Raw genomic sequence first — 55,265 nt, 5'->3', positions numbered from 1 at the left:
ACCCGGGTATTGTTGAACACCATCAAATCGCCCGGGCGCAAATGCTCGAGCAAATCGGTGAATTGACGGTGTGCCAGGGCGCCGCTGACCCCATCAAGGGTTAACAGGCGACTGTTGCGACGCTCGGCCAAAGGGTGGCGAGCAATCAGCGAATCTGGGAGTTCGAAAGTAAAGTCAGCAACGCGCATGATGGGGTTCGTCTAGCAGGGGCCGGAAGTCTAGCCGAAATAGTGAAAATTCTCTATGTACCTGATTGACCGACGGTAATCTCATCTCTATACTTCGCCGCCATTGAGCCCTGATGGCGGAATTGGTAGACGCGGCGGATTCAAAATCCGTTTTCGAAAGGAGTGGGAGTTCGAGTCTCCCTCGGGGCACCAAAATTAAGAAAGGTCTTGCTTTGGCAAGGCCTTTTTTTCGTCTGCGATAAAGTGGCTGACGCCCCGCCGGCCTCTAGGAGCCGGCTTGCTGACGATGCTTTTTGATTTCTCGCATCCTACGTCGGTACGACCCTTCTCAAGGATTCACCCCCATGGAATTGCTGCTGGAAACTGTTGCTCTGTTCTGCCTCAAGCTGGCTTATGAGAAGGAGGGGGCGAGTCCGATTCTGCGGGATGATCCGATCATGAGCGATTACGAGCGGGAGGTATTTGGGTTGCTGGTGCGCCGGAGGGATATTGAGGGGATTCAGTTTCGAGTGGCGCACTGTGTAGATTTGGCGCTGGCCGCTATAGGCGGCGCTGATACCCCGTTGGGGTGGGAGTTGCGGAGGTTGGCAGGTGAATTGGGCAATATTCAGGTGATGGAGCAGCTTGATACCCCGCTCATTACGCTCAAGGATTATCTGAAAGACATTCAATGAATGAAGGCGGGTATCTTAAAGCGGGAGCGAGCGATAGCCGACCAATACTGATTCCCCTGTCAATTCAATAATAAATCCGCCCAACTTTTTCCTTTGTCTAAACTAACAGCTCGGCCTCCAACAAACACAAAATTTAAAGAAAAATGAACAAAGGACAGATCACATTCCGCCCTATAACAGAGTTTAAATGTGAACCACCCCCTTACACTACTTTCTCAAATTTAAACATTGCACCATCAAACACCAACCCACAGAAACTAATAACCTAAACAAATACAGGAACATTCACAAATAAAATTATTGTACGCAACACTCATAATTGATCTTCTTGATATTCAGGACAACCAGACCACTCAAAGCATTGACCCTCAAGCTCCGAAACAACTTCATCTATTATCGACTGAGATGCGATATCACTAAACTCACGATCTATTTCTTCTCTAGCATCATATGGACCACCCCAGATGAATTGATACCCCCCTTCACGTGACTCATACGGACAAGACTCTGCCGGATCCTCATAATTAGAATAAAACCAAGCTCGCACTTCCGAAAGCTGTTCCTCTCTTGTCAACTTACCAAATATGATGCTTTTTCTTTTTCTTTCTTCCTTAAAGCCATTAAATACTCGCAAGAACGCTTCCTTTCTATTCTTTTCAGCTTCTTTGGCTTCCTCAACAAACTCCTTCTCCACTTCAAACAGCTCAAGCAATTTGGAAAGCCTAATTATATGAAGAGTATTCCCCTCTGAAAACCTACGATACTCATCTATCAACTCAAATCTAGGCAGAAACTCAGAACCATTAGATTGATTCCACCAATCTGGCTTAATATCCTCCGTTACAAAAATTATGTCCCGCTTTTCACTACTACCCAATTCCAACACGCTAAGCCAAATCGATAGGTCGCCAACTCCACCATCATCCTTACCAGAGTCTTTATAGCCTGGCGGAATCTTCAATTTAAACCGTCGGTCTAATTCTGCAATCAGTTCGGAGTTATTTTTTTTATGCTCAATCAAAACCTCCACCGTAAACAATTCAGAGTAAATCGCGCTAACAGGATCATTCCACTCCCACCCACGAATCGTGCTGGCAAGCGCATCAATAGCCTTATAGTAATTCGCCTCCGCTTTATTTAACTCCACTAGTGCTTCATCTATCTTCGTTTTTTCATCCAATCCATTCAAGATCGGATACCCTAATACGTTTTTATTTTTCCCAACTTTCGACTGCATTAACGAATGGTGGATTTCTGCAAGCTTTTTATTTCTATTCCTAGCAAACTCTCTAGCAACCCTTTTAGGAATAAAAAGCCTCTTATCCGAAATAAGCCTCTTATATAAATCCCTTAATTGCATCAGCCCTTCTTTTCTCATTGAGTAGGGAAGCAGCAACACATTGGTATCAAACACAAACAGAGCATTTTTATAGCTATCGCTTAGCTTTTGAAACCGAGCTGAAAAAATCCCTTCCGCGTCTGGAAAAACCTCCTCTAAAATGAATGTTGACTGTTCACCATCAGCTTCTTTTCTCGCTGTCACTATTATCTCCTTGAATACAGACGGCTTCTAAAAAACGAACTAAAAAATTGAGCAGTGTTTAACACTTACACCGTTCTACTCCAAACGAATCATTAGTGCAATCGACGCCTAATGCCTACCTCTGTATCTTCGCGACTTGCCTCGTGATCATAAGTTTTAGCCAGCCCCATAATCTGTTTGGAGGCAAAGGAGTGGAAACTCCAGGTCCTCACTCCACTTACAATACTCTCTGCCAATTCCCGCTCTTGGTCGCCACCTTCGCGGGGGACAAAAGGGCCGGACAAAAGAGTAAGAATATATTTTCGAGCGTCAATCCAATAATAAATCCACCCCCTTCCCACTAAAAATGTTTGGCTGATAACGAAACATAATCGAACCCAGTCAAACCATAAATACGGCACCGTCCAAACTCTTATTAATTTGAAGGTATCATTGGAAACAATCCATATCTACCACCACCTGCACTACCATAAAAAACTTCCACATGGGCGATTTTTTCTATACCTGCAGGTGGGTCTATGTTCTCCAAAATTACAAATTGACCAAAAGCACTCATTTTCGACAAATGCTCAAAAAAATTCACTTTTACAGACGTTTTAGATAGCTTAATTTCATCCTCTGTAAGTGCGCCACGACTAGGATTTTTTAAAGGATCTCGATATGTCAACAACGGTGAATCTAAAATCACGAAACCTGGGTGCGGAAGATTATTCTCCCTACAATAAATTAAAAGTGCCACTTTAAAAGCGGCATGTGTGATCGCACGAACGCCCTTACCGTTGTCTACGCGCAACTTTCCGTCAATTATTATTTCGTATTTATCTTTATCAAAACTCACTAAGTGCTCACCCGGAAACCCCCACTCCTTCAGCACTCGAGAAACGACCTTGCAAAACTCGTGAATAACATCCCCAGGCACAGAGAGATTGGGGCGATCTGATTTTGCAGGTGCTTTTAACCCTTCAAATTCTTTGATTTTCAGAAGATAACTTTCCTTCTGATCTAGAAGCGCTATACCTCTGACAACCTGATCTTTTTTGCTAATAATTTCATTAAGCGATAACTGCTTCTCGCCTGCCTCGGGCAACTTAATTGCCAGAGCCAACTCTATCTCTGCAAGTCGCTCTTCAATTGCAGGCCTGTCCTCCTCCATTCTATGCAACTCAACACGCAGAGCCGCAATAGTTGACTCAAGTTCAGATTGAAGTGTTTTTATTTTTTGGATTTCGATCAGTGCCGACTGCTGCTCACTCCTTACTTGATCCAGTTGCCCCTTAGTATTCTGCGCTTCGGGAGGAGCTCCACAAACAGAGCAATCTGCCTCCTCTAAAGACAGCAGAAAACTGGCCTCTTCAATAGAGGTAAGCCTAGCAATGTCTGAATCATAAATGCTATTCAGCTGATAAAATCTTTGCAGATGCAGACGAATTTCATCTACTCTATCCGAAGACTGAGACAGTGCTCGTGCCAACTCTCTTTTTTCGGCTAGCAAGTCAGTTGACAAAGACCTATAATACTGAACCTGCAATCTAATCTCATCTAAACTTGCATCAAGTCGATCTTTCTGAAAATGCAAATCGGAAGTATCTGGATACTCCTCTAATCGTGACTCGACATCCTTAAGCAGACTTTGTATAACTTCAATTTTTGTTGACTTCGATGCATTGAATCTGGTTGAATCCAGAACAGGAATAATTGATTTATCGTCGGCGCCAGTTAATAACGACCTAAAAACACTACGCTCTTTCGGTCGTGCTACGGGTCCGAGATCAGATTCAACAGGGGATCGTTCAGCTTGAATGCTTGTTTCGTCGACGAGAACATACGTCATAAGCTCTCGAAAACTAAAGTTCTCCTTCTCCCCAGATTGGTTTTTTGCTAGTTGTCTACCCGAAAGTCCAAGGTAATCCAACAGTAATCCAGGAAGGCTTTCCTTATCTTTACTTCGTTGAGTTGGCTGGAGAATTTTGAAATCTTCTGGAAGTCCCGAAAATTCGTATAACCCATTAAAAAACTTATAAGCTCCTCCTGCCAACGAACGCTGTATCGTATATTGCCCCACACCACGCAACTCTATACCCATTAAGACTGTATCGTAGCCACTCTTTTCAGGAAGGTCGGGTAGGCTACCCCCTCCTCCAAGCATGAAATCTATTGCTTTTAGCGCAAAAGACTTTCCTGTATTTGAAGCTCCATAGACAAGATTCAAGCCTGCTTCAAAATTCAGTTTTACCGGCTTTTCTTGAATACCGACAAACTCCAAGCTTCTAATTATTATTCCTTTATAGTCCATTATTTTCCGACTCCATTAAAAGATCACTTTGAAACTCAACCGCCCAATTACCTATTTTTGAAGTAATCACACTTCTTAAGTCAACCTTTGACAATGACGCAACAGTAACAGCAAGCCACTTCGCCCTATCTTTTAGAGTATTTGAATACTCTGAGGACAGCAGTTGTACCAGCGGATATGCTTTTTCTGTGGCTTGGTAGCAGATACCACTACTTGATGGCACAACTGAAATCAAGCCAAATTTTTGCATTAAATTCAACCCATTTTGAACTAGTTCTCGACGCACAAGTATTTCGCCACTCCTCTGCGGTAACTTAGGATGGATACTTGGCGGACCACCGAGATCAGCACTGTGTACAACTAAATGATCAAACCAAACCAATTCATTTATATCGTGCGAAGAAGGATATGTGGCATTCAAAATCACTAATGACCTTACACCCGTTTCAATCGGGCTATTAAACAAGGAGCGCTCGCCTGAGTCATTCAACTTATCCATTTGAATTTTCCATCATTGACGAAGTGGTGGCAAATACCCTGTTTCACTGGCACTCTGGCATATTTGGCAGTAGCCCCTGAAGTCTGGACAGCAGCAGCTTGGGCCATTACTGATTGAATTTTTTCCATTCCATTCTGATGCTCAGCCTCAAAAACATCTACAACACCGTGCAAAACATCTTCTTCAAATCCAACAATAACAGTTGGGTCGGTATTATCTCGATAGTATCGCTTAAATGCATCAGCATCAAAAAAACGCTCCCGCTGCAATGTTAGATTTTTTTGATATTGAGGATAAGAACCTAAGTCTTCATGACTATTGAAAACCACACACTCCTTTTCAGCGTAGGCACCGACTAACTGCTTTATGTACTCAGATTCTGACTCTAGAACAACTACTGGCACGACCCCTTTGGGAGACACCCCAGGATCGGCACCAAAATATTTATAAAGAACCTTCTTTGCTGCGGGATCTGAGAGCATATCTTCTAGCGCTATACGCATGACATTTGAATAATTAAATCCTTCCAAAACCGCCAACAACTCCTCCGTTAACGGAATATCCCCCCCCTCAATTATTTTGTATCTACAATATTTATCCCACTCATCAACTAGTTTAGCCTTCAACTTGCTTGGATTAAATATCAATGTTTCCAAGTTTCTATTTAGACCTTTCGGCGCGACAAAAAAATACTTAGTGGGCGGTGTAAAATCACCTTGCATAGAATAATACAAAATCTTTCCAAGCTCGCAAATTGCCGTATCGGTCGGGACACGCTTTGCGTATTGTTTACACTGATAATTCTCCCAAGCTCCTTCATGTTTATCGGCAGTCAAAAAACCTACGACATCCCTACCTAAGTCCTTTGCGCCCGAAAATCTACATACCTCTACATATGTCTCTAATTTATTAGACACCCAATCTCTAACAAACAACTCCAACTCTACGTCATCCAGAGTTAGCACAGCGCGAGCATAGTTATCCATTTCTCACACCCAGCTTCAAAAACATATCGAATCCATACACCCACCAAAAAAATCGAAGCCTCAGTTAAGCATATAGCGTATTTTTTCACACACAACCAGATAAAGGCAAAATGATACTACGACCTCAACAGCGACTTCAACACTAATAGTACCTAGATGAAAACAATACAAATAAACTAGTAATGCTTGCTCGCGCCCCCCCCTAAAGTAGAATGCAGCAATTGCTAAGAATCAATTTTTTTGCAATATCAACCAGACCATAAACATCTGATTTATTTAGAAAAATAACAGATATCGTGTGCATGCCTAAGCGTAACCCTGCCTAAACACGACTCGGCTACAGCCCCCCTAACTAATAAATTTTAGAGTGAAAACCCTTTCCGAGCAGAACTTAAAAACACGCCTTCGTGTTCCGGCTTAGGTGACTTAATAAGATCCACTCCCACAGCACCATAGCTTTGAAATATTTGACGTGACGGAAGGTCTCAATGACGCCTCTCTGACGCTCAAAACCAATCACTTTCTAGCAAAAGACCATATTTTTGGAGCGTGCTGCGGTTGCAGGAAACGAGTCTCCGCGATACGCTCCCACCGTCGCTGCCAATTCAGCGACCGGGTGTGGAAACCCGTGTAATTCAAGGCGCAACAGCGCCCCCATCACGTCTGCCGGCGCTTTTTTTGTGTCTGCGGCGTGAGTTATGGCGGCTGTGCGTGGGACGTCTTCGGGCGTGCCGGTTTCCTTGATTCCCGGTTTTCCACCCTGCGCACAGCTGTCACCCATTCGTGTGGAAACGAATGCGGCAGCTTCACATATCAAGGAGTCTGATAATGCGCAGCATCAATCCGTACAAAATTTGGCTTTTCCCTCAACGCGACTCCCAGTTGCGTAACGCCCCACCATCCACGCTCTCCCACCGCCTCTCCATCACCGGAGGTGGCAAATGACCGATCAACCCGAACTCAAAACCATCGGCCTAACCCCTGCCATTTACTGCGCCGATCAACCACTGTTCCACGTCACTCGCGGTGTTCCCCTCGGCGACGCCTTATCCATGGCTTCTGACTTTCTGTTTCTCGCCAAAAAGCTGAACGAGGATGCCGCGTACGCCACAGACACCGACCGCCACTCCTGGGCTGCGCATTATTTGACGGCGATGAGTAAGGCGGTGGTTGATGATGCGGTGAAGGTGCTAACGCGGGATCGGAAGGTTGCGCCGATGTCGAAGCAGGCGGCGGAGGCTGAAGGGTAGCTTCTGGTTTTTAGACGTCAGGCATAACGCATGTAGGGGCGGGTTTGGTCGCGGGCTGGGGCATTCAGTGGGAGTGATGGTTGCCTTGAATTTTTCGCGAGCAGGCTCGCTGTATACGTCCGGCCAACACACCTTCCTGACCCCGACGCCAAAGGCGATGGTGTCCACTTAATTTAAGTGGACACCAGTTCTAGCCTTTATAAGCGGGTCTTTCATGCAGCCACAACGCCGTTCCTACTCCAAATCCTTCAAGGCCCAGGTCATTCATGAGTGCGCCCAGCCCGGGGCCTCGATTGCCAGCATTGCGCTGAGCCACAGCCTCAACGCGAACCTCGTCCATAAATGGATTCGAGTGAAAACGCAGAAAACCATGGCGCTGCAACCTCCTTTCATTCCGCTACCCTTGCCGGCTATCGGGGCAAAGTCGGATTGCGCGTCATCGACTATCTGTCTCGAAATCCCACACCCGCATGGCACCGTCAAAGTGAACTGGCCGACCGAAAGCGCTTCTGCCTGCGCCACCTTTCTGCGAGATCTATTGCGATGATCCGCATCGACGCCATCTGGCTCGCCACCGAGCCCATGGACATGCGCGCCGGTACCGACACTGCTCTGGCTCGGGTGGTAGCAGTGTTCGGTGCGGCGCAGCCGCACTGTGCTTATCTGTTTGCCAATCGCCGCGCCAATCGCATCAAAGTGCTGGTGCACGACGGGCTGGGCATCTGGCTGGCGGCCCGGCGTTTGCACCAGGGCAAGTTTTTCTGGCCGGGTTCTCGGCACGGCTCTCAGATGGAATTAGGTGCCGAACAACTGCATGCTCTGGTGCTGGGTTTGCCTTGGCAAAGAGTCGGGCCAGGCAACGCGATTTCCATCCTATAACGTCTGCCACGACCCGCCAGGCCGCGCAATTGTCCGATGAGCCTGTCGTCGGTTTTCGCCTGCTCTGGCAAAGTCGGCGGCATGACTTCGCTCCCCAATCTTGATCACCTAACCCCTGAACAACTGCGCGCCCTGGCGGCGCAGTTGATGCAGCGCGTCGAGAAACTCGATCAGAAAGTCGAGACGATGGGCAAGCAAATCCACCACCACAAAACGGTCAACGAGAAACTGGCCCACGAGATCGCGCAGCTCAAGCGCTTCAAGTTTGCCAAGCGCAGCGAGCAATTAAGCCCGGATCAAACCAGCCTGCTCGATGACCTGATCGACACCGACATCGCGGCCATCGAAGCAGAACTTGAGGCGCTGAAACCTGCTCCCGCTTCGACCGAGGCTCGGCAAAAGCCTAAACGCAGCGCCTTGCCGCCGCAGTTTCCGCGTACCCTGATCCACCACGAACCCGATAACAGCCACTGCCAGTGCGGCTGCGCCCTCAAGCGCATCGGTGAGGATGTCAGCGAGAAACTCGACTACACGCCGGGCGTGTTCACCGTTGAGCGTCACATCCGTGGCAAGTGGGTCTGCAATCAGTGCGAAACCCTGATCCAGGCGCCGGTTCCGGCTCAGGTCATCGACAAAGGTATCCCAACCGCAGGGCTATTGGCCCACGTCATGATCGCCAAGTTCGCGGATCATTTGCCGCTCTATCGTCAGGAATCGATTTTCGGTCGAGCCGGTTTGGCCATCGCCCGCTCGACCCTGGCGCAATGGGTCGGCAACTGCGGTGCGCAGTTGCAACCGCTGGTCGATGCCTTGCGTGATGCCGTCTTGGAACATAGCGTGACCCACGCCGATGAAACCCCGGTGCAGATGCTCACGCCGGGCGCTAAAAAGACTCACCGAGCCTATGTCTGGGCCTACGCCACCAGCCGGTTCTCGAACTTGGCAGCGGTCGTTTACGACTTCAGTCCTAGCCGCGCCGGAGAGCACGCCCGCAACTTCCTGCAAGAATGGAAGGGCAAGCTGGTTTGCGATGATTTTGGCGGCTACAAAGCCAGCTTCGAACTCGGTGTCACCGAGATCGGCTGCTTGGCCCATGCACGGCGCAAGTTCTTCGAATTGCACGCCACCAACAAGAGCCAGCTCGCCGAACAGGCCTTGCGCTACATCCAGTTGCTTTACGAAATTGAGAAGGAAGCCCGCGACCTTGAACCGGATTTACGCCACCGAATACGGCAAGAAAAAGCTGTGCCGGTGATGGACACCTTGCATACCTGGATGATCGCCCAGCGCCAGTTTGTGCACGAGGGCTCGGCTATCGCCAAAGCTTTGGATTACAGCCTGAAACGCTGGGCGGCGTTGTCGCGCTATCTCGATGATGGGGCCGTACCCATTGATAATAATTGGGCGGAGAACCAGATCCGGCCGTGGGCACTTGGTCGTAAGAACTGGCTCTTTGCAGGTTCACTACGCAGCGGCAAACGGGCGGCGGCGATCATGAGTTTGATCCAGTCTGCGCGGCTCAATGGGCATGATCCTTATGCCTATCTGAAGGACGTTCTCACGCGTCTGCCGTCGCAGCGGGCGAGTGAAATCGAACAGTTGCTGCCGCATAAGTGGCAATCGGTTTAGTTACGCAAGGCCTGATACCCGGACGGATATGCAGCAGAGACACCCATGCTTCGTATAGAAAGGTTCGTATACCCCCCCTATAATCCGCGACTGCGCCCAATCCTCCAGGAGCAACTTCACTATGGAAGCAAACATGCCTCAGCCTTGGTACACCACACGTCCCGTCCCGGTCTTCATGACTGTCTTTTACTGCTTCATCGTCTTGATTCAAGCAGGTCTTTGGGTGGTCAATGAAGGATTTGAACAAACCCGACAAGGGGATATTTCGATCCTGGTGCTGCTCAATGTTTGTACCGTAGCGCTTCTGATGTGCGTAGGCGGGTTGATGCTACTGGGCAGGAAAAAGAGCAGCTCGTTGTGCTTTATTCTAGCCCTGGCATTAGGTGTGACTTTCTCCCTCAGCCAGATGCGCAGCGGATCTATCGTGCACCTGCTGACGCTCCCGATGTTTAAGGAGTACGCCCTGGTTTTCGGGATCTGGGTATACAGTCTGCAACTGCGTAGGAGCAGTTATTTCTATCCAGCGCCGTCTGCTAGCTAGTCCCACAACCAAACGAGCGGGCATAAGCGAAAATCCGGATTGAACTCAGGGACGCTCCAAGACGCCACCCCGCTGATGCGTTCTCTGCCGGCCGAATGGTGTCCACTTAAATTTAGGTGGACACCATCGCCTCAAGCGAAAGTGTCAGAAAGGTGCGTTGGCCGGCCGCTTACGGCTCGCTCCCACAGGGGGGCGGTTAAGCCAATTTCCATGTTCCAGAAACAAGAAGGCCCGAACGTAATGCCGGACTGAGCCAGCACCAGAGGATCGGGCGCGATTGGGATTGATGCTGTCGAAGCCTGATCATCATGTCTACGCCGACGCCACATAAAACACTGGTTTTTTGCCGACACCTAAGCGGGTGGGGGCTGAGGCTGGAAAGTAGTGGCTAGCTTTAAGCGTTGATGGTGGCTGGTCTGGCGCTTTCGCGAGCAGGCTCGCTCCCACATTGGATGTGTGTTTAGGCAGTTAGCCCCGAGTTTTCGGGGCTTTTTCGTGTTGGGGTTAGAGCAAGTGCTGGGAGATCAGTTTTGAGATTTCGACCATTGATGTCCTGCCGGTGAATTCGAATTTCACTTTTCCCAACGACGAGAAATAAACCTCCAGTTCGGAGTCCAGGTCGAACGTGCCGGAAGTTTCCACCGAGTACGCCACGATGTTTTTGTAGGGTAATGAGGTGAAGTCTTTTTTGCTGCCGGTGAGGCCCTGGACGTTGACGGCGATGATGCGTTTGTTGGTGAACACCACGCCGTCGCGCATGGACTTATAAGCGTCGATGACGTGTTCGCCGTCGATCAAGAGGTCGGAAACGCGTGCGGCGTATTCGTCGTTTTGCTTGAGCTTGAAGAATCCTTTGTTGTTGAAATCAATCATCAGTCTTTCCCTGTTTTCAAATGAACATCGCGAGCAGGGCTTCATAGCGTATTTCCCACTACGCCGCCACGTCCCCTACTCCAGGTGGTCTGTCGCCCGCACCGCATTTTCAATCGCCCGAATGCTGATCGCCGCAAATATTGCCGTCATCAGCACCCCGTTAAACCCCAGCAAAATCGCCAGCACCCGCGAGACGACCAGTTTCGGGACGAGATCGCCATAACCGATGGTCAGGCCGGTCACGAACGCGAAGTAGATACCGTCAAAAGGACCCCATCCTTCCAGATAGCTGATGATCAGACCGAACAGTACGATCAAAAACAGCAGGATGGAAAAAATCGGCCAGACAACGTGAAAGTAGAACCTGACGGCTTTATAGAATTCTCGACGGACGTGTGCTGCATGAGCGATGTTCATGTTATGGGCCCTTTGGGGGTTTGCCTGACCGGCAATTGAATGCTCGGCGCTTCAACACCCTTCAGCTTGGCACAAGCGAGGTGGATCGCCCGCTCATCGTACTCAAGGCGTATCTGAAAGATATTCGGTAAGCAAACGCTTGGCTTTGTGCTCTTCTAGACTTACTGGAGAGTCGTAGGCAGAACCGAACACGTCGCTTTGGTGCAGTTCGATCAATAGCAGCGTGGCAAGCTGCCCTTTATGCCCAATAGAGGTGCGGCGAAGACCGTATCGGGCACAACAAGATGCCCGCTCAGGGTGCCCTGGCCAACGGCCTGACAATGCCACGATACCGTGACGTGGTGTGAATGCCGCAGCCGACACTTTCGGACGACCGACAACCACCTGGTTTGTCCGTGACCGTGAGGAATGCTGTATGCCTGATGAGATGTTGCAATTGCCTATGGTCAACAGCGTGCTGGAGCGCCACAAAGGCTCTGCGGGTGCACTGTTGCCCATCCTTCATGAGATTCAGGCCGGTATCGGTTACATCCCCGATGCCGCCATCCCCGAGATTGCCCACGCGCTCAACCAGAGTCAGGCCGAGGTTCGCGGGGTGATCAGCTTTTACCATGACTTCCGTACCGCGCCGCCGGCCCGGCATATCCTGCGGTTGTGCCGGGCTGAGTCGTGCAAGAGTCGTGGCGCCGAGCAGCTCGCCGCGCAGTTGCGTGATCGCCTGCAACTGGATGATCACGGCAGCAGCGCCGACGGCAGCATCAGTTTGCGTCCGGTGTATTGCCTCGGTGCCTGCGCCTGTTCGCCGGCGCTGGAGCTGGATGGTCAGGTGCATGCGCGGCTCAGTGCCGAGCGTCTCGATGCTTTGCTCGACGCTTGCCGGGAGGACGCATGAGCCTCTATCTACCCTGTGATTCTCTTGCCCGTGCCGTGGGTGCCGATGCGGTGGCGTCTGCCCTTGCCGGTCAGGACCTGCAACGCACCAGCTCTCGCGGCCTGTATTGGCTGGAACCCTTGCTGGAAGTGGACACCCCGCAAGGCCGAATCGGCTTCGGCCCGCTGACCGCTAGCGATGTGCCGTCGGTGCTCGATGCGCTGCAAGGTGAGCCGTCCTCGCACCCACTGGCCTTGGGCCTGGTGGAAGAATTGCCCTATCTGAAGTCTCAACAACGTTTGCTGTTCGCCCGCGCCGGTATCACTCGGCCGTTGTCGCTGGATGATTACCGGGCCCATGGCGGTTTCGAAGGTTTAACGAGAGCCGTGACCGTTGGCGGTGATCAAACTGCAACGGAAGTGTTCGATTCAGGCCTGCGTGGCCGTGGCGGCGCAGCGTTCCCCGCCGGGATCAAATGGCGCACGGTACGCGCCACCCAGGCTGTGCAGAAATACATTGTGTGCAACGCCGACGAAGGCGACTCCGGCACATTCGCCGACCGCATGTTGATGGAAGGCGATCCCTTCCTGCTGATCGAAGGCATGGCCATTGCCGGCATCACCGTCGGCGCCAGCTACGGCTACATCTATGTGCGCTCGGAATACCCACAGGCCATCACCACGCTGAACGAGGCGCTGGAGATTGCCCGGTCCAACGGTTACCTCGGGGCCAATGTCGGCGGCAGCGGCTTGGCTTTTGATATGGAAGTGCGTGTCGGGGCCGGCGCTTACATCTGCGGTGAGGAAACCGCGTTGCTGGATTCGCTCGAAGGCAAGCGCGGGGTCGTTCGCGCCAAGCCGCCGATTCCCGCGTTGAAGGGCCTGTTCGGCCTGCCGACGCTGGTGCATAACGTGCTGACCCTGGCCTCGGTGCCGCTGATTCTGGCCAAGGGTGCGCAGTTCTATCGCGATTACGGCATGGGCCGTTCCCTGGGCACGATGCCCTTCCAGTTGGCGGGCAATATTCTTCACGGTGGCCTGGTAGAACGGGCCTTTGGCCTGACCCTGCGCGAACTGGTGGAAGACTACGGCGGTGGCACCGCCAGTGGCCGACCGTTGAAAGCCGCACAGGTCGGTGGCCCGCTCGGCGCCTGGGTGCCGCCGTCGCAATTCGACACGCCGCTGGATTACGAAGCGTTCGCCGGGATCGGCGCAATGCTCGGTCACGGCGGCGTGGTGGTCGCGGACGACAGCCTGGACATGGCGCAAATGGCGCGTTTCGCCCTGCAGTTCTGCGCCGAGGAATCCTGCGGCAAATGCACGCCCTGCCGTATCGGCTCGACCCGGGGCGTGGAGGTGATCGACCGTCTGCTGGCCGCGCCGGACCAGAGTGGTCGCGATGAGCAGGTCATCATCCTCAAGGACCTGTGCGACACGATGCAATACGGTTCGCTGTGCGCCTTGGGCGGCATGGCCCCCTTTCCGGTGGTCAGCGCCCTCAAGTACTTCCCCGCCGACTTCGGTCTGCAATCTTCGGAGGCCGACCAATGATTACCCTCTTCGACCCGAAAACCGACATTGATCTGGGCACCCCGGCCCGCGACAGCGACGTGCAGATAACCCTGAGCATCGACGGTCGCAGCATCAGCGTGCCCGAAGGCACTTCGGTGATGCGCGCCGCCGCGTTGATGGGCACGACCATTCCGAAACTGTGTGCTACCGACAGCCTGGAAGCCTTCGGCTCCTGCCGCATGTGCCTGGTGGAGATCGACGGCATGCGCGGCTATCCCGCGTCTTGCACCACGCCGGTCACCGAAGGCATGACCGCGCACACCCAGACGCCGAAGCTCGCGACCCTGCGTCGCAATGTCATGGAGTTGTACATCTCCGATCACCCGCTGGACTGCCTGACCTGCTCGGCCAACGGCAACTGCGAGCTGCAAACCGTCGCCGGTCAGGTCGGCCTGCGGGAAGTGCGTTACGGCTATGAAGGTGATAACCATCTGGCCGACGTGAAGGACACTTCCAACCCTTATTTCGATTACGACCCGAGCAAGTGCATCGTCTGCAACCGCTGCGTGCGTGCCTGCGAAGAAACCCAGGGCACCTTTGCCCTGACGATTACCGGACGCGGTTTTGAATCCCGGGTGGCGGCGGCCGGTGGCGATAACTTCCTCGACTCCGAATGCGTGTCCTGCGGCGCCTGTGTGCAGGCCTGCCCTACCGCGACGCTGATGGAAAAAAGCGTGGTCGAACTGGGTCAGCCGGAGCACAGCGTGATCACCACCTGCGCCTATTGCGGCGTGGGCTGCTCGTTCCGCGCCGAGATGAAAGGCGACCAGCTGGTGCGCATGGTTCCGGACAAGAACGGCCAGGCCAACCATGGTCACTCGTGCGTCAAAGGGCGCTTCGCCTGGGGCTACGCCACCCACCCGGATCGCATCACCAAACCGATGATCCGCAAACACATCAACGACCCGTGGCAGGAAGTCAGCTGGGATGAAGCGGTGACTTACGCCGCCGGCGAATTCCGTCGGTTGCAGCAAAAGTACGGCCGCGACTCCATTGGTGGCATCACCTCCAGCCGTTGCACCAACGAAGAAACCTACCTGGTGCAAAAACTGGTGCGCGCCGCGTTTGGCAACAACAACGTCGACACCTGTGCGCGGGTCTGCCACTCGCCGACCGGTTATGGGCTGAAACAAACCTTGGGCGAATCCGCCGGCACCCAGAGTTTTGACTCGGTGATGCAGGCCGACGTGATTCTGGTGATGGGCGCCAACCCCAGCGACGCCCACCCGGTGTTCGCCTCCCAACTCAAACGCCGCCTGCGTGAAGGCGCACGCCTGATCGTCATCGACCCACGGCGCATTGATCTGGTGGACGCGGTGCATGCCCGCGCCGAACTGCACCTGGCCCTGCGCCCGGGCACCAACGTCGCCATGCTCAATGCGTTGGCCCACGTCATCGTCACCGAAGGTTTGCTCGATCAGGCGTTTATCGACGCCCGTTGCGAGGGCAGCGATTTCGCTCGCTGGAGCGAGTTCGTCAGCCGTGCGGAACACTCGCCGGAAGTCCTCGGCCCGATCTGCGGCGTCGCCGCTGCCGATATCCGCGCCGCCACTCGCCTGTATGCCGGTGCCGACAATGCGGCGATCTACTACGGCCTGGGCATCACCGAGCACAGCCAGGGCAGCACTGCGGTCATGGGCATCGCCAACCTCGCCATGGCCACCGGCAACATCGGCCGCGAAGGCGTGGGCGTGAACCCGCTGCGTGGACAGAACAACGTTCAGGGCTCCTGCGACATGGGTTCGTTCCCCCACGAATTGCCCGGTTACCGGCACATCTCCAACGAAGTGGTACGGGCGCAGTTCGAACAGGCCTGGAACGTCACTTTGCAACCCGACCCGGGGCTGCGTATCCCGAATATGTTCGAGTCGGCCCTGGCCGGCAGTTTCAAAGGCCTGTATTGCCAGGGCGAAGACATCGCCCAGAGCGACCCGAACACCCAACACGTCACCGCAGCCCTGTCGGCCATGGAATGCATCGTGGTGCAGGACATTTTCCTCAACGAAACCGCCAGGTTCGCCCATGTATTCCTGCCGGGCAGCTCGTTCCTGGAAAAGGACGGCACCTTCACCAACGCCGAGCGGCGTATCTCGCGGGTGCGCAAGGTCATGGAACCGCTGGGTGGCAAGGCTGACTGGGAAGGCACAGTGGCGCTGGCCAACGCCTTGGGCTACCCGATGAACTACACGCATCCGTCGCAAATCATGGATGAAATCGCCAGCCTGACGCCGACCTTCACCAACGTCAGTTACGCAGCACTGGACAGCCACGGCAGCCTGCAATGGCCGTGCAACGCCGCGGCGCCGGACGGCACGCCGACCATGCACATCGATCAGTTCGTGCGCGGCAAAGGGCGCTTCATGCTCACCGGGTACGTGCCCACCGAGGAGAAGGTCAACAATCGTTATCCCCTGCTGCTGACCACTGGGCGCATCCTCAGTCAGTACAACGTCGGCGCTCAGACACGGCGAACCGAAAACGTCGCCTGGCACGATGAAGACCGCCTGGAAATCCACCCGACCGATGCCGAGAGCCGAGGCATCAACGAAGGCGACTGGGTCGGCATCGGCAGCCGCGCCGGTCAGACCGTACTGCGTGCGCGGGTCACCGAGCGGGTCGCGCCGGGCGTGGTGTACACGACGTTCCACTTCCCGGAATCGGGGGCCAACGTCATCACCACCGACAACTCCGACTGGGCTACCAACTGTCCGGAGTACAAGGTCACCGCCGTGGAAGTCAGCCGCGTCTACCACCCTTCCGAGTGGCAAAAACGCTATCAGGCCTTCAGTGATGAACAGGACCGTCTGCTCAAGGAACGCCGGCATGCCCGTGGCGCTAAAGCGGAGGTGCGCCGATGAGTACGGAGAACCTGATCAAGATGGTCAACCAGATCGCCCTGTACTTCGCCACCGAACCGGACCAGCAAGCGGCCGTGCTCGGTGTGCGTAATCACCTGCAGATGTACTGGACGCCGGGCATGCGCAAGGAATTGCTGGCCTGGCAGACAGAACATCACGGGGCGGATTTGCATCCGTTGGCGCAGGCGGCGGTCAGTGGCGCGGGGTGGGAGGCTTAGGTTCACACAAGCTCAAGATCGACCGAAAAACCTGTAGGAGTGAGCCTGCTCGCGATGGCGTCAGATCAGTCAGCAACAATGCTGAATGTACTGACGCCATCGCGAGCAGGCTCGCTCCTACAGGGGTTTTGTGAACTGACTGACATCCGGGATGAACCACGGGTTTTTCGGCGCCTTCGATCACTCAGCTCACAGCAAATGATTGGAAATCAAAGTCGATTACTCGAGCGTGGCGCGCTTCACCCAAGTACAGCGTCGAACGCCCTGGATATTCAGTGAGTGACGAAATGTGGGTTAAGCCGTTTTTCCTGCGTGGGCCGTCGTGGTCACCAGAATCCGCGCCCGCTTCGGACGTAATGGCCATAGGACATTATTTCAATTGCGCCCTCCGTACTGCCTCTGCTAGATTTCTCGACAGGCACGAATCTCAAAATAGTCGCCACTGATCCACGCACTTCGTTAAAAAACCACATAAAGGACTAACAATGGCTCGCAACAAAGCAAGGGACGACAATTTTTCAATTGCGTACAAGAGTTTGAGGACGACTACGTTTCCAGCCACTACGGCACGAACAAGGGAACAGTAAAATCCTTCCTCAAAGACTCATGCAAAACAGGTGTTATCAATTACAGCACCCATGAGTCAGTCTACAAACTGATTGAGGAAAAACTGGGATACCCGGTTCCATCCTCACCAAAATAAACTTGTAGACATTTTAAAAATCGCACCTATAAAAAACCAAACTGCCAGTTTCAGTTCAATCACGTCAAGGATGAAAACAATGAAAAAGTATCTTCTGCTCGCCGGTGTACTTCTCGCAAGCCAAGCGCATAGCGCGCCAAGCTATGTTGTTGACCTTAAACTCATCACACCGAAGCGAACAACTTCAGACCGGATTGACTCTAACGCTCCGTACTATTCAAAAGAAGGTCAGACGCGTAATTACGTAGAGCTTGTTTGCGAAGGGAATAAAAAAATCCTGCGTTCCACACCTGTATTTGATGGAACTACCATAGATGGACTATCAAAAGAAAACGAGCTTTCCATTATCATTGAAAGTTCGACCGTGATCGACAAAAGCGAAGAAATCGGCAAAATTAGCAAGTCCCAATGCATCACTATTCGCCCCGACATAAAAACAAATAAGCTCACCGCAAAAATCCCTTTGACGGCTACTGCAGAGTCTAAAAAGATCGATTTAGGCGACGGCTACAGCATCCAGTATGAAGTGCATCAAAAACACTAACCCGGGTTGAATAAGCCCCGAGCTTTCGGGGCTTTCGGGGCTTTCAATGCTCAGTGCTTGGCGGGCGAACAACGCGGCAGCCACTGCATCCCCCTCCAACACAGTGGATCGTTTCCGGGGCAGGTCACCAAGGGATGGAATAAATAATGCTGTTCGACTGGCTGGTTATTTACGCTGCGTGGGCGGGAATGTGGGTTTGGGTGGTGCGCGCTCGCGGCACCATGAATGTGTGGCTTGCCAATCTCGCGGGCTTCGTAGGTGGCTGTATCGTCGCAATGATCGTGGAGTACCTGACTCGCGTCGCCAACGGGGATGCCCCACCGAACGCTCCCTATATGTTGTTCTCGATCATGGCCGCGCTTGGCACGTTAGTCGGAACATGGATGTGGCTCATCGCAAGGCTTCAACAGCCGGAAAACCTGTTCCTGCGCCATCTGTTCGCTGGGGCAGTCAGTCTCGTCACCGGCTCGATTGCGCTCAATTTGGCGTGGACGCATTTGGTTTCCGGATGATGAAGGCGCTGAAAAAGAAAACGGTATGTACAGCGATCATGCGAGCCAGTGCTGATCGACATTTGATGTTGGCTGCTCTGCGCTATCGCGAGCAGGCTCGCTCCTACAGGGGGGGTTGTGTAACTGACTGACATCCGGGATGAGCCCCGAGTTTTTCGGGGCCTTCGATCACTCAACTCAGAGCAAATGCTTGGAAATCAGTTTCGAAATTTCCACCATCGATGTCTTCCCGGTGAACTCGAACTTCACCTTCCCCAGCGACGAAAAATAAATCTCCAACTCCGAATCCAGGTCAAACGTCCCCGACGTTTCCACCGAATACGCCACGATGTTTTTGTACGGCAACGAGGTGAAGTCTTTCTTGCTGCCGGTAAGGCCCTGGACGTTGACCGCGATGATCCGCTTGTTGGTAAACACCACGCCATCGCGCATGGATTTGTAGGAGTCGATCACCTGTTCCCCGTCCAGTAGCAGCGCGGTGACGCGTTCGGCGTATTCGTCGTTTTGCTTGAGTTTGAAGAAGCCTTTGTTGTTGAAATCAATCATCTGTCATTCCCTGTTTTTCAAATGGACACCTGGGCCGGTTACACGGGCAACACCACCAACGCTTCCAACCCGCCCTTCGACCGATTTCGCAGTTTCAATTCCCCGCCATGCTCCAACACTATCGCCCGCGCCGCCGATAATCCCAAGCCCACACCGCCGGTGCTTTTGTTGCGTGATCCTTCCATGCGAAAGAACGGCACAAACACTTGTTCAAGGCTGGCCTGCGGAATACCCGGCCCGCGATCCAGTACTTTGATCCGCACTTCCCCAGCATCAGCAATCAACTCAATCGCCGGCTCACTGCCATACTTGATCGCGTTATCCAGCAGATTGGTCATCACCCGCTTAAGCCCCAGCGGCCGCCCGAAATACACCCACCGCGTCGGCCCGACGTAGGCGATCTCAACCCCCTGATCCCGGTAATCATCCAGCAACGTTTGCAGCAACTCGGCCAGATCAAACTGGGTCGCCGGTTCAAGCCGCGCATCATCCCGGAAGAATTCCAGCGCCGAGTTGATCATCGCCTGCATTTCATCCACATCACGAAACAGCCGCTGCTGTTGCTCGCTGTCTTCGATGAATTCCCCGCGCAAACGCATCCGCGTCAAGGGCGCGCGCAGGTCGTGGGAGATGGCGGCGAGCATTTGGGTGCGGTCGCGAATGAAGTGTTGCAGTTGGGCCTGCATGGCGTTGAACGCGAGGATCGCCTGGCGGATTTCCTGAGGGCCTAGCGGTTCGATCGGCGGGGCGCGGAAGTCCACGCCGAAACGTCGGGCGCCTTCGGCGAAGTGTTGCAAAGGTGTGGCGAGGCGGCGGGTGGCGATCAGCGCCACCAGGGCGGTGGAGATCAGCACCAGCAGGATGACGATCAGGTAACGCGGCGCTTCGTCCAGGCCCCAGCTGCGCGAGGGGGCGGAGAACATGACCCAGGTCGCGTCCGGCAGCTGGATCAGCAGCGCGTAACGGGCGTCCGCCGAGGGCTCCGTCCAGTCGGCCGGCTCGTAGGTCTGGATTCGTGCGGCAAACTTAAGCAACGGATGCAGGATGGTCGAGCCGATTTCGGAATCCAGGTCGTCCACCGTCGGCAGATTGAGCTCACGTCGATCAAGGTGCCAACTGACGATGAAGCCCTCATCGCTGACGGCGTGCGCCAGTTGGCTGCGCAGCGGCGCCGGGGCGGCCTGGATGATGCGGGTGATGGCGGCCATTTTGTCCAGCAACCCGGTTTCGGTCAGCGGTGGGCGCGCCCACACCCCCGCCAGTTGGATAAACAGCCCGTTGAGCGCCAATGAAATCAGCATCGCCAGAATGATGGTCAAGGCGATCCAGCGCGCCACCGTGTCCCGGCGAATCCGCTTCAACCAGCTCATCGCCGGGTCACGCTGGGGGTGAACAGATAACCGCCATTGCGCACCGTGCGAATCATCGCCGGGCGTTTGGTGTCGGATTCGAGCTTGCGTCGCAGGCGGCTGACTTGCACATCGATGCTGCGATCAAACGCGTCATGGCAATGCCCCCGCGCCAGGTCCAGCAACTGCTCGCGGGTGAGGATGCGTTGAGGGTGTTCGACGAAGACCAGCAGCAAGTCGAACTCACCGGCCGACAGCGGGATCATCACGTTGTCCGGCGAGCGCAGTTCACGGCGGGTGACGTCGAGGTGCCAGTCGGCGAAGTCGATCAGCGGCCGTGGGCGCTCCGTCACGACCGGCCGGCGTTCGTCCACGCGCCGCAGCACGGCGCGCACCCGGGCCAGCAGCTCGCGGGCGTCGAAAGGTTTGGTCAGGTAATCATCGGCGCCGAGTTCGAGGCCGACGACCCGGTCGCTGAGTTCGCCCATGGCGGTCAGCATGATCACCGGCATCGCGTAGCGAATCCGCAGTTGCTGACACAGGATCAATCCGCTGTCCCCCGGCAACATCACGTCAAGAATGATCAGGTCCGGCGGCTGGCGCTCGATGGCCGCCCACAGCGACGCGCCGTCGGTGGCGACCTCGACGCTGTAGCCGTGCTGCACGAAGAATTTTTTCAGCAGATCGAGGACTTCAAGGTCGTCGTCCACAATTAAAAGGCTGTTCACCGAAGGTCACTTAAGGGGCGAATGGAGCCGCCATCTAAAACCATTCACGGCAGCGCGTCATATATTTCAATCCTGCAATAAAGCGTCAGCACCGCAATAAACCAGACATCTTTGTGCAAGGCCTGGGGCTCAGCATCTCGGCGAATTCCTCCCGAGACTTGCGTCCATGTTGCCTTTCAAATGTGCTCCCTGGTTGGTCCGCAACACATCGATGGCCGTGCTGGCCGCCGGGCTGGCAGGTTGCAGCAGCCAACCGCCGGCGTCCGCCACCGTGACGTGTGCCGAAATCAGCTATTCGGTGTACGACCCGGCGGAACCGTTCAACCGCGGTGTCTTTGCCTTCAATCGGGTGGCCGATGACTATGCCCTGGCGCCGGTCGCCCGTGGCTATCGGTACTTGCCGGACTTTTTCCAGACCGGTGTGCACAACTTTGTCGCGAACTTTGGCGAGCCCAAGGTGTTTATCAACGACCTGCTGCAAGGCAACCCGATGCGCTCGGTCAATACGTTGGGACGTTTCGCGCTCAATACCACCGTGGGCGTGGTGGGCTTGATCGATGTGTCCGGCATGGCCGGCATCCCGCGTCACAAAGCAGATTTCGGCCAGACCTTCGGCGTGTGGGGCATCGGCAACGGTCCGATCGTCGAGCTGCCCTTGTTCGGCACCTCGAACAGCCGCGATGCAGCCGGGCGAGTGCTGAGTTTTGTGGTCGATCCGTTCGGCAGCAACAGCGATACCGTGGACACGCTGTCCACGATCAACACGGTCGGCGGCATCGTCGATGGTCGAGCCGAAGCATTACCGCTGACCGACAGCCTGCAAAAATTGCCGGATTACTACAGCGCCTTGCGCAACGTGGTCGCCGAGCATCGAGCCGCGTATGTGGAGGATGGCAAACAAGGCTCAGCGCAAACAACCCAACCTCAATGCGAAGGAGTACCGACCGATGGTTTCTGAAAGCAATCATTTGACGCTGCAACAGCGAGTGACCCGGCACGACGCGGTTAATGTGCACTGCCGGGAAATCACCCTGCGCCTGTCACCGGACTGCCGCCAACTGGTGCTCAGCCGCTACACCGAACACTACGGTCCGGCGGTGGTGCGCTGGATCGAGCGCAGTCATACGGTGTCGCTGAGCGAGCTGTTTCGCTGGCTGGTGGCCAATGGGGAAACCAGTGTCATGAGGGGGGACAGCCTTTCGCTGCCTTGATGAATCGCCCGTCTCACTTCAACACCACGCCACTGATTTGCTATCGTGCACGCCATCGCCCCACCTCAAAGAACAATGGACGCCATTGTTACCAAGGAAGAATGAATGGTTCTCGTCGCAATATTGGTGTTCTTGGCTGCGTCAGCGGGGATCTGGTTCTGGATAGTGAGGAACCGTGGCAGCTTGTATCTGTGGTTCGCCAACCTGGCAGGTGCTCTGGCCAGTTTGATTGTCGCGACGATCGTGCTGATGTTCATGAGCCCCGATGAGACAAAAACACGACCTGCTTACTTTCTCTATACGATCATGGCGACCTTTGGCGTCTTCTTCGGAACATGGCTCTTCACAGTCGCCAGGTTCAAGCAGGATGAGTATCCGGTCGGGCGCCATTTGATAGCCGGAGCTTGCAGCCTGGTGACGGCATTCCTGACGTTTGTGATATGCGCAGTGATCATTGATGGCAAATGAACACTGCCCGGCTCAGCTTTACAATTTCAGCAGCAAGCCAGTAGCCATCAGATAATCCCGGGCGCTGGCTGCGCTATCATCGCGCGCTCTGTGCACCAAGAGTCTTGAACCTGCATGTCCATGTCTTCGCCATTCCCCGACAGCCATCGCTCTCTGCCACCGGTCCTCGCCGGCCCGCTGTTGCGGCGTCTGGAGCCCACGCGCCTGGTGCTCTGGCTGGTAGGAACCCGGGCATTGTCGCTGACCTTGCGCCTGCAAGGTGTCGGCGACATTCGCCTCGATGCCGGGCAATGCACGGTCATTCCGGTGGGCAAGCATGCCTTCGTTCACCTGATCGATGTACCACTGGCGACCGCCCTGCCCTGCGACACCCTGATCGACTATGACTTGCTGATAGATGACGCGGCGACCGGTATTGCCGACTGGGCGCCTCATCTGCTGTACGGCGAAGCCCGTTGCCCGAATTTTGTTTTGCGTTCGCGCATTGATCAGTTGATGCACGGTTCCTGCCGTAAACCTCACCACCCGGCAGCCGACGGTTTGCTGTGCGTCGATCGTTTTCTGGCGACAGAACATGCCGCGACGGAGCGCCCGGCCCTGCTGATGATGAGCGGCGATCAGGTGTACGCCGACGATGTCGCCGGTCCGATGTTGCGGGCGATCCATGCGCTGATCACTCAACTGGGGCTGTTCGAAGAACACCTCGAAGGTGCGGTGGTCAGCGACAGCGCCAAACTCTACGAACACCCTGCCAGTTATTACCATCGTGCGGATTTGTTGCCGGCGCTTGAGAGCAACAAAACCTTGCGCGAGCGATTTTTCGGCGGAGCGCGCAAGCCGATTTTCACCAGCAGCAGCGCCGACAATCACCTGGTGACATTCGCTGAAGTCATGGCCATGTACCTGCTGGTCTGGTCGCCGACTCCCTGGACGCTGATCGCGCCACAACCGCCAGCGCTGACGCCCGAAAGACGCAAGCGTTATGCCCTTGAACAGACGCGTATCGATGACTTCAAGGGGGGCCTGGGGGATGTCGCGCGGGCCATGGCGCATCTGCCGTGCCTGATGATTTTCGACGACCATGACATTACCGATGACTGGAATCTGTCCGCGCAATGGGAGGAAACGGCCTACGGCCATCCGTTCTCCAAGCGCATCATCGGCAACGCGCTGCTCGCCTACATGCTGTGCCAGGGCTGGGGCAACAACCCGGATGCGTTCGGCGACGTGCTGGAAAAAGCCCGATTATTGAGTGCCACGGGGCACGACGATTATCTCGACAGCGACGTCCAGGACGCTCTGATCGATGATCTGCTCGGCTTTCAACACTGGCATTACGTGCTGCCGACCACTCCGGCGCTGGTTGTCATCGACACCCGCACCCGACGCTGGCGCAGCGAGATGAATCTCAAGCAACCCTCGGGTCTGCTGGACTGGGAAGCGCTCAGCGAACTGCAACAGGAACTGCTCGATCACCCGTCGGCGATCATTGTTTCGCCAGCGCCGATCTTCGGCGTCAAACTGATCGAAACCGTGCAACGCGTCTTCAGCTGGTGCGGTTATCCGCTGCTGGTCGACGCGGAAAACTGGATGGCCCATCGCGGCGCGGCTCAGGTGATCCTGAACATTTTCCGACACTCGCGCACACCGGGTAACTACGTGGTGCTGTCGGGCGATGTGCATTATTCCTTCGTCTACGAAGTCCTGATCCGACACCGCCAGGCCGGTCCAAGGATCTGGCAGATCACCAGCAGCGGCATCAAAAACGAATTCCCGCCCACGCTGCTCGAATGGTTCGACCGCCTCAACCGCTGGCTCTACTCGCCGCGCTCGCCGCTCAATTGGCTGACCAAACGCCGTCGCATGCGCATCATCCCGCACATCCCTGAACATGCCGAAGCGGGTGAACGGCTATGGAATTCGGCAGGGATCGGCCAAGTGTTCTTCAATGAAAAGGGACAGCCGCAGGAAATCTTTCAGCACAATTCAAACGGTGCACCGAAGACGCGGATGATTGCGCCCGACACAGACGACTGAACGTGTAAGCCACCATGAACCTCACCCGAACCCTGATCATCGGCAACTCTGGCGCGGGCAAAAGCTGGCTGGCTAAACGACTGGCCGAACACCTGCATGCGCCGTGGACTGATCTTGACCGCGTCCACTGGCTGTCGGATGAAAGCAGCATCGCCCGCCCTCGCTCCGAAGCATTGGGCATGGCGCGCGTGCTGGCCGATGAAGAGCGCTGGGTGATTGAGGGTGTTTACGGCTGGATCGTCAGCGAACTGATCAACCGTGCAACAGCGCTGGTCTGGCTGTGTGTTGACGACGAAAGCTGCGCCGCCAATATTCGTCAGCGAGAAAACCGGCAGGACAACGACGAATTGCTGATCGCGTTGCTGGAATGGGCCGGCAGTTATCGTGTTCGCAAAGACTCCAGCGGGTTTTCCGCACACCGGCAGCTGTTCGAAGGGTTCAGCGGTTCAAAAATCAGACTCAGGGATCGAGGTGAAATCGCGGCCTTCGTGAACACTCTTTCCGACTCGTCACACAGCGTTTGAAAAAGGATTGGTATGTTTGCACGGAGCAAGTTAGTCCCCGAACTGATGGTCACCGACATCAAGAAAAGCCTGCATTTCTGGACCTCGCTAATCGGTTTCAAGATTGCCTACGAGCGCCCTGAAGCGGGTTTCGCCTACCTCGATAACAACGGCGTGCAAATCATGCTGGAGCAATACGCTCCAGACGAAGGCCAGTGGATGACCGGAGCATTGGAAGCGCCGTTTGGCCGGGGCATCAACTTTCAGATCACTGTTGATCTCGTCGAGCCGATACTCCAACGATTGGCCGAAGTTGAATGGCCGCTGTTTCGTCCCTGCGCCGATGTCTGGTATCGCGCTGATGCGGTGGAGGTCGGGCAACGTGAATTTCTGGTTCAGGACCCGGATGGGTATCTGGTTCGGTTGGTGGAGAGTTTGGGGGAGCGGGTGTGTTTGTCCGTAGATCGGATCGCGGGCAAATCGGATTAGGATTACATCGGTCTCGGAAACGTCTTGAAGAAGCTTCGGCGATACTCAGTGCAAGCGTAGACACATCGTCTGCGTAATGACCACTCGGAGGTATCGCCTTGTCAACCTGTACTCATTTCTGTACGTTCTTTGCATCGAGCGAGGACTACAACATGCAAACTATCAACTACACCACCGCACGGGCCCATCTGGCCGAAACCATGGATAGGGTCAATGAAGACCGTGCGCCGTTGCTGGTTACTCGCCAGAAAGGCGAACCCGTAGTGATGATGTCTCTGGCGGAGTACAACGCTCTCGAAGAGACCGCCTATCTGCTGCGCTCCCCCGCCAATGCTGAGCGCCTGATCAAATCGATCAGCAACTTGCGTGCAGGGAAGACCCAATCCAGGCAACTCATCGAAGAATGAATATTGAGTTCACTCCCGAAGGTTGGGACGACTATTTATGGTTCCAACAAAATGACAAGGCCGGACTCAAACGAATCAACCTGCTCATCACAGCTATCCAGCGTGAACCATTCGACGGGCTCGGAAAGCCTGAGCCGCTCAAACACAATTTGAGCGGCTTTTGGTCACGTCGAATTACTGCTGAGCATCGTTTGGTCTACGAGGTCGATGAAGGTGAGATTCGCGTCGTGATGTGTAGATATCACTACTGAACACGATCTCAGGATGTTCTCATCGCCCGACAAACCCCTCTGACAATCATCTCCACTTCCCGCTCATCAATCGTCAGCGGTGGCAGCAGGCGGATGGTCTTGCCCCGTGTCACGTTGATCAGCAAGCCGTGGTCGCGTGCGGCGATCAGGGTCAGGTCGCGGATCGGTTGCTTGAGTTCGATGCCGATCATCAAGCCTTGGCCACGAATCGCCAGGACGTTCGGGTCGTCGGCCAGTTCGGCGCGCAGTCTTGCCAGCAGGCGTTCCCCCTGAAGCCTGGCGTTTTCCAGCAGACCTTGTTCTTCGATGATGTCCAACACCGTGCAACCGACCCGACACGCCAGCGGATTACCGCCGAAGGTGCTGCCATGGCTGCCGGGGGTGAACAGCTCGGCGGCTTTTCCCCGGGCCAGGCAGGCGCCAATGGGGATACCGTTGCCGAGGCCCTTGGCCAGAGTCATGACGTCCGGGACGATGCCTTCGTGTTGGAAGGCGAACCACTGGCCGGTACGACCGATGCCGGTCTGGATTTCGTCGACCATCATCAGCCAGCCGCGCCGATTGCACAGTTCGCGCACGGCTTTCAGGTAACCGGCAGGCGCCAGCTGGACGCCGCTTTCACCTTGAATCGGTTCCATCAGAATCGCCACGATGCGCGGGCCATGGGCTTGCCGCACTTTGTCCAGCGCGTTGAGGTCGCCGAAGGGCACTTTGACGAAGTCGCCGGGCAACTCGTTGAACCCCAGGCGCACGGCCGGGCCGTCGCTGGCGGATAAGGTGCCCAGCGTCCGGCCATGGAAAGCGTTTTCCATCACCACCACCAGCGGTTGCTCGACACCTTTATGCCAGCCATAAAGCCGTGCGAGTTTCAGCGCGGTTTCATTAGCTTCGGCCCCGGAGTTGTTGAAGAACGCCCGCTCCATGCCCGACAACTGCGTCAGTTTCTGCGCCAACCGCTGCTGCCAGTCGATGCTGTAGAGGTTGGAGGTATGCAACAGCAGCCCGGCCTGCTCGCTGATCGCCGACACGATTTTGGGATGAGAGTGGCCGACATTGGTCACCGCCACACCCGCCACCGCATCCAGATACTCACGTCCCGCCTGATCCCAAAGTCGAGTGCCCAGGCCTTTGCTGAAACTCAGGGCCAGGGGTTGGTAAGTGGTCATCAGGCAAGCGGCGGTCATGACATCAAGCTCCATCAATTGTCGGTGTTTTTGCAGTATGGTTAGCCACCTGAGCTGGATAAACGCTGCAACACTTCAATCATCTTAAAGCTGAGCTTGATAATGGATTTATTCCAGGCAATGACGGTTTACGTCAAAGTGGTCGAAGCCGGGAGCATGACGGCCGCCGCACAGCAGTGCGAAATGTCCACCACCATGGTCGGCAATCACCTCCGCGCGCTGGAGCAACGCCTGGGTGTGCGTTTGTTGAACCGGACGACGCGACGCCAGCGTTTGACGGAGTTCGGCTCCGCCTATTACCAGCGCTGTCTGGAGGTGTTGGGATTGGTGGAGGATTCCGAGCGGCTGGCCGAACAAAGTCAGGACACACCGAGCGGGACCTTGCGCATCACGGCCCCGCTGACCTTCGGCACTGAAAAGCTTGCGCCGGCACTCAGCGAGTTCACCCTGCGTTACCCGCAAGTCAAACTGGACGTGGTGCTCACCAACGGGCGGCCCGACCTTCTCGAAAACGGCCTCGACGTGGCGTTTCGCCTGGGCGCAATCGAACCGTCCAACCTGATCGCCCGCCCGCTCATCGACTACACGCTGACCATGTGCGCCTCGAAGTCTTATCTGGCACGCCGGGGCACACCGGAAAAACCCGAAGACTTGCAACAGCACGACTGCTTGTCCTTTGCCTACCCGGTCGGCGATGACTGGCAATCCGTGGAAAAGCAATGGCGGCTGAGCGGGCCGGAAGGCGAAGTCATGGTGGCCGTCAGAGGACCGATGCTGATCAACAGCTCGGCCGGGCTGCACCAGGCTGCTCGAACCGGGATGGGCATCGTGATGTTGCCCGATGCGCTGGTCGAGCAGGATCTGCTGAGCGGAAACCTGGTAGCGCTGATGCAAGACTATCGACTGCCCAGCCGGCCGATGCACCTGGTGTACGCTCAGGATCGCTATCGCTTGCCGAAATTGCGTCGCTTCGTCGACTTCGCCATGCAGATGTGGGCCAAGCACTAGCCGGGGCAATACACCATGCACTAATCTCCCGGCTGACGGGTCACTTTGATATCAGTGCAAGGAGAGCGGTGATGGGTGAGGCATCAAATATCGAGCCGTTGAAATTCAATGTGTCGGATTTGAACGAGGACATGCTGCACACCATTCTGGAACTGGTCAGTGATGGCATTTGGGACTGGAATGCCAACACCGGGTTCGTCTACCGCAATCCCGGGTGGTACGTGATGCTCGGCTATGCTCCGCACTCCCTGGACAACACCGTGTTTACCTGGGAAAACGTGATGCACCCCGACGATTACCCGCGGGTGATGGCGTTGTTTGATGCGTACCTGAATCAACACACGGCGGGCTATCAAGCCGAGTATCGCTGCCGCAAGCAGGACGGCAGTTATATCTGGATCGAAGATCGCGGCTACGTGCTGGCACGCAATGCCGACGGATCGGTCGCGCGGATGGTCGGTGCGCACCGCAGCATCGAAGACAAGAAACGCCTCTTCGAGGAGATGGAGCGGCGCAATCAATCCCTTGAAGCCATCGTCGAAGAACGCACCCGTGAGTTGTCACGGGTCAATCAGCAGCTGCAAATTCAACTGGAAGAAAATCGCAAACTGGCGGAAACCGATGCGCTGACATCGATCGCCAATCGCTATCGCCTGGAAAAAACCCTGCCTCAGGAATGCGAGCGTGCCCAGCGCTTTCGCCAGCCGCTGTCATTGATCGCCATGGACATCGATGACTTCAAGAACATCAACGATCACTACGGCCATGCCCTGGGAGACGCGGCATTGGTGCAGGTCGTCAAGACCGTGAAACGCTGCGTGCGCTACGGCGATCTACTGGCACGCTGGGGCGGTGACGAGTTCATCCTCATCCTGCCCAATACCTCGCTGGCCGACGCCCGATCCTTCGCCGAAAAAATCCGCCAAGGCCTCTCAAGCATGCCGCCTGTGGGTGAGTTCCAGGTGACCATGAGTTTCGGGGTGGTCCAGCGCTTTGAAGAAGAGCAACAGACCGGCCTTCTGGCCAGGGCCGATCAGGCGCTGTATCGGTCGAAAGTGGCGGGCAAGAATGTGATTTCCGGGTGAGCGCCGTCCTGCATGTCCGCGATGTACTGCCCTCGGAAGCGGAATCCGTGCGGCTGTTTCTTGAGCAGAACGGATGGGCCCACCGCCTGGGATCAACTGAACATTTTGCGCAGTTGATCGCCAGCTCCCAACGTACCGCGCTTGCCGTGAAAGATGCCCAGATCATCGGGTTTGCCCGTGGCATCACCGACAGCCTATCCAACGGTTATCTGTCTATGGTTGTCGTGTCCGGGCAGCATCGACGTGAAGGCATTGGCCGGGCGCTGGTCGAGCATGTCATGGGCGAGAACACCGACATCACCTGGGTTCTGCGCGCAGGCCGTGAAGGCGCTTCGGAATTTTTCTCGCGCCTGGGTTTTGAACCGTCGAGCATCGCGATGGAGCGCCCCCGCAGTCGATAGCCAAAACGCCCTTCACATCCCCGCCTTCACCAGCACCGGTTTCTCCTGATACCGATCCGGGTACAGCTGCTTCAGCTGCGCGACTTTCGGCAGGTCGTTGATCACGATGTATGGATACGTCGGGTGCTCGGTCAGAAAGTCCTGATGTTCCTCTTCCGCCGGGTAGAAACCGTTGTAGGTTTCCAGCTTGGTGACAATGGGTTTGGTGAACGAATGGGCGGCGTCGAGCTGGGCAATGTAGGCCTGGGCGACGCGCTGCTGTTCCGTGTTCGCCGGGAAAATTGCCGACCGATACTGCGTGCCGCTGTCGGGGCCCTGGCGGTTCAACTCGGTGGGGTTGTGCGCCACTGAGAAATAGATTTGCAGCAAGGTGCCGTAGCTGACCTGCGACGGATCGAAAGTGACTTCGACCGATTCCGCATGACCGGTATCGCCGTCGCTGACACGCTCATACCGGGCGGTGTTGGCTTCACCGCCAGCGTAACCGGAGACGGCTTTTTTCACGCCTTTGACGTGCTGGAACACCCCTTGGACGCCCCAGAAGCAACCGCCGGCGAAGACTGCGGTTTCGCTGTGGGCCTGGGTGGTTTCATCCAGGGCAGGCGGCGGGATAATGACGGCCTCTTCAGCAGCGCCGAAAGAAAACGCCGAGCATTGGCCAATGAGGCCTGCAGCCGCCAAACCCAACAAGGTACGGCGCCAGGTAACCGGGATTTTCATGAGTCTGACTCCTGAACAAATGATAGGGCGATCAACCGAACGTAAACGCATACGCCGACACACCCGGATCGAGAAACTCGATGCTGAAAGTGCGGTCCGTCACGCCGCCGTTCTGGCGCACCAATTGATACAACCGTTGCTCGGTAACGCTGCCGCTGCCATCGGGAGCGACGTCGGTACCGTGGGCATCGCCGGGGGCTTTTCCGTCGATCAGCACTTTGAAGCGCACCGGTTTGCCGTCTGCGCCGGGGCCCAGTACCAGGTGCAAATCGCGCGCGTGGAAGCGGTAGACGATTCGGCTGGCCGGCGCGCTTGAAATCGCGCGCTCCGAACCGACGTTCCATTGACCGTCCAGGCCCCAATCGTTGAGTGCCAATTGCGCCGGCGTGCTGTACGCCGACACCTTGTCCGGCACCAGACCGGTTTGCGGCACGAAGTGCTCCGCACGCTGGTAGCCGACATAGGTTTCCGGCGACTGGACTTCATTCATGTCCGGGGCCAGTTGGACCCCGGTGGCATCGGCTGTGATCAGCCCATCGGCGACTTTTGAGGCGCCCGCTTCACGCAGCAACTGCTGGATGACGCGTTCTGATTCGGCGTACTCGCCTTCACCGAAGTGGTGATAACGAATGCGCCCCTGCGCGTCGGCAAAATAGTGAGCCGGCCAGTATTCGTTGTTGAAGGCACGCCAGATCTTGTAGTCATTGTCGATCGCCACCGGGTAGTTGATGCCCAGGTCTTTCATGGCTTTGGTGACATTGCCCACATCCCGCTCGAACGCGAATTCGGGCGCATGAACACCGATCACCACCAGCCCCTGATCGCGGTACTTCTCGGCCCAGGCTTTGACATACGGCAAGGTGCGCAGGCAGTTGATGCAGGAGTAAGTCCAGAAATCCACCAGCACGACCTTGCCCTTCAATGCCTGTGCGGTCAGTGGAGGCGAATTGAGCCATTGCACGGCGCCATCCAGCGGCGGGAGGTTGCCTTCAATCGGCAATGCGCCTGGCGCTTTTGCTGACATTTTCATCGCCCCGCCAGCGGCCATCATCGCCCCGCTGTTGTTCGGTGATTTGCCGGCTAAACGGCCCACCAACGCCTGCTCGAGGCCGCCGGTGGAAGCCGTCGAAACCCGCGCCAGGATGCCAGTGTCCAGCCCGAGGGCAATCGCCGCCACACCAGCCAACATCGCCGCGCCCAAACCTCGACGGACCCATTCACCCGCGCCGATCGAGCGCTTCATCGCCGCGAAGACTTTACCGCCCAGCAACAACGCCACGGCGAGGGAAGTGGCGGCACCCGCGGCGTAAGCCAGCAACAGCAACGTGGTGGCGATGCTTGCCCCTTGCAGCGCCGCCCCGGTCAGCAACAGGCCGAGAATCGGCCCGGCACACGGTGCCCAGAGCAGGCCCGTGGCGACGCCGATCAGGAACGAAGCGCCGGGACGCGGACGAGCATCGGCGCCCGCGGCTTCCGACAGTCGGCTGCCGGCCGCCACCAGTGGGCGCGTCAGGCGCTCGGCCAATCGAGGCAGCAGCAGCGTCAGCCCGAACAGTGCCACGAACAGCAACGCGAGCCAGCGACCGTACTGATTGACTTGCACCACCCAGCCGCCGCCCACCGCCGCCAATGAGGCGACGAGCGCGAAGGTCACCGCCATCCCCGCCAACAGTGGCAAGCCACTTTTCATAAACGGCTGCCCGGTGCGAGCGAAGACAAAGGGCAATACCGGCAGAATGCACGGGCTGACAATCGTCAGCACACCACCGAGATACGCGAGAACCAGAAGCCACATAGCATCGACCTGCAATAAATGAGTGAAAGGAAGTGCCCATGGGTCACGCCGCCTGGGGCTCGAAGGTCATCGCCAGACCGTTCATGCAGTAACGCAGGCCGGTCGGTTTGGGCCCGTCGTCGAAGACGTGGCCCAGATGCCCCCCGCAACGCCGGCAGTGGACTGCTTCGCGCAGCACGCCGAAGGAACGGTCCTGACGGGTCGCCACCGCCTTGTCCAGTGGCGCCCAGAAGCTGGGCCAACCGGTGCGGCTGTCAAACTTCGTGTCGGATGAGAACAGCGGCAAATCACACCCGGCACAGGCGAAAATTCCCTCGCGATGCTCGTTGTTCAACGGGCTGCTGTAGGCCCGTTCGGTGCCTTCTTCGCGCAGGATTTCATACTGCTCGGCACTGAGCATCGCGCGCCATTCGCTGTCACTGTGAGTCACCTCGAACACCTCCGACGCACTGGCCTCGCTGACCAGCGCCGAATGGGCGGCAAATTTTGGCAACACACCGATCACCAGGGCTGCAGCGCCCAGCCCGCCGCTCGCTACAAGAAACTGTCGCCGTGAAAACATGGCCATCTCCAAAATTCCAGGTGCCTGATAGGGAACACAGCCTAGGCTTGGGTTGATCGCCAAATCCTCACGGACAGTTAAACAATTCGTGATAACTCGCCCCGGGGAAAACCCGCACAATGTGCCCATTGCGCTACAAAGGATTGAGCTTTATGGAACAGACCAAACGTGTCCTGGTGGTCGAGGACGACCTGCACATCGCCGACCTTATCTGCCTGCATCTGCGCGATGAGCAGTTCGAGGTGGTGCACTGCGCCGACGGTGATGAGGGTATGCGACTGCTGCAGCAAGGAAGCTGGGACGCACTGATCCTCGACCTGATGTTGCCCGGCGTCGACGGCCTGGAAATCTGCCGTCGGGCGCGGGCCATGGCCCGCTACACACCGATCATCATCACCAGCGCCCGCTCCAGTGAAATGCACCGGATCCTGGGGCTGGAACTCGGGGCCGACGATTACCTGGCCAAGCCTTTTTCAATGCTTGAGCTGGTCGCCCGGGTCAAAGCCCTGCTGCGACGTGTCGACGCCATGGCCCGCAACCTGAAAATGGACGCCGGCAGCCTGATCACCAACGGCCTGTCCATCGACCCGATCACCCGCGACGTGTCCCTCGACGGTCGTCGCCTGGACCTGACCCCGCGAGAGTTCGACCTGCTGTATTTCTTCGTCCGCCAGCCTGGCAAGGTGTTCTCGAGGATGGACCTGCTCAACGCAGTCTGGGGCTACAGCCACGAAGGCTACGAACACACGGTCAACACCCACATCAATCGCCTGCGGGCCAAGATCGAAGCCGATCCGGCACAACCTGCGCGCATCCTCACGGTATGGGGTCGTGGCTATAAATTCGCGGCCAAGGAGGAGCAGCCATGAGGCTGACCCTGACACAGCGCCTGTCCCTGGTGTTTGCCATTCTGTTGCTGGTGTGCTGTGGCACCTCGGCCTGGATGCAAGTGCGCTCCAACAAAATGCACGAACTGGAGGTGGTTCAAGGGCTGTCGCGTGATCTCGCCCAGCACATCGCCCGCGACACTGTGCTGATGGACACCAATGGCCTGATGCCCAATGCCGTGCGCGAATTGTTCAGCAAACTCATGCTGGTCAATCCGAGTGTCGAGGTCTATCTGCTTGATAACGAGGGGCTCATTGTCGGCAGCGCCGCCCCCGAAGGCCGGATGCGTCGGGATCGGGTCGATCTGGCACCGATCCAGCGCTTGCTCAAGGGCGAGGCGCTGCCGATTCTTGGCGACGACCCGCGCAGCGTCGACGGACGCAAGGTGTTCAGCGCAGCGCCGTTGCAGGTCAACGGCAAGCCGGAAGGTTACCTCTATGTGGTGTTGCTCAGTGAAGAACACGACCGCTTCGCCGAACGCGGTGCCACCAGCGCCGCGCTCAATACGGCGCTGCTGTCTATCGGTCTGGTGGCGTCGTTGTGCCTGATCGCCGGCCTTGCCGCATTTGCCCTGATCACCCGACCGTTGCGTCGATTGACCGATCGAGTCAGCCAGTTCGACATCGACGGAGTCCCCTCCACACCGCCCGCATCGGACCCGGTAGAAAAAGCATCGAGCCACGATGAAATAGCCGTACTCGACGCCGCTTTCCGCCAGATGCAAACCCGTCTCGGCGAACAATGGCGCTCGCTGACTCGCCAGGATCAGGAACGCCGTGAATTGGTGGCGAACATCTCTCACGACCTGCGCACACCGCTGGCCTCGCTGCACGGTTATCTGGAAACCCTGTCGCTCAAAGACGCCACGCTGTCCCCCGCCGACCGCCGTCGCTATCTGGGCATCGCCCTGGATCAAAGCCGCAAGGTTGGCGGCCTGGCGCAATCGCTGCTGGAACTGGTGCGGCTGGAACACGGTTTCGTGCAACCGGTGCTGGAGCGTTTCTCCCTGACCGATCTTGTGCAGGACATCTTCCAGAAGTTCGAACTCACCGCCGAAGCGCGCCAGATTGAACTCAAGGCCAACTTCGCGCCCAACGTCTCGGCCGTCTGCGCCGACCTGGGGCTGATCGAACGTGTGCTGACCAACCTGTTCGACAATGCCCTGCGCGATACCCCGCAAGGTGGAGAAATCGAACTGAGCCTGCGACCTCAAGGGCCCTTTATCGAAGTCACCATCAGCGACACCGGCCCCGGCATCGCCCCCGAGTTGCGCGAAGGTTTGTTTCTGCGTCCGTTCAACATTGGCGGTGCCCGGCGCGATGGCGGGCTGGGGCTGCGCATCGTGCATCGGATCCTGCAACTGCACGGTCGCGAGATTCAGTTGATCGACGTTCCGGGACGGGGGGCGACTTTCCGTTTCTCCTTGCCAGTGGATGAACAAACAGCCGAAAAATGGGCCGTTCGCTCGATGAACCTGAATTCGCTGGGGAAATAGCCCGGTTTCAGCGGTCACAGCTTTGAACCCGATACCCGATGCTGAGGCGAGAAAACGTTGATGACGGCCACGACGCCCTTGTATATCGGCTGCGCCGGATGGAGCCTGCCCCGTGAGCAATGGAGTGCTTTTCCCGACGAAGGCACTCACCTGCAACGGTACGCGGCACAGCTGATGTGCGCGGAAATCAACAGCTCGTTTTATCGACCACACCGCCCGGCAACCTATGCGCGATGGGCTGAAAGCGTGCCGGAGAATTTCAGGTTTTCAGTCAAAGTCCCCAAGCAGATCACCCACGAGGCTCGCTTGGTGAATGGTGAACAGTTGATCGATGACTTTATTGAGCAATGCATCCACCTGGGCCAGAAGCTTGGCTGCCTGCTGATCCAGCTTCCGCCCTCCTTGCCCTTCGACGTCAACACGGCCGAAACCTTTTTCGCCACCTTTCGTTCGCGCTACACAGGCTTCGCCGTGTTTGAACCCAGGCACGTCAGCTGGCAAACAGCCGAGGCGCAGGCGCTGCTGATGGAGCATCGAATAGGCCAAGTGGCAGCCGATCCTTCGCCACTGCCCAATGGCGATGTACCCGGTGCCTGGCCGGGCATCCGCTACTACCGATTGCACGGGTCGCCGCGAATCTACTATTCAAACTACGAGAAACCATGGCTTGAAGACCTGGCTCGAACGCTACACCCCCAAGCCGACGGCGTTCCCACCTGGTGCATCTTCGACAACACCGCCAGTGGTGCGGCGACTGCCAATGCGCTGGAGCTTCAGCGAATGACATCCCAGCGCCAAAAATGATGACCAACCGCCTGTTCATCCGTGACAACTCGGGTCAGGTCCAATAGATTAGGCGGCCTGAAAAGGCCCTGTGCTTTCTCGCCTAAACCCAAGTTAAAAGAAGTAGTGAAATTTCAATGTCCGATTCCAATACCGCTGAATCCGTAGTCACCTTGTCGTCCAAAGCGGAATACGAAAACTCCATCAATCTTTCACAGCATGTGCCACAGGCCAAGACCATCAGCGAGATGGTCCTGGACGCTTTTCAATCCACCCGGGAAAGCGACCAGATCCGCGAGCTGCGCGCCGCGATTCGCCAGGCGCACGATAGCTTCGACGACGATAAAGCCTATGAACTGATGGGCGAACTCAAACAACTGAAAGACGCTGAAGCGTCCGACATTGCCGCGCTGGAAGACCTGAGCAGCAAATTCCCGATCAGCCGTATTCTTTCCAGCTTCAAGGAAGACCCGGCGTTTCAGGAAATCGTCTATGGTCTGGCGTTGAAGGTGCTGAACCAGACTCACCAGGCCATCAGCAACCCAAGCACGGGCAAGAGCAAAGTGGCTCGCGCCAAGAAAGACCTCGAAGTGTTCACCATCAGCAAGGATGGCGTGAGCGTTACGCTGCCGCTGCGCACGCCACGTGCGAGCCTGAACGTTGATCGCAAAGCGCTGGAGTTCCTCGGTTTCACTTTCGTCGGCGAAGGTGAAGACGCGGCCATTGAAAACGAAACGTTCCTGGACAATACCGGGGCCGAACAAGCGGTCAACCGCAAGAACATCATCACTGCTATTCAACAACAAACCGCGTTCGACGGTTACAGCATCGCTGCGCAGTAACCGATCAACCTGAAAGCTTTCAGTCAGCAAGGAACCTGTGGCGAGGGAGCTTGCTCCCGCTGGGCTGCGTAGCGGCCCCAAAAATGTGGCAACAATGCCGACTCTTGTGAGTGCTACCCACTCAAGCGGGAGCAAGCTCCCTCGCCACAAAAGCAGGTCTGCCCGAAAGAATTATCGCGCTGACGGATGCAGGGCCGCGATCATGTCCACTTCAATCGGCGCATTTTTCGGCAGCTGGTAAACACCGACGGTCGTTCGGGTGTGTTTACCGGCCTCACCCAATACATGCGTGAAGACGTCAGACGCTCCATTGGCAACCTCACTGAGGTCCACAAAATCGAACGTGGATTTCACGTAGACCGTGATGCGCAGCAATGCCTTGAGGTTATCCAGTGAGCCGATGGCCTCACGGATCAGGGCAAGCCCGCGTATCGCGCTGATACCGGCAGCCTCTTGGGCATCGGCCAGGTTGAGTTCCAGTCCCACTCGGCCGGGGTATTGGATTTTGCCGTTCATTCGCGGCACCAGCCCGCTGACGTACAGTTCGTCATCGTGCCGGACCACCGGGGCGTAATGCCCGCCGGCAGAATTCTCGTCGTAGATATCAAAGCCAAGTTCTTTCGCCATCGCGAGGAAGCGTTCGTCGCGACTCATTTGATTACTCATTAACCGACCCCCTCTTAATCAATCATGCATACGCGCAGATGATGGTAGAGAGAGATGCGTGTCTTGATCAGGGCAACTTCGTATAAGATCCAACAAACTTTACTGCCAGGGAGACCAGTAAAATGCAGCGCGCCGTCATCGCCGCCATCGAGTTCCAGCCCGGAGTGCCGCTGGTGCAGCAGATCGTCGATCAGCTGTCTTTGGCCATCAACCAGGGTGGCCTGCCGAACGGGGCCAAGTTGCCACCGATTCGCGAGCTGTCCGAGTTGATGAACGTCGGCAAATCTACCGTGGTCGATGCTCTCGACCGGTTGCGGGCCAAGGGGTTGGTGGTTTCACGCCAGGGTTCGGGGCATTACATTCACCGCCCGAGCATTCAATCCCAGCATGCAACTGGCCCGGACCTGCATCCCCAAGACACACTCAGCCGGGTCCGCCGCGCCTTGCTGCTGAACAACGGCGCGCTGCGCCCTGGCTGCGGATTTCTGCCCGCCTCGTGGCTGCCCGCCGACGAATTGCTCAAAGCCGTGCGCAGCACCCTTCGTGCGACCGCGCTGCGCATGGGCGAGTACGGTGAGGTCGGTGGTTACCTCCCGTTGCGCGAGGCGTTGCGCGTGAAGCTGTCGACCGTCGGCATCGAGGTGCCGGTGGAGCAGATCATCACCACCGCCAATACCGTGCAGGCCATCGACCTGCTGATGCGCCTGTTGATAAAACCCGGCGACACCGTGCTGCTCGACGATCCGTGCTACTTCAACATGCACACCAACCTGGCGCTGCACGGCGCCAAGGTCATCACCATCGCCCGCGATTGCGACGGGCTGGACCTGGAAGCGTTCGAGCAATTACTGATCGCCCATCGCCCAGTGCTGTATATGACTAACAGCACGCTGCACAACCCGACCGGACACTCGTTCTCCGCCGCCCAGGTTTATCGCTTGCTGGAGCTGAGTCACCGTTACGGCGTCCACATCCTCGAAGATGACTTGTATGGCGACATCCAGCAAAGACGCACCCCGCGCCTGGCCGCGAGCGGTCTGGACAATGTCAGTTACGTGTCCGGTTTCTCCAAGACCCTGACCGCCAACAGCCGGGTCAGCTACACCGCGCTATCGCCGCAACTGGCCGCACGCATAATCACCTTGAAAATGGCCTGCGGCGGCGTGACCTCGGAACTGGCGGAGCAGATCACCTGCACCATGCTCAGTAACGGCAGCTACGCCAAACACACACGGCGCACGGTGGATCGCCTGTATGAATCGAGCAGTCGCGTGACGAGATGGCTGGTAGAGGCGGGATGTTCGGTGTCATCGATAGCGGGTGAAGGGCTGTTCATCTGGACTCGGTTGCCCGAAGGACTGCACGCCGAAACCCTGGCCGGCAAAGGCCTCGAACACGACCTGGTGCTGGCGCCCGGCACCCTGTTGAGCAAAGCCGCCGATGCCAGCAGCTTCCTGCGTTTCAATGTTGCGCATAGCGATAGCCTGCAGGTGCGCGAGCAGTTTTTCCGGCTGCTCGATCGCTGAGTTTTTCTGATGCCATTTTGCTGTTCCAACAAAAAGCCTCGCTCTTCTCTCGAAGGCGGGGCTTTCAACCGGAGCTGCATCGGGTTCTTGTTTTGCAACTCAGGCTCAAGAAAATGTTGCGCGTTGCTCCGCCTCGTAATGTCGAGTCTGAAAAGGCATGAGGGTTTGAGCCTTTAGGCCAAGGCCTTCACTCAACCCCCAGGAGGCTGCCAGTTCATCACGGCGACGGCGAAGCGGCGCGGCTGGTTCTGGCTTCACACCTTGCTTGAAAGTCGAGTAGGCAAAAAGCTCAAGGGCATTAAAGGTTTCCAGCACGCGGCTATCAGACACGCATGAAAAACGTGTAAAGCGTTCGAGCAGGTAGCCTGCGCGACGAACCTCGACCTCATCAGAATGCCGACTCAAAAAAGCCGTGACTTCACTTGAGAGGTTCGAGCTTGAGTACCAAACAGCTTTGGCAGCGCTCACAAGCGCAACGTCATCTGCTTGATTCAAAGGACTTTTGACCAGAGTGTCCAAAGCGGATGAGAGGACGTGGCCGCTAAGGGGCTTCGTCATCTGTATTCTCCAGATAGTTTTGCAGAATATTTTCGAGAACAGAGGTTGGTGATTCTTTATTGCCAACCTATACATCAATAGCCTGCAACGCCAGTCGGCGGAGCTCAGTGGTGAGTATGATAGGAAGATTCTTCCACATGGGTAAGCAGGAGCACTGGGCCTCGCATTAGTTGCGCGCCTACGAGACTTGGTGTGCCAAACGACTGAATCGCACCCAACAAAAAGCCCCGCTCTTCTCTCGAAGACGGGGCTTTTCTTTACAGCAGCCGGCGCTTAAGGCGCGTAAGTCAGCAACAACTCACTCGGCACTTTGAAGTCCAGCGACATCATCACGCTCAACGCGGTGATGGTGAAGATCGAGAACACGAACAGCTTGCGTGCCCAGACCGTGTCATCGACTGCCTTGTAGCCGGTCCAGGCCATGTACAACCAGTACATGCCCATGGCCGCGGCGACGGCGAGGTAGCTCATGCCGGCGTAGCCGCTGAAGGTCAGCATCAAGGTCGCCACGAGGAACGCCAGGATGTAGAGCAGGATGTGCCGCTTGGCCACTTGAATCCCCCGCTTCACGGGCAACACCGGAATCGATGCGGCCCGGTAATCATTGAAGCGGAAGATCGCGATGGCGTAGGAATGCGGCATCTGCCACAGGCTGAACATCACCAGCAACGTCAGCGCGGCCATGTCAAAGTTGTTGGTCACGGCTACGTAGCCAATCACCGGCGGCATCGCACCCGACAGACTGCCCACCAGCGTGCCGTGAACCGACTTGCGCTTGAGGTACAGGCTGTAGAAGCCGACGTAGATGACGAAACCGATCACCGCGAACAGCGCGGCCAACGGGTTCGCCACCTTGTACAACAATGCAACGCCGGCCACACCGAGGACGGTCGCGAAGATCAGCGCCAGTTTCAGGGAGATCAGGCCCTGGACCAGTACGCGGTTCTTGGTGCGCTCCATCTTCAGGTCGATGTCGCGGTCGATGCAGTTGTTGAACACGCAACCGGAGGCCACCACCAGGGAGGTGCCGATCATTGCCGCCAGGAAGATGGCCAGATCGACATGCCCTTGAGAGGCCAGGAAAAATCCGCCTGCCACTGAAAGCACGTTACCGAAAATGATCCCCGGTTTGGTGATTTGGATAAAGTGCTTAAAGGACATCCGGACTTACCTCACTTCGCCATCATGAACGTGTGGATGCTGAACATGATCCACAGCGACAGGCCTACCAGCAGGACAATCACGATCGCGGCGAAAACAAATGCAATCACGTTGTTACGCTGCGCGGCCGAACGGTCCAGGTGCAGGAAGTACACCAGGTGCACCAGCACCTGGATCACGGCGAATGCCAGGACGATCATCAGGGTGATCGACTTCGGCAGCGTCGGGTACATCACCAGCGCAAACGGGATGACGGTCAGGATCACCGACAGGATGAAGCCGATCGCGTAGGACTTGACGCTGCCGTGGCCGGCGTCGTGGCTGTCATGGGAGTGTGTGTTAGCCATTTACATAGTCCCCATCAGGTAAACAACGGTGAATACGCAGATCCACACGACGTCCAGGAAGTGCCAGAACAGGCTCAGGCAGCTCAGGCGGGTCTTGTTGGTCGACGTCAGGCCATGCTTGTTGACCTGATACATCATGATCGCCATCCAGATCAGACCGCTGGTCACGTGCAGACCGTGGGTACCGACCAGGGTGAAGAACCCGGACAGGAAGCCGCTGCGGCTAGGGCCGTAGCCTTCGGCGATCAACACGTGGAACTCGTTGATCTCCATGCCGATGAAGCCGGCACCGAACAGGAAGGTCATGGCCAACCAGCCCAGGACCTGCTTCTTGTTGCCCCGGTAGAACGCCAGCATGGCGAAGCCGTAGGTGATCGAACTGAACAACAGCAGAGCGGTTTCGCCCAGCACGTAAGGCAGTTCGAAGATGTCGTGGCCCGACGGGCCACCGGCGACGTTGTTAACCAGTACCGCGTACACCGCGAAGATCGACGCAAACAGAATGCAGTCGGTCATCAGGTAGAGCCAGAAACCGTATACGGTCATCTCGCCCGTGTCGTGGTGATGGTCATCGTGCCCATGTCCATCGACATGGGTGTGTCCAGCATTGGTCACTAAGTTCGACATGGTTTAAGCCTGTTCCAACGAGGTTTCAACACGGGTGGCGGTGGCCGGGATTTTCCCTGCCGCGACCAGACGCTTGTGCTGCTCGGCTTCGATGCGTTCGATCACATCGACCGGCACCATGTAGCCTTGATCGTCACGTGCAGCGTGGATCACGAAGTAGATGACAGTGCCAGCCAGGCTCGCGATTGCCAGCCACCAGATGTGCCAGATCATCGCGAAACCGAACACGGTCAACAGCGCGCCCATCACCACGCCAGTGGCGGTGTTGTTCGGCATGTGGATCGGCTCGTACTTGGCCGGAGCGCGGTACGCAGTACCGTTTTCCTTGGCTTCGGTGAACGGGTCGATGCAGTCGGCTTTCGGCAGCACGGCAAAGTTGTAGAACGGTGGTGGCGACGAGGTCGACCATTCCAGAGTGTGGGCATTCCACGGATCACCGTGTTCGCACATGTTCTCTGGCTTGTTGCGGTCACGCACACTGACGTACAGCTGGATCAGTTGGCAGGCGATGCCGACAGCGATCATCACCGCACCGAACATGGCGACATACAGGTACGGCACCCACTCAGGGTTGGTGGTGGCGTTCAGACGACGGGTCATGCCCATGAAGCCCAGTGCATAGAGCGGCATGAACGCGACGAAGAAGCCGCTGATCCAGAACCAGAACGCTGCCTTGCCCCAGCCTTCGTGCAGCTTGAAGCCGAACGCTTTCGGGAAGTAGAAGGCGAAACCGGCGATGTAGCCGAATACCGCGCCGCCGATGATCACGTTATGGAAGTGCGCGATCACGAACAGGCTGTTGTGCAGTACGAAGTCAGCACCCGGGATGGCCAGCAATACGCCGGTCATGCCGCCGATGGCGAAGGTCACCATGAAGCCCAGGGTCCACAGAACCTGGCTGGTGAAGCGCAGACGGCCCTGGTAAATGGTGAACAGCCAGTTGAATAGCTTCACCCCCGTCGGGATCGAAATCAGCATCGTCGCCAGGCCGAAGAAGGCGTTGACGTTGGCACCCGAACCCATGGTGAAGAAGTGGTGCAGCCAAACCATGAAGCCCAGTACCGAGATCGCGCCGGAAGCGTAGATCATCGAGTGGTGGCCAAACAGTTTCTTGCCGGTGAAGGCCGAGATGACTTCCGAGAAAATGCCGAATGCAGGCAGGATCAGGATGTACACCTCAGGGTGACCCCACGCCCAGAACAGGTTGACGTACATCATTGGATTGCCACCAAGTTCATTGGTGAAAATGTGGAAATCCATGTAACGGTCAAGCGTCAGCAGTGCCAGGGTAGCGGTCAGGATCGGGAACGAAGCCACGATCAGGACGTTGGCCCAGGTGCAGGTCCAGGTAAAGATCGGCATGTCCATCAGTTTCATGCCAGGGGTACGCATTTTCAGCACGGTGGCCAGGAAGTTGACCCCCGTCAGCGTTGTCCCCAGACCCGATAACTGTAGCGCCCAGATGTAGTAATCCATCCCCACGCCCGGACTGTATTGCAGGCCCGACAGCGGCGGATAGGCAACCCAACCGGTCTTGGCGAATTCGCCGACGCCCAGGGACAGGTTGATCAGCACCACGCCGGACACCAGCAGCCAGAAGCTCAGGGAGTTCAGGAACGGGAAGGCAACGTCACGCGCGCCGATCTGCAGCGGCACTGCAAGGTTCATCAGGCCGGTGAAGAATGGCATCGCCATGAAGATGATCATGATCACACCGTGGGCGGTGAAGATCTGGTCATAGTGTTCAGGCGGCAGGTAGCCAGGCGAACCCTCGGTGGCCATGGCCAGCTGGGTACGCATCATGATGGCGTCGGCAAAACCGCGCAGCAGCATGACCATGGCGACGATGATGTACATCACGCCGATTTTCTTGTGGTCGACCGACGTCAGCCACTCGGTCCACAAGTAGGTCCACTTCTTGAAGTAGGTGATTGCAGCGAACAGTGCCAGACCACCGAGCGCGATCATGGCGATGGTTATCATCACGATCGGTTCGTGGAACGGGACCGCTTCCCAACTTAATTTACCAAACATCGTTTACTCCTCTGCCCCGGCAGCTGAATGCGAGTTCATATCCATTCCTTGCGTAGCGGCCACTTCTTTCTCTTTCTTCTCGTGCTTCACCTTAGGACCCGGTTTCATGCCTTCGTACTTGTCGACGATGGTCTGGAACAGGTTCGGCGTCACCGAGGAGTAGAGCTCGACTGGGTTGTTCTGGCTCTGCTTGGCAAGGGCTGCGTACTCAACTTGTTCAAGCTGCTTGGGTGACTTTTTGACTTCACTTACCCAGGCGTCGAAATCTTCCTGGGAAGTTGCGATCGCTTTGAATTTCATACCGGTGAAACCCGCGCCGCTGTAGTTGGCGGAGATACCGTCCATTTCAGCGTTACGGTCAGCGATCAAGTGCAGCTTGGTCTGCATGCCCGCCATCGCGTAGATCTGGCCGCCCAGGCCCGGGATGAAGAACGAGTTCATCACGGCGTCGGAGGTGATCTTGAAGTTGATTGGCGTGTGCGCCGGGAACACGATCTTGTTGACCGTGGCAATGCCTTGTTCCGGGTAGATGAACAGCCACTTCCAGTCCAGCGCGACCACTTCGATGGTCACAGGCTTGACGTCGGATTGAATCGGACGGTACGGGTCCAATTCGTGGGTCGAAATGTAGGTGATGTAACCCAGGGCAACGATGATCAGGACCGGGATGGTCCAGACGGCCACTTCGATTTTGGTCGAGTGAGACCATTTCGGGGTGTATATGGCGTCCTTGTTAGAGGCACGGTACTTCCAGGCGAACAGGAAGGTCATGACGATAACCGGCACCACGACCAACAGCATCAGCAGCGTGGCGGTGATGATCAGGTTTCGCTGTTCCAGGCCGACCTGGCCCGTGGGATTGAGCAAGGTCATGTTGCAGCCTGACAGCAACAACGTGCCGAGCAGCGGCAATAAGCCTAGTAGTCTGGGGTACCTGTTTTTACTCATCTCACGACCTCTAAAGCAGCTTGCGCAATGCAGTTGGGTTTTGATCGCCAACACTTCACCCTGCCAAGGGTTGGCATTTTTCTTGGATTGAATAAGGGCTGCCCGTCGCGCGTCAGACGCTGTTCGACAAATCCTGGGCTAGCGGTAAGTTCTTATTCGAATTCGTGGTCAAAGGCCTTGTTACAGACCAATTCCATTTGGTGCGGATAGTTGGAAGGCTCCGACACCTGGGAGTCGCACGAAGCGTTCAAGCCCCTCGACGCCCTGTTTTCCTGCTCAAGGTGAGCAGTGCCGGAATTCAGTGCGGGCGATTGTAGATACGTAGCGACTCATAAACCATGTCTCATCCCGAAATAATTTTTATCCATTCCAGCAACAATCATTAACGGATTTTGCAAAAGTGCGGCATCTTATCGAAATTAATTCTCAACAAAAACACCAAAATTTGTAGGTCTACAGGGCGCAGTTCAGACAGCTATCGGGGCTGACGCAGACACTTCGACGGTGCCCTAGCCCCTACAAGACAAGGGCTCTGGCGATTTGCCAGCCGCTGTTAAAACTGTCTGTTTGCGTGCGATGGCCAATAAATCGGCAGACGCCTGAGCAGGCCAATTTTGTTGCCAGGCCATACACCGATTCTGCCCGTTGAAATGCCTTGCGACAGTCACGCTGTGACAACATGTCGCACACGTGTCGCACCCTTTCTTGTCGCACATCACGGACTTTTTATTTGTCCCTTGAAATGCAAAACGCCCCGGCCCTCTTGATGAGGACCGGGGCGTTTTTTCACGTTATCCGCACGAGTGGCGGATGACCTCAGCGCAGTGCTTTGCGGTTACGCGAAGTGAGCAGCGGCACCAGCACCACGATCAGCACGAACGCCACCAGCGCCCACTGCGCCAGCGACAAACCAAGGATCGGCGGGTATGGCGTGGAGCAGAAACCGTCGACCTGAAAGCCCAGCGGGAAAATCTTCGCCAGCGGCAGGCCATCGACAATCGGTTGCAGCACATCGATGCCACAGCTGACCGCCGGGTAGAACTGGGTGTAGACGTGATGCCCGGCCACCGCGACGCCGGCCAGTGCGAAAATCACCACCAGGGTTTCAAACACCGTGATGCTGCGGCGGGTGCGCATCGCCGCGCCAATGAAGGCAAACAGCGCAATCAGCAACAGCGCGTAACGTTGCAGGATGCACAGCGGGCACGGCGCCTCGCCCAGCACAATTTGCATGTACAGCGCGCCACCGATCAGCGCCAGGCAGATGATACCCAGCAACACCAGATAGCGCCGTTCACGTCCCAACCGCATTGTTTCCTCGCTCATCGCGTTTCCCTTTTATGCTCGTGGATCAGCTCGCCGGCGGCTGCGCTTGCAGCTGCTGCATCAGGCTGATGTTGTCTTCGATATGCCAATTGGCCGCGATGCGACCGCTTTTGATCTGATAGATATCGGTTGCCCGGAAGTCTACACGCTGACCCTGACCTTTGAGAGCCTTGAACGGACCAGTGAAGTGACCGCGAAAGTGCAAATGCACTACCACCCGGTCACCAGCAATGATCATTTGCTCGATCTCGCAGCTCAGGTCCGGCACCGCCGTGCGGAAAAACTTCGACGCCAGCAGCGGCCCGGTCGGCCCCTGGACCCGGCCTTCAGGCGGGGTCATGTCGATGAATTGCTCCGACAAGGCCGCCTTGGCCAACGCCTCCTCCCCGCTGTTCCAGAAACTACCGTAACGACGAGCTGCCAATTCCATCGCATCACGCTGCGCCTTGGGCAGGCTCTGATCAACGATCAAGGTCTGCGGCTGGAGCAAGGCGGATTCGGCGAACGCGAAAGGGCTGGCCAGTAACGCAGCCGATAGAACGAGACGGGAGAAGGTGAAGTGAGTCATGGGGCGATCCTGATCATGTAAACGAACGAGCGCCTATCATCAGCATCGGGGAATAAACGATAAACCGGTTAAGAACGGATTAACTTTTAAGGGATTTTTACGAATCGGGACCGCGGCGCGTCTATCGCGGGCAAGCCCCGCTCCTACAGGTTTTGTGTTGTTCGCGCGATTGCGCAACGGTACAAAACCTGTAGGAGCGGGGCTTGCCCGCGAAGCAGGCGACTCGGTCTCCCGAGTCGCCGCAAACAGTTACTCCAATGCCGAAGCCGGCCCAAAGAACTCGTAACGGCTCTGCTTCTCCGGCACACCCAACGCCTTGAGGTGACGCTTGATTGCCGCCATGAACCCTTTCGGCCCCAGGAAGTAAGCATCCAGATCGCGCTGCTCCGGTAGCCACTCGCCCAGTTGCTCGCGGCTCAACAGCCCGACCGTGTCGGCCGCGGGGCTCACGCCATCATCTTCGGCGTAGCAATAGAAGCGTTTGAGTTGCGGGTGACGCTCGGCCAAGCCATCGATCCAGTCGCGGAATGCATGAACGCTGCCGTTACGCGCGCAGTGGATAAAGTGCACCGGCCGTTCGGTGGCCAGCGCCGCTTCCAGCATCGCCAGCGTTGGGGTGATGCCGACACCACCGCTGATCAGCACCAGCGGTTTGTCACTGGCGGTCAGGGTGAACTCGCCCGATGGCGGGAACAGCTGGATGCTCGAACCAACGTGCAACTGATCGTGCAAGTGGTTGGAGGCGCGGCCACCGGTTTCACGCTTGACGCTGATGCGGTACTGGCCCTTGTTGGCCAACGCCGATAGCGAGTAGTTACGACGGATCTCTTCGCCATCGAGGATCAGTTTCATGCCGATGTACTGGCCCGGTTCCGCCGCCAAAATCGCGCCTTTGTCGGCAGGTTCGAAGTAGAACGAGGTGATTTCCGCGCTTTCCTCGACCTTGGCCGCCACGATGAATTCCCGCGCCCCGCGCCAGCCACCGGGTGCCTGTTCCTTTTGATCGTAGATGCTGGTTTCGGCGCCGATCAGGATGTCGGCCAACTGACCGTAGGCCGCGCCCCAGGCACTCATCACCTCAGGGGTGGCAATTTCTTCGCCCAGCACTTCGGAGATCGCACGCAGCAGGCAAGTGCCGACAATCGGGTAGTGCTCCGGCAGGATTTGCAGGGCCACGTGCTTGTTGATGATCTTGGCGACGAGGTCGCCCAACTGATCGAGCTGGTCGATGTGGCGCGCGTACATCAGAACACCGTTGGCCAGGGCGCGCGGCTGATCACCGCTGGCCTGGTGGGCCTGGTTGAACAGCGGGCGCACTTCCGGGTATTCCGAGAGCATCATGCGGTAGAAGTGAGTGATCAGCGCTTCGCCACCGCTTTCCAGCAACGGCACGGTGGATTTGACGATGGCACGGTCTTGAACGCTAAGCATAAAGTGACTCCTGGGCTACTTTGGATTGCTAACTGATGACCCTAGGGTTATCACTTTCCATGCCAACTATTTAACCCTTTAAAAACAATAACTTATAAACACAGTAGTCATATCGACACACGCTGGCTTATAGTCATCCCGACTACACGGAGTCACTATGACTGCAAAATCCTTGCTTACCGCCCTGCTACCGCTGGTCTCCGACCTGTCCCGCGAACTGCCCGAAGGCGAGCGTTATCGACGCCTGCTCGAAGCCATGCGCGCCCTGCTCCCCTGCGATGCCGCCGCCCTGCTGCGCCTGGATGGCGAGTGGCTGGTGCCGCTGGCCGTCGACGGGTTGAGCACCGACACCCTGGGCCGCCGTTTCAAAGTCAGCGAGCACCCGCGTTTCGAAGCGTTGCTCAGCAGCCACGGCCCGACGCGGTTCGCCGCCGACAGCGACTTGCCGGACCCTTACGACGGTCTGGTCGACGGCCTCGACGAGCATCTGGAAGTTCACGATTGCATGGGCTGCCCGTTGTTCATCGACGAGCGTCCCTGGGGCTTGCTGACCCTCGACGCCCTCGACCCGGAAAAATTTGAACCCATCGAACTGGACGCCCTGCAAGCCTTCGCCAGCCTCGCGGCGGCCACCGTCAACGCCGCCGAACGCATCGAGCGCCTGGCCAATCGCGCCGAAGACGAGCATCAGCGCGCCGAGGTCTACCGCCAGGCCAGCGGCCAGCAAAACCGCGAGATGATCGGGCAGAGCAAGACGCATAAACGCCTGGTGGAAGAGATCAGCCTGGTGGGCGGCAGCGACCTGACCGTGCTGATCACCGGCGAAACCGGGGTCGGCAAGGAATTGGTCGCGCAGGCGATTCACTCCGCTTCGCCAAGGGCGGACAAACCGATCATCAGCCTCAACTGCGCCGCCCTGCCGGACACCCTGGTGGAGAGCGAATTGTTCGGCCATGTGCGCGGCGCCTTCACCGGCGCCACCAGCGATCGGCGCGGCAAGTTCGAACTGGCCAATGGCGGCACGCTGTTTCTTGATGAAGTCGGCGAACTGTCCCTGACCGTGCAGGCCAAGTTGTTGCGGGTGCTGCAAAGCGGTCAATTGCAGCGCCTGGGGTCGGATAAAGAACATCAGGTGGACGTGCGCCTGATCGCAGCAACCAACCGCGACCTGGCCGAAGAAGTGCGCAGCGGCCGCTACCGTGCCGACTTCTATCACCGTTTGAGCGTTTACCCGCTGCTGGTACCGGCCCTGCGCGATCGCGGGCGCGATGTGTTGCTGCTCAGCGGTTATTTCCTGGAACAGAACCGCTCGCGGATGGGCCTTAACAGCCTGCGCCTGAACAGCGACGCGCAAGTGGCATTGCTGGCATACGACTGGCCGGGGAATGTGCGGGAGCTGGAGCACTTGATTGGTCGCAGTGCCTTGAAAGCGCTGGGTAACTGCAAGGTACGGCCGAAGATTCTGAGTTTGAGTGCGGCGGATCTGGATTTGCCCAATGGCAGCATCGAAGTGGTCGCCGAGCAACCGGCGGCGGCCCCGATGGCATTGGTGTCGGGGGATTTGCGAGAGGCTACCGAAAATTATCAGCGCCAATTGATCAGCGCTTGCCTGGAACGGCACCACGACAACTGGGCAAGCGCGGCGCGCGAGTTGGGCCTGGATCGGGCGAACCTCGGGAGGATGGCCAAGCGCCTAGGGATGAAATAACCCCCCACTGTGGCGAGGGAGCTTGCTCCCGCTCGGCTGCGAAGCAGCCGCAAAACCTGAAAATGCGGATAGTCTGATAACACACATCACCTGATCGGGAGTGCTTCGCACTCCAGCGGGAGCAAGCTCCCTCGCCACAGGGTTCGCCGTTGGGCCGGGAATGGGTATTTAGCCTAAAGCCTGCCCCCAACAAGTCGATAACCCGGCATCAATAGTTTTTGGCGACTTTTTACTCGCCCATCACCTTTTTCCACAGAAGGTTTTTATGTCCACCACCAAAGCCCGCGCAGACTCACTTTCGCTTCTGCTGTTTACCTTGCGCAGCGGCAAGCTGATGGCAATCAACCTGCTGAAAGTCAGCGAAATCATCCCCTGCCCGCCGCTGACCAAGCTGCCGGAGTCGCACCCACACGTCAAAGGCATTGCCACCTTGCGCGGCGCCTCGTTGTCGGTGATCGACCTCAGCCGCGCCATCGGCGAGCGGCCACTGGAAGACCCGAATGGTGGCTGCCTGATCGTCACCGACGTCAGCCGCTCCAAACAGGGCCTGCACGTTCAGGCCGTGAGCAAGATCGTCCACTGCCTGACCACCGACATCCGCCCGCCGCCCTTCGGCTCCGGCGGCGTGCGCTCGTACATCACCGGCGTGACCTCGGTCGACGGCACCCTGGTGCAAGTGCTGGACATCGAAAAGGTCATCCACGGCATCGCCCCGGCGCAGATCGAAATGGCCCCGACCGAACTGAGCATGGAAGACGCCGAAGTGCTGGGTAACGCTCGGATCCTGGTGGTCGATGACAGCCAGGTCGCGCTGCAGCAATCGGTTCACACCTTGCGCAACCTCGGCCTGCAATGCCACACCGCCCGCAGCGCCAAGGAAGCCATCGACTGTCTGCTGGACCTGCAAGGCACGGCGCAGCAGATCAACCTGATCGTCTCGGACATCGAAATGTCGGAGATGGACGGCTACGCGTTCACCCGCACCCTGCGCGAGACGCCGGACTTCTCGCACCTTTATGTGTTGCTGCACACATCGCTGGACAGCGCGATGAACAGTGAGAAAGCGCGCCTGGCCGGGGCCAACGCGGTGCTGACCAAGTTCTCCTCGCCAGAACTGACCCGGTGCCTGATCGAAGCGGCCAAGGCCGTCGCCGAACAAGGTCACTGAGTCATGACCGAACGCTTTTGCTTGCTGATGCGGCGCAACCTTGCCGAGGCGGTGCCCGCAATCACGTGGCCGGTCGGCATTGAATTGATCGAGTACCGTCCCGAAGTCGCCCAAGCCGTCCATCACGTGATGGAACTGGGTCACCTGGAAGGCGGTGGTCGTGTGCCGGAATTGGCAATCTGGCAGCGCCGTTTTGAAACCGATCCTGAATATGACCCCACGCTCTGCTTCATCGCTCAAGATGCCGAAGGGATCGTCGGCGTGGCGCAGTGCTGGACCAGCGCCTACATCAAGAAGTTGATGGTGCACCCACGGGCACAGCGACGCGGGGTTGGCCGCGCATTACTGCTCCACGCGTTCCAGGTGTTTCAGGACCGCCGGGAAGGTTATGTGGATTTGAAAGTACTGGAAGACAACCTTCGGGCGCAGCGGCTGTATGAAAGCGCCGGGATGTATGTAGTCCGCCGAGAATTGGTCCCAGTCTGATACACCGCCATCGCGAGCAGGCTCGCTCCCACAATGTTTTTTTGTCGTACACAACATCGGTGTCTGGTGAAGATCTACTGTGGGAGCGAGCCTGCTCGCGATGGGGCCGACACATTCAACCCAATACCATCAGGCATACTCTCCCCTCGGCCAACTCAATGCCCAAGGATGCCTGCCCCATGAAAACCGCCACCCTGACCTTGCTCTGCCTTACCGCCCTCGCCCCCCAAGCCCACGCCTCCAGTCCCGACGCCTGGGCCGCCTACGACAAAGCCGTGCTCGCCAGCTGCACCAAAGCCAGCGGCCTGAAAAACGCTAAGCCCGTCGGCACCGCCGCGCAGTTCGACGACCGAGTCGACTACACCGCGCTCCTGATGCAAGGCCAATACCCGCAAAAACACATGAAAGGCCAGCAAGGCACCGAACTGTGCCTCTACAACAAAAAGAGCAAAACCGCCTACGTGACCGAATGGGACTCCATCCGCCCCACCGCCAAAACCCAGTGACTGGCGCATAACTTGCTTCGACCCGAGCCTTCGCGGTGTCTTTCTGGCGCCGTTCCATGCCCTCGGAAGCGACCGGCCGCTCAATGAATACGACATTTTCCTGCGTAGGTTGCGGCAAATGCTGCAACGACCACCACGTGCCCCTGACCCTGGCCGAAGCCCGCATGTGGGCGGCCGACGGCGGTCAGGTGATCGTGTTGGTGGAAGGTTTCCTCGGCAACGGCCTGGGCCTTCCCGTGCAGCAACGCGAACACGCCGAACGTCGCTCAGCAGTGGTTCGAAGCGGCACGTCCGAGGCTTACGTGGCGATCACCTTCGCCGCGTACAACGTCGGTCCCTGCCGGAATCTTGACGAAGACAACCTCTGCCGCATCTACGAACGCCGCCCGCTGGTGTGCCGCATCTACCCGATGGAAATCAATCCGCACATTGCGCTGAACACCGCAGTGAAAGAATGCCCGCCCGAATCGTGGGAACAGGGACCGGACTTGATCATCGGGGGTAAGTTGGTGGATCAGGAGCTCGCGGGATTGATCCAGCGTTCGCGTCAGGCGGATCGCGATGACATTCAGACCAAGGATGCGATTTGCGGGCTGCTGGGGATTCGGACGACAGCGTTGAAGGGGGATGGATTTACGGCTTATCTGCCGGATATGAAGGCGTTTGCCACCGTCATCGACCAGGTTGCCGCGCAGCCGCTGGCGGGCTCAGGCAGTGATTGGCAGTTTCATGTGTCAGGGGAAGACATCGCCGGGCAAGTGCAGGCGGCCGGGGCGATGGTGGCGACGGAAGCGCCGGTGAACTATGCGTTTATTTCGTTGCGGGTGGCTTGATTCCAGGGCTGTTCAACCTGTTATGGCCCCTTCGCGAGCAGGCTCGCTCCCACCATTGATCTGCGTCGTACACAAAATCTGTGTCCTGTTGAGATCTACTGTGGGAGCGAGCCTGCTCGCGAAGGCGATTGATCAGGCACCGCAGCGTTTGAAACTCAGCGCTTACCCATCGACCGACGAGTCCCTGGAGGCGCAGCCCCTGGTGTCTTGGTATGGCCATTCTTCGCGCCATTCTTGTACCAAGGCTGGCTGGCATTCTTCGCAGCGGCCAAATCACCCGGTTTGAACGGGAACTTGAACGCCGGGATCGCGGCTTTGGTTTCGCTGTCTGCGCTGGAGTCGACGCTGTCTGGCAGGTCTGCCGGGTCGTCGCTCAGAGCGTCGGCAACCGGCGGTTGTGTCGGGGAAGTCATGAAAGCTCCGGGGTGATGCAAAAAGTCGGGCCCGGTCAGCGAGCCGCGAAAGAGCGGCAGTATACCTGTGTCCAGAGCCGCAAGCTTCACGCCGCAAGCGAGTCCGTCGGGTTTTGTGCCAATCGCGAGCAACCCGCGCACCTGTGGGAGCGAGGCTTGCCCGCGAAGAACGATAACGCGGTCAACCAGACCGAACGCTATCTACCGGGGAACCTCAACCCTATCCAACACCCGATTCACCGCCAACTCCGCCAGCATGATGACCTGCTGAATCGCCATCAGCGTATGCCGCTGAGGCCCCTCCAGACTCGTCGCAAAATCACTGCTCATCACACTCGCCGACGCCAATGACTCACAGGCATGGGCCAACAGACTTTCAGAATCAACATCAGGATCGACCACAAACATCGTGCTCGGCCGGCGCGGTTTTTCGATGTAGCGCTCGGGGGGATCGAGGTAATAATCGAGCGCGCGCTTCATGGCTTCGTGGTCTTTGATGAGCGATTCGGCCTGGGTGGTTTCGTCGCGGGGTGTGGTGGTATTGATGGGTGGATCGGGGATTAACTTATCCATGCAAATTTCCTTTTGATGTTGGAGCCATCAATTTCCGATCTCACTCGGAGCAGAGGTGGCAGCTATGTGCGGTGTGAGATTACCGGCAAAAGGAACCCGGCCAGACCGAAGTCTGCCCGCACACAGCCGCCATAAAAAACTTGCAGGCAGCGGATAAGCTGGCGGCAATTATGGGGGGCCTTGCGCTGGTTTCCAATTGTTCAGCCGGAATCTCACTCCCGGTCGCTGAGTTTTCAGCGACAGCCAAAGGTTAGAGAACACGCTTCCTACCCGGCAACCTGAAAAATGCGTGGGAAAACGCTGTGTTTTTTACACATCGTTCAACACAAAAATGGAACGCAGAGCGTCCCGGGCGGCATTCCCACGCGGAGCGTAGGGAACGATCAATCGGGGGCAGTAGAAAGAAATTGGTCGGCTGTCAGGCCGCCTTCGCGGGCAAGCCTCGCTCCTACAGTGGAATGGGTGTACCTGCAAGAGAATGGTCGGCTGGCAGGCCGCCTTCGCGGGCAAGCCTCGCTCCTACAAGGGGTTCGGTGTACACGCTTCGCTTTTCACCACTCATTAGGCCGAGCGTTAGCTCGCCTG

58 protein-coding genes, 1 tRNA gene and 1 pseudogene (1 of these 60 running past the window's edge) are annotated in these 55,265 nt (G+C 57.0%); 34 read left to right on the top strand and 26 right to left on the bottom strand.

Translation table 11 applies throughout. The features are described 5' to 3' along the window. On the bottom strand, positions 1-188 hold the 5' portion of the coding sequence (gene queA / locus FBY01_RS15340) for a tRNA preQ1(34) S-adenosylmethionine ribosyltransferase-isomerase QueA (protein WP_008025479.1). It extends 862 nt beyond the left edge of the window; the window shows 188 of its 1,050 coding nt (coding positions 1-188); the start codon lies at positions 186-188; the stop codon falls past the left edge of the window. Between the two features lie 107 nt (positions 189-295). Here queA and FBY01_RS15335 point away from each other — a divergent pair. Together FBY01_RS15335 and FBY01_RS15330 are read left to right on the top strand one after the other, a co-directional pair. Further along, a tRNA-Leu gene (locus FBY01_RS15335) sits at positions 296-380 on the top strand. A 152-nt stretch (positions 381-532) separates the two neighbouring features. Next, positions 533-862 carry a hypothetical protein gene (locus tag FBY01_RS15330; RefSeq protein ID WP_145308434.1) on the top strand — a complete coding sequence of 110 codons (330 nt, stop codon included), beginning with the start codon at positions 533-535 and terminating at the stop codon, positions 860-862. 313 nt (positions 863-1,175) lie between these two features. On the opposite strand, the gene FBY01_RS15325 is transcribed toward FBY01_RS15330, so the two are convergent. The 4 genes from FBY01_RS15325 to FBY01_RS15310 all read right to left on the bottom strand — a co-directional run bounded on the left by FBY01_RS15325 (position 1,176) and on the right by FBY01_RS15310 (position 6,183). Further along, positions 1,176-2,405 (bottom strand): PIN domain-containing protein, encoded by a 1,230-nt coding sequence (locus FBY01_RS15325; RefSeq protein WP_145308431.1) that lies wholly within the window; start codon positions 2,403-2,405, stop codon positions 1,176-1,178. 415 nt (positions 2,406-2,820) lie between these two features. Further along, the gene (locus FBY01_RS15320) at positions 2,821-4,698 is read right to left on the bottom strand and encodes a hypothetical protein (protein WP_145308428.1); all 1,878 of its coding nucleotides are present in this window, start codon (positions 4,696-4,698) and stop codon (positions 2,821-2,823) included. Next, the gene (locus tag FBY01_RS15315; RefSeq protein ID WP_145308426.1) at positions 4,688-5,197 is read right to left on the bottom strand and encodes an ABC-three component system middle component 2; all 510 of its coding nucleotides are present in this window, start codon (positions 5,195-5,197) and stop codon (positions 4,688-4,690) included. The genes FBY01_RS15320 and FBY01_RS15315 overlap by 11 nt, the downstream gene beginning before the upstream one ends. Next, complete coding sequence (locus FBY01_RS15310) at positions 5,185-6,183, bottom strand: ABC-three component system protein (RefSeq protein ID WP_145308424.1); 999 nt, start codon at positions 6,181-6,183, stop codon at positions 5,185-5,187. Before FBY01_RS15310 ends, FBY01_RS15315 begins: the two co-directional genes overlap by 13 nt. Positions 6,184-7,124: 941 nt before the next feature. Between FBY01_RS15310 and FBY01_RS15300 the strand changes: the two genes are divergently transcribed. The 5 genes and pseudogenes from FBY01_RS15300 (at position 7,125) to FBY01_RS15280 (ending at position 10,482) form a co-directional block, all read left to right on the top strand. After that, positions 7,125-7,433 carry a DUF3077 domain-containing protein gene (locus FBY01_RS15300; protein ID WP_145308422.1) on the top strand — a complete coding sequence of 103 codons (309 nt, stop codon included), beginning with the start codon at positions 7,125-7,127 and terminating at the stop codon, positions 7,431-7,433. A 214-nt stretch (positions 7,434-7,647) separates the two neighbouring features. After that, a pseudogene (locus FBY01_RS31865) lies at positions 7,648-7,731 on the top strand (IS66 family insertion sequence element accessory protein TnpB); the annotation flags it as partial. A 44-nt stretch (positions 7,732-7,775) separates the two neighbouring features. Then, positions 7,776-8,312 carry an IS66 family insertion sequence element accessory protein TnpB gene (gene tnpB / locus FBY01_RS31860; protein WP_256664422.1) on the top strand — a complete coding sequence of 179 codons (537 nt, stop codon included), beginning with the start codon at positions 7,776-7,778 and terminating at the stop codon, positions 8,310-8,312. A gap of 81 nt (positions 8,313-8,393) precedes the next feature. Next, entirely contained in the window at positions 8,394-9,941 is a 1,548-nt protein-coding gene (locus FBY01_RS15285) for an IS66 family transposase (RefSeq protein WP_145308416.1), read from the top strand. A gap of 133 nt (positions 9,942-10,074) precedes the next feature. Then, positions 10,075-10,482 (top strand): hypothetical protein, encoded by a 408-nt coding sequence (locus tag FBY01_RS15280; RefSeq protein WP_145308557.1) that lies wholly within the window; start codon positions 10,075-10,077, stop codon positions 10,480-10,482. A 504-nt stretch (positions 10,483-10,986) separates the two neighbouring features. On the opposite strand, the gene FBY01_RS15275 is transcribed toward FBY01_RS15280, so the two are convergent. Further along, positions 10,987-11,355: a PH domain-containing protein gene (locus tag FBY01_RS15275; protein WP_010457986.1), complete on the bottom strand. Its 369-nt coding sequence runs from the start codon at positions 11,353-11,355 to the stop codon at positions 10,987-10,989. Positions 11,356-11,430: 75 nt separating this feature from the next. Beyond that, positions 11,431-11,772: a potassium channel family protein gene (locus FBY01_RS15270; protein ID WP_010457988.1), complete on the bottom strand. Its 342-nt coding sequence runs from the start codon at positions 11,770-11,772 to the stop codon at positions 11,431-11,433. Between the two features lie 415 nt (positions 11,773-12,187). Between FBY01_RS15270 and FBY01_RS15265 the strand changes: the two genes are divergently transcribed. From FBY01_RS15265 to FBY01_RS15230, 6 genes are all read left to right on the top strand, one after another. Further along, on the top strand, positions 12,188-12,664 hold the full coding sequence (locus tag FBY01_RS15265) for a formate dehydrogenase subunit gamma (RefSeq protein ID WP_010457990.1): 477 nt from the start codon (positions 12,188-12,190) through the stop codon (positions 12,662-12,664). Beyond that, the gene (locus FBY01_RS15260) at positions 12,661-14,193 is read left to right on the top strand and encodes an NADH-quinone oxidoreductase subunit NuoF (RefSeq protein ID WP_145308414.1); all 1,533 of its coding nucleotides are present in this window, start codon (positions 12,661-12,663) and stop codon (positions 14,191-14,193) included. Before FBY01_RS15265 ends, FBY01_RS15260 begins: the two co-directional genes overlap by 4 nt. Next, complete coding sequence (gene fdhF / locus FBY01_RS15255) at positions 14,190-17,072, top strand: formate dehydrogenase subunit alpha (RefSeq protein WP_145308412.1); 2,883 nt, start codon at positions 14,190-14,192, stop codon at positions 17,070-17,072. Before FBY01_RS15260 ends, fdhF begins: the two co-directional genes overlap by 4 nt. Continuing rightward, positions 17,069-17,290 carry a formate dehydrogenase subunit delta gene (locus tag FBY01_RS15250; RefSeq protein ID WP_010457997.1) on the top strand — a complete coding sequence of 74 codons (222 nt, stop codon included), beginning with the start codon at positions 17,069-17,071 and terminating at the stop codon, positions 17,288-17,290. The genes fdhF and FBY01_RS15250 overlap by 4 nt, the downstream gene beginning before the upstream one ends. A gap of 782 nt (positions 17,291-18,072) precedes the next feature. Beyond that, positions 18,073-18,537: a hypothetical protein gene (locus FBY01_RS15235; RefSeq protein ID WP_010458001.1), complete on the top strand. Its 465-nt coding sequence runs from the start codon at positions 18,073-18,075 to the stop codon at positions 18,535-18,537. A 146-nt stretch (positions 18,538-18,683) separates the two neighbouring features. Then, positions 18,684-19,049, top strand: coding sequence for a hypothetical protein (locus FBY01_RS15230; protein WP_010458003.1), 366 nt, complete (start codon positions 18,684-18,686; stop codon positions 19,047-19,049). 177 nt (positions 19,050-19,226) lie between these two features. On the opposite strand, the gene FBY01_RS15225 is transcribed toward FBY01_RS15230, so the two are convergent. The 3 genes from FBY01_RS15225 to FBY01_RS15215 are packed head-to-tail and all read right to left on the bottom strand — an operon-like array spanning position 19,227 to position 21,672. Continuing rightward, positions 19,227-19,595, bottom strand: coding sequence for a PH domain-containing protein (locus FBY01_RS15225; protein WP_083375797.1), 369 nt, complete (start codon positions 19,593-19,595; stop codon positions 19,227-19,229). Between the two features lie 38 nt (positions 19,596-19,633). Further along, a complete protein-coding gene (locus tag FBY01_RS15220; RefSeq protein WP_145308410.1) occupies positions 19,634-20,965 on the bottom strand; it encodes an ATP-binding protein in 1,332 nt (443 codons plus the stop codon). Then, positions 20,962-21,672, bottom strand: a complete 711-nt coding sequence (locus tag FBY01_RS15215) for a response regulator (RefSeq protein WP_077749357.1) — start codon at positions 21,670-21,672, stop codon at positions 20,962-20,964. Before FBY01_RS15215 ends, FBY01_RS15220 begins: the two co-directional genes overlap by 4 nt. Positions 21,673-21,838: 166 nt before the next feature. On the opposite strand from FBY01_RS15215, the gene FBY01_RS15210 reads away from it, so the two are divergent. The 8 genes from FBY01_RS15210 to FBY01_RS15175 all read left to right on the top strand — a co-directional run bounded on the left by FBY01_RS15210 (position 21,839) and on the right by FBY01_RS15175 (position 27,038). After that, a complete protein-coding gene (locus FBY01_RS15210) occupies positions 21,839-22,630 on the top strand; it encodes a VacJ family lipoprotein (RefSeq protein WP_010458011.1) in 792 nt (263 codons plus the stop codon). Then, complete coding sequence (locus FBY01_RS15205; protein ID WP_077749358.1) at positions 22,620-22,883, top strand: hypothetical protein; 264 nt, start codon at positions 22,620-22,622, stop codon at positions 22,881-22,883. The genes FBY01_RS15210 and FBY01_RS15205 overlap by 11 nt, the downstream gene beginning before the upstream one ends. Before the next feature lie 105 nt (positions 22,884-22,988). Next, complete coding sequence (locus FBY01_RS15200; RefSeq protein ID WP_010458015.1) at positions 22,989-23,351, top strand: hypothetical protein; 363 nt, start codon at positions 22,989-22,991, stop codon at positions 23,349-23,351. Between the two features lie 114 nt (positions 23,352-23,465). Continuing rightward, positions 23,466-25,388 carry an alkaline phosphatase D family protein gene (locus FBY01_RS15195; RefSeq protein ID WP_372241869.1) on the top strand — a complete coding sequence of 641 codons (1,923 nt, stop codon included), beginning with the start codon at positions 23,466-23,468 and terminating at the stop codon, positions 25,386-25,388. Positions 25,389-25,402: 14 nt separating this feature from the next. Further along, entirely contained in the window at positions 25,403-25,912 is a 510-nt protein-coding gene (locus FBY01_RS15190) for an adenylate kinase (RefSeq protein ID WP_077749360.1), read from the top strand. A 12-nt stretch (positions 25,913-25,924) separates the two neighbouring features. Further along, complete coding sequence (locus FBY01_RS15185) at positions 25,925-26,380, top strand: VOC family protein (RefSeq protein ID WP_083375792.1); 456 nt, start codon at positions 25,925-25,927, stop codon at positions 26,378-26,380. 152 nt (positions 26,381-26,532) lie between these two features. Then, entirely contained in the window at positions 26,533-26,787 is a 255-nt protein-coding gene (locus FBY01_RS15180) for a type II toxin-antitoxin system prevent-host-death family antitoxin (protein ID WP_010458023.1), read from the top strand. After that, positions 26,784-27,038: a Txe/YoeB family addiction module toxin gene (locus FBY01_RS15175; protein ID WP_077749362.1), complete on the top strand. Its 255-nt coding sequence runs from the start codon at positions 26,784-26,786 to the stop codon at positions 27,036-27,038. Before FBY01_RS15180 ends, FBY01_RS15175 begins: the two co-directional genes overlap by 4 nt. An 8-nt stretch (positions 27,039-27,046) precedes the next feature. Here FBY01_RS15175 and FBY01_RS15170 read toward each other — a convergent pair whose 3' ends face one another. After that, the gene (locus FBY01_RS15170) at positions 27,047-28,222 is read right to left on the bottom strand and encodes an aspartate aminotransferase family protein (protein ID WP_145308406.1); all 1,176 of its coding nucleotides are present in this window, start codon (positions 28,220-28,222) and stop codon (positions 27,047-27,049) included. Positions 28,223-28,324: 102 nt separating this feature from the next. Between FBY01_RS15170 and FBY01_RS15165 the strand changes: the two genes are divergently transcribed. The 3 genes from FBY01_RS15165 to FBY01_RS15155 all read left to right on the top strand — a co-directional run bounded on the left by FBY01_RS15165 (position 28,325) and on the right by FBY01_RS15155 (position 30,716). Next, entirely contained in the window at positions 28,325-29,230 is a 906-nt protein-coding gene (locus FBY01_RS15165; protein ID WP_077749364.1) for a LysR family transcriptional regulator, read from the top strand. 71 nt (positions 29,231-29,301) lie between these two features. Beyond that, complete coding sequence (locus tag FBY01_RS15160; protein ID WP_145308403.1) at positions 29,302-30,315, top strand: sensor domain-containing diguanylate cyclase; 1,014 nt, start codon at positions 29,302-29,304, stop codon at positions 30,313-30,315. Further along, positions 30,312-30,716, top strand: a complete 405-nt coding sequence (locus FBY01_RS15155) for a GNAT family N-acetyltransferase (protein WP_145308401.1) — start codon at positions 30,312-30,314, stop codon at positions 30,714-30,716. The genes FBY01_RS15160 and FBY01_RS15155 overlap by 4 nt, the downstream gene beginning before the upstream one ends. 12 nt (positions 30,717-30,728) lie before the next feature. Here the strand turns inward: FBY01_RS15155 and msrA are convergent, their stop codons facing one another. Genes msrA through msrB form a run of 3 tightly spaced genes read right to left on the bottom strand, consistent with a single transcriptional unit; the run spans position 30,729 to position 33,793 of the window. Beyond that, the gene (msrA, locus tag FBY01_RS15150) at positions 30,729-31,436 is read right to left on the bottom strand and encodes a peptide-methionine (S)-S-oxide reductase MsrA (protein WP_145308399.1); all 708 of its coding nucleotides are present in this window, start codon (positions 31,434-31,436) and stop codon (positions 30,729-30,731) included. A 31-nt stretch (positions 31,437-31,467) separates the two neighbouring features. Next, positions 31,468-33,231: a cytochrome c biogenesis protein DipZ gene (locus FBY01_RS15145; RefSeq protein ID WP_010458037.1), complete on the bottom strand. Its 1,764-nt coding sequence runs from the start codon at positions 33,229-33,231 to the stop codon at positions 31,468-31,470. Positions 33,232-33,274: 43 nt separating this feature from the next. After that, on the bottom strand, positions 33,275-33,793 hold the full coding sequence (gene msrB, locus FBY01_RS15140; protein WP_145308397.1) for a peptide-methionine (R)-S-oxide reductase MsrB: 519 nt from the start codon (positions 33,791-33,793) through the stop codon (positions 33,275-33,277). A 152-nt stretch (positions 33,794-33,945) separates the two neighbouring features. Here msrB and FBY01_RS15135 point away from each other — a divergent pair, with 152 nt between their 5' ends. The 4 genes from FBY01_RS15135 (at position 33,946) to FBY01_RS15120 (ending at position 37,801) form a co-directional block, all read left to right on the top strand. Continuing rightward, entirely contained in the window at positions 33,946-34,662 is a 717-nt protein-coding gene (locus FBY01_RS15135) for a response regulator transcription factor (RefSeq protein WP_010458041.1), read from the top strand. Next, entirely contained in the window at positions 34,659-36,176 is a 1,518-nt protein-coding gene (locus tag FBY01_RS15130; protein ID WP_145308395.1) for a HAMP domain-containing sensor histidine kinase, read from the top strand. The genes FBY01_RS15135 and FBY01_RS15130 overlap by 4 nt, the downstream gene beginning before the upstream one ends. A gap of 60 nt (positions 36,177-36,236) precedes the next feature. Beyond that, complete coding sequence (locus tag FBY01_RS15125) at positions 36,237-36,980, top strand: DUF72 domain-containing protein (RefSeq protein WP_077749370.1); 744 nt, start codon at positions 36,237-36,239, stop codon at positions 36,978-36,980. 116 nt (positions 36,981-37,096) lie between these two features. Further along, positions 37,097-37,801 (top strand): hypothetical protein, encoded by a 705-nt coding sequence (locus FBY01_RS15120; RefSeq protein WP_010458047.1) that lies wholly within the window; start codon positions 37,097-37,099, stop codon positions 37,799-37,801. 171 nt (positions 37,802-37,972) lie between these two features. On the opposite strand, the gene FBY01_RS15115 is transcribed toward FBY01_RS15120, so the two are convergent. Beyond that, positions 37,973-38,467, bottom strand: coding sequence for a RidA family protein (locus tag FBY01_RS15115; protein WP_042932582.1), 495 nt, complete (start codon positions 38,465-38,467; stop codon positions 37,973-37,975). A gap of 122 nt (positions 38,468-38,589) precedes the next feature. Here FBY01_RS15115 and FBY01_RS15110 point away from each other — a divergent pair, with 122 nt between their 5' ends. Continuing rightward, the gene (locus tag FBY01_RS15110) at positions 38,590-39,993 is read left to right on the top strand and encodes a PLP-dependent aminotransferase family protein (protein WP_010458050.1); all 1,404 of its coding nucleotides are present in this window, start codon (positions 38,590-38,592) and stop codon (positions 39,991-39,993) included. Between the two features lie 105 nt (positions 39,994-40,098). Here the strand turns inward: FBY01_RS15110 and FBY01_RS15105 are convergent, their stop codons facing one another. The 9 genes from FBY01_RS15105 to hmpA form a co-directional block, all read right to left on the bottom strand. Beyond that, positions 40,099-40,551 (bottom strand): hypothetical protein, encoded by a 453-nt coding sequence (locus FBY01_RS15105; protein WP_077749374.1) that lies wholly within the window; start codon positions 40,549-40,551, stop codon positions 40,099-40,101. A gap of 273 nt (positions 40,552-40,824) precedes the next feature. Further along, the gene (gene cyoE / locus FBY01_RS15100; protein WP_010458052.1) at positions 40,825-41,712 is read right to left on the bottom strand and encodes a heme o synthase; all 888 of its coding nucleotides are present in this window, start codon (positions 41,710-41,712) and stop codon (positions 40,825-40,827) included. 11 nt (positions 41,713-41,723) lie between these two features. Then, entirely contained in the window at positions 41,724-42,059 is a 336-nt protein-coding gene (cyoD, locus tag FBY01_RS15095; protein WP_010458054.1) for a cytochrome o ubiquinol oxidase subunit IV, read from the bottom strand. Continuing rightward, positions 42,060-42,686 carry a cytochrome o ubiquinol oxidase subunit III gene (locus tag FBY01_RS15090; RefSeq protein ID WP_145308394.1) on the bottom strand — a complete coding sequence of 209 codons (627 nt, stop codon included), beginning with the start codon at positions 42,684-42,686 and terminating at the stop codon, positions 42,060-42,062. It abuts the gene before it with no gap. Positions 42,687-42,689: 3 nt separating this feature from the next. Next, entirely contained in the window at positions 42,690-44,720 is a 2,031-nt protein-coding gene (gene cyoB, locus FBY01_RS15085) for a cytochrome o ubiquinol oxidase subunit I (protein WP_010458058.1), read from the bottom strand. Between the two features lie 3 nt (positions 44,721-44,723). Continuing rightward, positions 44,724-45,668, bottom strand: coding sequence for a ubiquinol oxidase subunit II (cyoA, locus tag FBY01_RS15080; protein WP_010458061.1), 945 nt, complete (start codon positions 45,666-45,668; stop codon positions 44,724-44,726). Between the two features lie 816 nt (positions 45,669-46,484). Next, entirely contained in the window at positions 46,485-46,994 is a 510-nt protein-coding gene (locus tag FBY01_RS15070; RefSeq protein ID WP_145308392.1) for a disulfide bond formation protein B, read from the bottom strand. Positions 46,995-47,019: 25 nt separating this feature from the next. Then, a complete protein-coding gene (locus FBY01_RS15065; protein WP_010458066.1) occupies positions 47,020-47,562 on the bottom strand; it encodes an ester cyclase in 543 nt (180 codons plus the stop codon). Between the two features lie 249 nt (positions 47,563-47,811). Further along, entirely contained in the window at positions 47,812-48,993 is a 1,182-nt protein-coding gene (hmpA, locus tag FBY01_RS15060; protein WP_010458067.1) for an NO-inducible flavohemoprotein, read from the bottom strand. 157 nt (positions 48,994-49,150) lie between these two features. Between hmpA and norR the strand changes: the two genes are divergently transcribed. From norR to FBY01_RS15035, 5 genes are all read left to right on the top strand, one after another. Continuing rightward, positions 49,151-50,701 (top strand): nitric oxide reductase transcriptional regulator NorR, encoded by a 1,551-nt coding sequence (gene norR / locus FBY01_RS15055; protein WP_102593550.1) that lies wholly within the window; start codon positions 49,151-49,153, stop codon positions 50,699-50,701. A 265-nt stretch (positions 50,702-50,966) separates the two neighbouring features. Next, on the top strand, positions 50,967-51,869 hold the full coding sequence (locus FBY01_RS15050; protein WP_010458072.1) for a chemotaxis protein CheV: 903 nt from the start codon (positions 50,967-50,969) through the stop codon (positions 51,867-51,869). A 27-nt stretch (positions 51,870-51,896) separates the two neighbouring features. Then, entirely contained in the window at positions 51,897-52,355 is a 459-nt protein-coding gene (locus tag FBY01_RS15045; protein WP_145308556.1) for a GNAT family N-acetyltransferase, read from the top strand. Between the two features lie 179 nt (positions 52,356-52,534). Then, positions 52,535-52,861, top strand: a complete 327-nt coding sequence (locus FBY01_RS15040) for a hypothetical protein (RefSeq protein WP_077749378.1) — start codon at positions 52,535-52,537, stop codon at positions 52,859-52,861. An 83-nt stretch (positions 52,862-52,944) separates the two neighbouring features. Next, positions 52,945-53,694, top strand: coding sequence for a YkgJ family cysteine cluster protein (locus FBY01_RS15035; protein ID WP_145308390.1), 750 nt, complete (start codon positions 52,945-52,947; stop codon positions 53,692-53,694). Between the two features lie 155 nt (positions 53,695-53,849). On the opposite strand, the gene FBY01_RS15030 is transcribed toward FBY01_RS15035, so the two are convergent. Next, the gene (locus FBY01_RS15030; protein ID WP_083375782.1) at positions 53,850-54,107 is read right to left on the bottom strand and encodes a hypothetical protein; all 258 of its coding nucleotides are present in this window, start codon (positions 54,105-54,107) and stop codon (positions 53,850-53,852) included. A gap of 201 nt (positions 54,108-54,308) precedes the next feature. After that, complete coding sequence (locus tag FBY01_RS15025; RefSeq protein WP_083375781.1) at positions 54,309-54,680, bottom strand: DUF6124 family protein; 372 nt, start codon at positions 54,678-54,680, stop codon at positions 54,309-54,311. Between the last annotated feature and the right edge of the window lie 585 nt (positions 54,681-55,265).

The organism is Pseudomonas sp. SJZ077, assembly GCF_007993905.1.
Lineage (GTDB): Bacteria > Pseudomonadota > Gammaproteobacteria > Pseudomonadales > Pseudomonadaceae > Aquipseudomonas > Aquipseudomonas mandelii.
Note: the sequence above shows the minus strand (reverse complement) of the source record. Positions and strands in the feature narration are given on the sequence as shown.

Bases quoted from the DNA above. Each gene is read 5' to 3' on its own strand.
- hmpA (WP_010458067.1), bottom strand. From the start codon at position 48,993: ATGCTTAGCGTTCAAGACCGTGCCATCGTCAAATCCACCGTGCCGTTG.
- cyoB (WP_010458058.1), bottom strand. From the start codon at position 44,720: ATGTTTGGTAAATTAAGTTGGGAAGCGGTCCCGTTCCACGAACCGATC.
- FBY01_RS15045 (WP_145308556.1), top strand. From the start codon at position 51,897: ATGCGGCGCAACCTTGCCGAGGCGGTGCCCGCAATCACGTGGCCGGTC.
- FBY01_RS15270 (WP_010457988.1), bottom strand. From the start codon at position 11,772: ATGAACATCGCTCATGCAGCACACGTCCGTCGAGAATTCTATAAAGCC.
- FBY01_RS15220 (WP_145308410.1), bottom strand. From the start codon at position 20,965: ATGAGCTGGTTGAAGCGGATTCGCCGGGACACGGTGGCGCGCTGGATC.
- FBY01_RS15205 (WP_077749358.1), top strand. From the start codon at position 22,620: ATGGTTTCTGAAAGCAATCATTTGACGCTGCAACAGCGAGTGACCCGG.
- FBY01_RS15320 (WP_145308428.1), bottom strand. From the start codon at position 4,698: ATGGACTATAAAGGAATAATAATTAGAAGCTTGGAGTTTGTCGGTATT.
- FBY01_RS15030 (WP_083375782.1), bottom strand. From the start codon at position 54,107: ATGACTTCCCCGACACAACCGCCGGTTGCCGACGCTCTGAGCGACGAC.
- tnpB (WP_256664422.1), top strand. From the start codon at position 7,776: ATGGATTCGAGTGAAAACGCAGAAAACCATGGCGCTGCAACCTCCTTT.
- FBY01_RS15065 (WP_010458066.1), bottom strand. From the start codon at position 47,562: ATGACTCACTTCACCTTCTCCCGTCTCGTTCTATCGGCTGCGTTACTG.
- FBY01_RS15160 (WP_145308403.1), top strand. From the start codon at position 29,302: ATGGGTGAGGCATCAAATATCGAGCCGTTGAAATTCAATGTGTCGGAT.
- FBY01_RS15120 (WP_010458047.1), top strand. From the start codon at position 37,097: ATGTCCGATTCCAATACCGCTGAATCCGTAGTCACCTTGTCGTCCAAA.
- FBY01_RS15090 (WP_145308394.1), bottom strand. From the start codon at position 42,686: ATGTCGAACTTAGTGACCAATGCTGGACACACCCATGTCGATGGACAT.
- FBY01_RS15195 (WP_372241869.1), top strand. From the start codon at position 23,466: ATGTCCATGTCTTCGCCATTCCCCGACAGCCATCGCTCTCTGCCACCG.
- cyoE (WP_010458052.1), bottom strand. From the start codon at position 41,712: ATGTCCTTTAAGCACTTTATCCAAATCACCAAACCGGGGATCATTTTC.
- cyoA (WP_010458061.1), bottom strand. From the start codon at position 45,668: ATGAGTAAAAACAGGTACCCCAGACTACTAGGCTTATTGCCGCTGCTC.
- FBY01_RS15200 (WP_010458015.1), top strand. From the start codon at position 22,989: ATGGTTCTCGTCGCAATATTGGTGTTCTTGGCTGCGTCAGCGGGGATC.
- FBY01_RS15275 (WP_010457986.1), bottom strand. From the start codon at position 11,355: ATGATTGATTTCAACAACAAAGGATTCTTCAAGCTCAAGCAAAACGAC.
- FBY01_RS15175 (WP_077749362.1), top strand. From the start codon at position 26,784: ATGAATATTGAGTTCACTCCCGAAGGTTGGGACGACTATTTATGGTTC.
- FBY01_RS15310 (WP_145308424.1), bottom strand. From the start codon at position 6,183: ATGGATAACTATGCTCGCGCTGTGCTAACTCTGGATGACGTAGAGTTG.
- norR (WP_102593550.1), top strand. From the start codon at position 49,151: ATGACTGCAAAATCCTTGCTTACCGCCCTGCTACCGCTGGTCTCCGAC.
- FBY01_RS15070 (WP_145308392.1), bottom strand. From the start codon at position 46,994: ATGAGCGAGGAAACAATGCGGTTGGGACGTGAACGGCGCTATCTGGTG.
- FBY01_RS15180 (WP_010458023.1), top strand. From the start codon at position 26,533: ATGCAAACTATCAACTACACCACCGCACGGGCCCATCTGGCCGAAACC.
- FBY01_RS15185 (WP_083375792.1), top strand. From the start codon at position 25,925: ATGTTTGCACGGAGCAAGTTAGTCCCCGAACTGATGGTCACCGACATC.
- FBY01_RS15265 (WP_010457990.1), top strand. From the start codon at position 12,188: ATGCCTGATGAGATGTTGCAATTGCCTATGGTCAACAGCGTGCTGGAG.
- FBY01_RS15130 (WP_145308395.1), top strand. From the start codon at position 34,659: ATGAGGCTGACCCTGACACAGCGCCTGTCCCTGGTGTTTGCCATTCTG.
- FBY01_RS15330 (WP_145308434.1), top strand. From the start codon at position 533: ATGGAATTGCTGCTGGAAACTGTTGCTCTGTTCTGCCTCAAGCTGGCT.
- FBY01_RS15040 (WP_077749378.1), top strand. From the start codon at position 52,535: ATGAAAACCGCCACCCTGACCTTGCTCTGCCTTACCGCCCTCGCCCCC.
- fdhF (WP_145308412.1), top strand. From the start codon at position 14,190: ATGATTACCCTCTTCGACCCGAAAACCGACATTGATCTGGGCACCCCG.
- FBY01_RS15170 (WP_145308406.1), bottom strand. From the start codon at position 28,222: ATGACCGCCGCTTGCCTGATGACCACTTACCAACCCCTGGCCCTGAGT.
- FBY01_RS15280 (WP_145308557.1), top strand. From the start codon at position 10,075: ATGCCTCAGCCTTGGTACACCACACGTCCCGTCCCGGTCTTCATGACT.
- cyoD (WP_010458054.1), bottom strand. From the start codon at position 42,059: ATGGCTAACACACACTCCCATGACAGCCACGACGCCGGCCACGGCAGC.
- FBY01_RS15210 (WP_010458011.1), top strand. From the start codon at position 21,839: ATGTTGCCTTTCAAATGTGCTCCCTGGTTGGTCCGCAACACATCGATG.
- FBY01_RS15115 (WP_042932582.1), bottom strand. From the start codon at position 38,467: ATGAGTAATCAAATGAGTCGCGACGAACGCTTCCTCGCGATGGCGAAA.
- FBY01_RS15225 (WP_083375797.1), bottom strand. From the start codon at position 19,595: ATGATTGATTTCAACAACAAAGGCTTCTTCAAACTCAAGCAAAACGAC.
- FBY01_RS15050 (WP_010458072.1), top strand. From the start codon at position 50,967: ATGTCCACCACCAAAGCCCGCGCAGACTCACTTTCGCTTCTGCTGTTT.
- FBY01_RS15315 (WP_145308426.1), bottom strand. From the start codon at position 5,197: ATGGATAAGTTGAATGACTCAGGCGAGCGCTCCTTGTTTAATAGCCCG.
- msrB (WP_145308397.1), bottom strand. From the start codon at position 33,793: ATGTTTTCACGGCGACAGTTTCTTGTAGCGAGCGGCGGGCTGGGCGCT.
- FBY01_RS15260 (WP_145308414.1), top strand. From the start codon at position 12,661: ATGAGCCTCTATCTACCCTGTGATTCTCTTGCCCGTGCCGTGGGTGCC.
- FBY01_RS15165 (WP_077749364.1), top strand. From the start codon at position 28,325: ATGGATTTATTCCAGGCAATGACGGTTTACGTCAAAGTGGTCGAAGCC.
- FBY01_RS15125 (WP_077749370.1), top strand. From the start codon at position 36,237: ATGACGGCCACGACGCCCTTGTATATCGGCTGCGCCGGATGGAGCCTG.
- FBY01_RS15135 (WP_010458041.1), top strand. From the start codon at position 33,946: ATGGAACAGACCAAACGTGTCCTGGTGGTCGAGGACGACCTGCACATC.
- msrA (WP_145308399.1), bottom strand. From the start codon at position 31,436: ATGAAAATCCCGGTTACCTGGCGCCGTACCTTGTTGGGTTTGGCGGCT.
- FBY01_RS15250 (WP_010457997.1), top strand. From the start codon at position 17,069: ATGAGTACGGAGAACCTGATCAAGATGGTCAACCAGATCGCCCTGTAC.
- FBY01_RS15235 (WP_010458001.1), top strand. From the start codon at position 18,073: ATGAAAAAGTATCTTCTGCTCGCCGGTGTACTTCTCGCAAGCCAAGCG.
- FBY01_RS15285 (WP_145308416.1), top strand. From the start codon at position 8,394: ATGACTTCGCTCCCCAATCTTGATCACCTAACCCCTGAACAACTGCGC.
- FBY01_RS15105 (WP_077749374.1), bottom strand. From the start codon at position 40,551: ATGACGAAGCCCCTTAGCGGCCACGTCCTCTCATCCGCTTTGGACACT.
- FBY01_RS15035 (WP_145308390.1), top strand. From the start codon at position 52,945: ATGAATACGACATTTTCCTGCGTAGGTTGCGGCAAATGCTGCAACGAC.
- FBY01_RS15110 (WP_010458050.1), top strand. From the start codon at position 38,590: ATGCAGCGCGCCGTCATCGCCGCCATCGAGTTCCAGCCCGGAGTGCCG.
- FBY01_RS15300 (WP_145308422.1), top strand. From the start codon at position 7,125: ATGACCGATCAACCCGAACTCAAAACCATCGGCCTAACCCCTGCCATT.
- FBY01_RS15190 (WP_077749360.1), top strand. From the start codon at position 25,403: ATGAACCTCACCCGAACCCTGATCATCGGCAACTCTGGCGCGGGCAAA.
- FBY01_RS15230 (WP_010458003.1), top strand. From the start codon at position 18,684: ATGCTGTTCGACTGGCTGGTTATTTACGCTGCGTGGGCGGGAATGTGG.
- FBY01_RS15145 (WP_010458037.1), bottom strand. From the start codon at position 33,231: ATGTGGCTTCTGGTTCTCGCGTATCTCGGTGGTGTGCTGACGATTGTC.
- FBY01_RS15025 (WP_083375781.1), bottom strand. From the start codon at position 54,680: ATGGATAAGTTAATCCCCGATCCACCCATCAATACCACCACACCCCGC.